We start from the raw sequence: 57,671 nt of genomic DNA on the forward strand, positions 1-57,671 counted from the left end.
AACCATCACCATTCGCGATGAATCCGAAAGTCACTATCAACCTGGTTCGCGCGTCGCGGTACATCAGCTAGAAACCGATCATTATGTGTGTGACATTGTGATCGACAGCGTTGCTCCGCTTGCTTTCGAGGACATTAATGCCCGCCATGCTGAACAAGAAGGGATGTCGCTGACTGAGCTGAAGGCGCTGATTTTGCAAATCTACCCAGAACGTCCTCCGTTGTTTGTGATCGATTTTCACCTTGCTTAATGGCTCGCTCTTATTCGCGGCGAGTGGATTGACAGTGCGCCATGAAAAAAGCGCGCGATAACACGGACGCATCGCGACGCTTGGTGATTTCTCAGACGATTTTGGGTTGACCATCCGAGGCGGTGGCGCCGCCATCAACGGGGAGGTTAACACCGGAAATAAATGATGCATCGTCACTGACAAGAAATGCGACCGCAGACGCGACTTCTTCAGGCTCTGCCGGACGACCTAGTGCGATACGTTCATTGAACTTTTCCCGCACCGATTCAGGCCAGCCATTGGTCATGTTGGTCTTGACCAAGCTAGGACAGACGGCATTAATACGCACGCCTTGAAGGCCGTGATCGAGTGCCATGGCACGCGTTAGGTTCGCAACCGCCCCTTTTGCGGCACAGTAAAAAGCCGCGCCCCAATCACCGCCTAGGCCTGATACTGATGCCGTGTTTACCATTGAACCTTTGGTTTTAATTAACTCAGGCATGGCGTATTTGGCGCAAAAAACCACACCATCAATATCTACTCCTGATACTTTCTCCCAGTCAGCCAGAGTGCCGTCAATGACCGAACCAGGCGTATGCACCCCTGCGTTATTGATCAGCATATCTAGCTGCCCAAAGTGGGATACCACTTCTTGAATCATGGCTTCTACCGCTTTTGGATCTGACACATCGACAGAGAGCTTCAAGACGCGATCAGCATCGTATTTTGCTGCAGTGTCATTTAATGCCGCTTGGTTCCAGTCTGCAATGGCCACTTTGGCACCTTCTTGATAGAGGCGGTCGGTAATGGCTGCGCCAATGCCGTTTGCAGCACCGGTTATCAATGCCACTTTTTGATTAATACCTTTCATAGTTATCTCCATTATTTAGCTTATCTATTAGGCGAATACCGGATCCATACTGCCGGCCTCACGAGGGGCCATTAGCTTGTAGTTGTCACTATAATCGACGGGAATCGCGATCACGGCGGGTCCTTCGGTGTCCATGGCTTGCTTCAATTTGCTGGCAAGTTCTTCTTGGCGTGTGACCGCAAAACCTTTGGCACCAAACGCCTCGGCGTAGGCTTTAAAGTCAATCGGGCCGAATTTCACACCGGAAAAGCGCTGATATTTTTTGACCTCTTGCATCTCTACCATGTTGTAGGCGTTGTCCACCCAAATAATGTGTAGCAAGTTGCATTTGAGGCGCACAGCAGTTTCAAGCTCCATGCTTGATTGCATAAACCCACCGTCACCGGAAACGGACACCACTTTGCGATCGGGATTGAGCAAGCTAGCACCAATTCCCCAAGGAAGGGCGACGCCCATGGTTTGTTGGCCGTTCGAGACCAACAATTGACGGGAACGGAAGCAGTTGAGGTAACGAGCAATCCAAATGTGGAAACTACCCATGTCCAAGCACAAGGTTGTGTCTGGGGTGATCACATCCTGCATCACTTTGATTAGGTGTAACGGATGCAAAGCAAACTCTTGGTGTGAATGGCTATAAGCACGAATCGCTTGACGTTGGTGGGCGACTTCTTCGAGCACATCGACGGTGGTAGATGGCATCAGCCAGTGATGATCGAGCTGCTCGGTGAGTGCTTTCAGGGTTGGCTCAATTTGGCCAACGAGCTCAACGCTGGGGCGATAGTAATGCTCGATTTCCGCAGGCTCGACATCAATATGCACGATGTCTGTGTGTTGGGTATTCCAAAGCTCAGGATCGTATTCAATCGGGCTAAAGCCAATGGTGATGATAAGGTCTGCATTTGCGAGCAATAGATCACCGGGCTGGTTGTTGAACAAACCCACCCGACCCGCAAAGCGCTGGTAGTAGCTGATATCAACAGTACCTGCCGCCTGATAGGTGCCGAGAACGGGTAATTGGGTACGGTTAAGCAGAGTACGAATAGCGGCGGCATTCTCGGGGCGACTGGCTTGCAAACCTAGAAGGAACACCGGATTTTTCGCCGCTTTGATTTTATTGGCCGCTTCGCTGATGGCTCGCGTATCTGCCATGCCGGGCTGGGCGGGGAAGGTCGGTGCGAGAATATCGCTTTCAACGCGTTCGTTGAGAATGTCCATGGGCAGACTGACAAAGGCAGCGCCGGGGCGGCCGCTTTCTGCTGAGCGGAAGGCATTGGCAAGGATCTCAGACGCAGCAGTGCTGGCTTGAACCTCGGCGCTGTATTTGGTGACGGAGCGGAATACGCTCACGGTATCAAGGCTTTGGTGGGTTTGTTTTTGATGGTCGGCCCGTTTTACCGCGCCCCCTAATGCGACCAAGGGATCGCCTTCTGAGGTTGCGGTTGCCAGACCAGTGACCAAGTTGGCACAGCCTGGGCCAGAGGTCACCATAGTCACACCCGCCTTACCGGTAAGACGGCCGACGACGCCTGCCATAAAGGCACCATTCGCCTCGTGACGAACGGGAATCATCTTGATGTTGGTGTCTTCAACCGCGTCAAAGAGACGGTCGATTTTGGCGCCAGGAATACCAAAAATGTATTCCACACCTTGGCGCTCTAGGTGATTTGCAATCAGTTGTGCGCCATTGTCCCACTGTGTTTTTTTAGTCATGTTGGGCTCCTCGTGAGGTTGTCTCCTAATGGGAGGTGATATTATTTTTCTGCTTGTTCGATAGCGGCGTGTATGTTGTCCGGCGTTAAATTCGCGCCGAGGAAGCTGGCATTGGTGGGAAGATCAATGACCAGTTTAGAGACCCGTCCAATTTGCAAGGTGCCACAAGCTAATTCGTAGTCTTGGACATGGCCACCGCCTTGGCGTGTGTCAGTGATAAAGTGCTCGTGATAGCCAGCGACATTGATCCCTTGGGTATATTGTGGGCTGCGAAAACCAGCAATCACGCCATTGACATGGTCAAAGCGAAACTCAGGTTGTGCCGCGATGGCCTCAAGCATAGGTTTGTACGGCGGAGTTTGTTTGGGCACAGTGCGAGTGCGCACATGCTCAAAGGCACCATCGATACGAACCGCACAAAAAATGTTATCGCTTGGCACCAAGCTATCGATGACATCATGCAGCTCTTGGCGCGACATGGGGTGATCAAAAGACTGGCTGATCTCTGGCTTGAAGAAGGTCATGACCGCAAAGGGGGTCTTTTGGTCCGGGTCGGCATGACGCGCCGAGCCATCACCGCGCAGCTGAAATATGGTTTTATCAAAGGCGATGAGCTCACCGTCGAGTTGGTTGAATGTGCCGAGGCCGAAATCGCCATGTTTGAGGAGATCGGCCATGGTGGTGTCGCCCTCGTAGATGCCATCAATCAAGGCACTCATCAGGGAGGTTTGATAGATTTCGCCTTCACCCGTGTGTTGGTGATGCTCAACGTAGGCGGCCGCAATGTGCTCGGCACAGTGGCAGGTTTGGGTGCTCATAAAGCGTCCTCGTTAACCGTATTTAACGACCGTTCTGATAATCAAACGGTTCGTTGCGTGAAACCTATAGTTATGATGCGAGCTGACGTGAATAGCATCCAATACAAAAAAGGTTGGCTTTGATATCGAAAAGATATGGCACATAAAAAACGTGGTAAGATACTGAATATCAGAGACTTCTCAGAGGTAGAGTCATGGAGCTAAGGTATTTACGGTATTTTGTAACGGTGGCAGAGTGCCGACACTTCACCCGCGCAGCCGAAAAATTGGGCATTGCGCAACCACCACTGAGTCAACAAATTAAAAAGCTAGAGCAAGAGGTGGGCGTGCCTTTGTTTGAGCGTTTGTCGCGTGGGGTGGCGCTAACGCCGGCCGGTCAGGTGCTTTATGATGATGCGGTGAAAATCTTGGCGCAGTTAGATCATGCCGTGCAGCGGGTCAAACAAGTGGCGCGAGGAGAGCGGAATCAACTTCGGCTTGGGTTTGCCAGCTCGACAGTGGTGAGCCAAGCCGTGTTAGAACTTGTTCGACGATTACAGCAAGCCCATCCAGAGATTGATTTTCAACCAATAGAGCTGCCTATGCCTTCTTTGGTGGAAACCTTGCGCCAGCAGGATGTCGATCTCGCCTTTCTTCGCCTGCCGTGTTATGCCAGTGAACACGTGGCGCACACGCCGCTGTTTCCTGACCCGTTTAAGCTAGTGGTGCCCGCTAATCATGCCTTTGCCAAGCAGCAAAGCGTGACGTTGTCACATTTGGGCGGTGATCCGATTATTCTGTTTCCGCGTGATATTGGTCCGGGATTACATGATGCTTTGGTGGACGCATTAAAAGGAGCAGGACTGGCGCCCTCGAATGCCTCGTTGGCACCGCAATTACATTCAGCAACGGCAATGGTGTCAGCGGGGTTTGGTATTGCCTTGGTACCTGAATCATTGACCACACAGCTGAGCGATCATGTCGCTGTCGTCGCGGTTGAAGATATGCCGTTAGTCAGCCACGTCGTACTCGCGTGGCAGCGCACCAATACCGCTCAGGGTGTGCGTCGGTGTATTTATACCGCACGTGAACAAAGTGAACGGTTAGCGTCAGAGGCCCTCATGGGCGACTAAGATTGCTGAGCTGCACGTTGCAGAAATTCCAACTGCATTCGCTCTTGCTCACTCATTTGATAGGGCTCGTCGGATAACTGTCCGGTGTCAAAAACACCGAGTGAATAATGATCCTGTGGGCTGATGCCAAATTGTGCCCGCTCACCGGGATAGCCCGACATACGCTCAATCACCACGTCTTTCAGTTGCCATTCATCGCCATAGCCACGCATCGAGGCTCGAAAAGCGCGTAGCTCTAGCGTTTGCTCGCCCTCACTGAGGCGTGTCTTATTGGTTAATACCGCAACGGGTTGGTCGTCAGCAGTAAATAGATTAGCACGTACCCGATAAATACCGCCTTTGTCGATATCCAAAACGAGCGGGATAACCATATCCGGCCCGCGGCCGAAAACTGGCTTCACCCCTTTCACTTCCGCAATGGGCTGATAAAGGCGAAAATCGGCGGTGAGCACATCGTCGCCCCCATCAAAACTGAGGGCTGCTTTAAGACGAAGCTCGACAGGCCAATCGGCTTCGGGCTCAATGCTCCACTGTGTATCTGTGACATCGAGGTGGGTCAATTCCCGATTAGCCTCGACATCAATGACCGACAAAGTCGCGTGATTAAAAGAGGCAGGGGTGACCAGTGAGGCTTGGATTTTTTCTGGATAAAAGTAGCGGTATTGGTTGAGCTTTAATGCCGCTTTCACTGAGCCATCGAGAATTGGCATTGGGGTCGAGATATGTTGATTCCAGTGTAAATACGGGCTTTGTTTTGATGGAATGGGGAGCGAGTAGCCGGGGTGCTGGATTTGTTCTGCATAATCGGCGGCAATGTAGCTGAGTGTCGGCGCCATCGAGGTTTTCATCACATCGGGCTCGGCAGGTTGAGCTTGTGCTTTGTGGCGCGTGGTATTAGAAAGGGAGGAGGCGGCTTCACGCATATTCGGGGGCGAAGGTGTGTGGCCACGTTCGGTCGTCGTTTGATGTGTCAGCGTGTCTGGTGCATCTAGCCATAAATACGCTGTCGTTCCCATTGATACGACCAAGGTTACTGCGAGCAGCAGTCTAGTCATAGTAATCCCTAATTAATGTGTTACAGCCACGGTAGCACAGGAAAGAAAAGCGAATAAATCCAACCTGCTGCCCTTATCTCGATGAAAGGGCAGCTTTGTTAATCACGTCACAGCCTGTCCGAAATCATTGTGGGAGAGCATGAACCAGCTCCGACAAGGTGTCACGGTCTGAATCACGGACATAACGGTACTTCTTACCAAACCAGCCATCTTCGTCAATGGTCTCGACAGCGATACGAGACTGATCGCCGAGCTTAAGCTCAGGATCGGTGGCTGTTACTTTGCCTTTATGCCAAGGATTAAAGATAGTCAGATGGCTATACTTATCGCCCATCAATAGCGGGTAGTGTGAGGGCATAAAGCGTCGAACCCCTTTGTGGACATAATCTAATTGCCCATCAAACTCAATGGCGGTTGAACAACTATCAAATGCATCGACATCGGCGGCACCACAGGCCGAGTGGGCGGCGACCACGCCATCGTCGCTGCCTGGTATAAAGGGTGATGTCGCCCCTAAGAAGTCAGAGCCATTGCCCACAAAACGAATACGCGGTACACGGTTATCAGGCCACATGGCGAGTTGGCGCGCGTTTGCCACTTTCAAGTCGTTCAGTACGCCGATATTGTCTTTGCTGGGGAGTTGTCCCATCCACAGTGACACGGCTTTTTTCATCGCATGATTTAGCCAACCACCACCTTCAGCAACATTCACCGCGATGTTGGCCAGTTCAACGCCGCCGCCTGCGCCTGCAAAGTCAAAGGTGCCGACAATGTTGAGTGGCTCGAGCCCTGCGTTATTCAGCCAGTTTGCTTGGTTGTCTAACAGGTAGCGTGCCACCAAGTCGCCGGTAGAGTGGGTCACTAAAATGCAGCCGGACAGACAGGTTTCTTGCTCGGAAAGCGTTTTTAATGCAGGCCATAGATAGTCTGATGCAATCTTTCCTTCGATCCGCTCGTGAGCGGGCCAATCGACACGGGCATCAGCATGCTGTAACCAGTAGTTTTGCCAGTAGTTTGAACCATCTACGGCTACTTGATCACGATCTGGTCGGCTTTGTAGTTGATCGGGTTGAAAGCCATGGATTAAAACGACTTTGTAGGGTCCTATGGCTGCAAAACTTGCAGCAGAGAACAATGCAGAGAGGATGAAGAGTGTTTTATAAATATATTTCATTATTGTTGCCAACCTGTTTTGAGTAAACACTCAGTATTTATAGCTGATTATAAACTCATTGCCATAGTAATAAATGGGTCAGCAAAAGAAAATTTAAACGAAAAAAAGAAGAAAGCACCCTATCCACACCCTTGTTTTGTATAGTAAATGACCGTATTTTGTGTGAAAATACATCAGCTGAACCCAGTATTAACCATATATTCTAAGGGGTTAATATTTTTATGAATAAACGGGTTAATCACATCATTTCTTGAAATGTGATCTTGTTTCTAAATAAAACGATGTTTATCGCACTAAATAACTGATTGTTTTATTATTAAAAGAAAAAACTATGATTTATTTCGACAATGTCGCAAGGAAACTCCACAACGATCACAAGTCAACTCGAATTGGATTTCGCGAGACGCTTGTCCTTGAGTGCCTTCTGCAGCACGCACCGCAAGCCGTCAGTAAGCAGACGCTGATCTGTTATAGCTGGGGGAGTGAGTACATTGGTCAGACGTCGCTGGCTAAATCAGTCAGTGCTTTGCGGCGCGCCTTGATCGCAATAGGTGCAGACGCTTCATTGGTGGTCACGGTCCCTAAGTATGGCTACCGATTAACACAAGGCATGATCGCTCATCATACCGCTGAGCCCGCATGTAGTGAGGTGGATGACGTTACGCCATTACCTCAACCTTCCCTCCCTCAAACAGGGCGATCCTCACACCCTCAGCCATCAAGTCAGGCTCAGCGTAAAGTGCCTCTCTACCGGCAGTGTTTGTTGATTGCGATAACACTATTGCTGTGCGTGGCAACAAGTGTGTTTGTGGTTGGAAAAATGAATGGATGGCGGTGGAGTGATTGGGTTCAGCGAGGAGGGTTAAATCAAAAGCGTGTTGGGGCGCTTTACGTGTTTTACCCGCCCGGTAGTGAGCTCGGCTTTTCTATAGAGCAATTTTTAACTCATAGCCAGTGTAACTGCCTTGTTTATATTGAAAAAAAACACAAGTACTCCACCTTTCTTTTTGTTTCAAAGCAGACCCATCGGAGCACTTTTATTCGATACTCTCCGCTCAATATTATTCATGCGACACAAAAAATAGATGAATTTCTTCAGCAGGAAAAATAATACGCTAGATTCATAAGCAACAACTAAATTTATTCTCATGCCTAAACATGATGTTCTTGATAGGCCAAAAAATAGAGCCTTAACTCTATTTTCATCGCCAGCTTCCTCCTTTCTATTATTGAATGAAAATCACATTGAATATTTGGTGTTTTTTTGAATGCCTAGCGGTAACTTTATGAAGTTTAAAAGGAATTAATTTCAACGCTTTTCATTATTTTTTATTGAACCGTTATGAAAGGGTAAGGGCAGCGACGACCATGACAGTCGCACTATGACTCTTATTTAAGGTTCAATAAGGAATACGTCAAATGGCTAATACAATACGAGTAACGGCGCTCACTGTGTCCAGCTTATCAGTACTGGTTTATGCTGGGCTCGCGCAGGCAAATATTTACCCTGATCAAATTGTGCTCGATAACTTAGGTGATGACCAATGTCGCGCGAATTACCGCCCCCTTACTGCCGATGAAGCAAGCACACATCGTCATTTTCTGATGGATCGCATGGGACAGTGGCAGATTTCCGGCCTAGCAGGTGATTGGGCCATTATGGGCAGTGGATACAACGGTGAAATCAAGCAATACGGCCAGACGGCCGATACTTGGTGTTATCCAGAAAACGATGAGGGCGAAATTCCTCATTATGCTGCCAAAAGCATCCCTGAGGGCACAGAACTTGATATCCAGTATGCACTCGTGAATAACCGCAGTGAGTTTGTTAAACCACTGAGCTATCTCGCGCATTATCTCGGTTATGCATGGGTAGGTGGCAACCACAGTGACTATGTCGGTGAAGATATGGACGTCTGGCGCTCAGGTGACAAGTGGCATATTCGCGGTAATAATGACGGGGGCTGTGATGGCTATCGTTGTAGTGATAAGACCACTATCACGGTCGATAATTTTGCTTATACCCTCAATGATAGCGATTTTTGGCACGGTGATGTGGTCGAGTCTGATCGCCAGTTAGTTAAAACTGTTTCCGCGGTAGCACGGAATAATACCGATATTGATCAACAGGTTGTGGTCGATCTTAAAGTCGATGAATCCACCAGTTGGGAAAAAACCAACACCTATGGCTTTTCACAAAAAGTGGAAACTGAAAACAGTTTTGATTGGCCGCTGGTGGGTGAGACCAAGTTAACCATTTCTTTTGAGGCAAACCAAAGTTTTGCCAGCAGCAATGGCGGCGCGAGCAGCGAGCAAGTGACCTTGCAAGCACGTCCTTTCGTCCCAGCACACTCAGAGATCCCTATCCGTGTTGAGTTATATCGCTCAAGCATTTCGTATCCTTATCGCTTCGGCGCAGACATCAGTTATGACGTTAACTTTAACGGTTTCTTGCGCTGGGGCGGCAACGCATGGCACTCCCATCCAGACAATCGCCCTACACATGACCATACCTTCACCATGGGCCGCAGTAGCCAGCCGTCTGCCGATATTGCCTATCAGTGGCATCATCGTTATATCCCAGGTGAAGTAAAATGGTGGGACTGGAGTTGGGCCATTGAGAAATACGGCCTACAGAGTATGCAATGGGCAACAGGCAAAAGCTTACGTCCTTTCTACTCCCACGTATCTGGCGATTTCTATGCAGAGTCACAATACGCGGGCACCATCGAAGTCGGACAAGCCAAATCGTTTACCTCTCACCACGCTACGCGCAGCAAGCGGTCTGCGCCCTTCATGGCAAGCCATGATCGCGTAAATGGGGTGGAGCTCATTTCCAACTTTGATTCGGATGAGTTGGCCGCACTCGGATTTGAAAATGCTGAACTGACGATTAAACCTGCTCAGTAAGCCGAAAAAGCAGGCAATCAGCAAACGTGCCGCACCCAAGAGGTGCGGCTTTTTTCAGGTGGCGGGTGGAGGGCGTCCGACCTCAAGAACTTGTGCGATAGTTGCAGAACAGTGCTTTCATAGACTAATTTATTGGCACAATATTGACGCGTTGAATTTGCTCACGCCTCTTGCTTGCTGCTCAGTGCTTTGATGTGGCGAGCGGGTGTCCCTCCGTATAGACTGTCAGGCGGCACGTCGTGCTTAACCACCGAGTTGGCGGCGATGACGCTGCGTGCCCCGATCGTGACGCCCTGACAGATAACCACATTGCCGCCAATCCACACATCGTCTTCCACCACGATGGGTTTGCACCAGGTCTCCCACGAGCGGCGGCTTTGATAATCGAGAGAGTGGGTGGGAGTGTAAAACTGGGTATTGGGGCCAATCAGCACATGGTCACCGATAGTGATCGGTGCGCCATCGAGCATAGTGACATTCATATTGATTAAGGTATTGCTGCCAACCCGAATGGTCTCACCAAATTCACAATGGAACGGCGGTTGGATCACCGAACCTTCGCCGATAGCACTTAATAACTCGCGCAGCAGTTGCTGCCTTGTCGTCGTCTCTATTGTTTGATTGAATGCCAGTAAGGTTCGTGTGGCATGGTCTCGCCTGATATCAATGGATCCATCACTGTCGTCGAAGACAAGTCCTTGGCACATCTTTTCCCATTCAGTCATGGTTTCTCCTTATTAATCGTGAACAGTGATACAAGACCAGTCATGACGGCATTATCTCAGTTTGTGGGAGCGTGAAAACAGAAATCATTCCTTAAGCGTTTTTCCTCTTTCTATTATTTTCCTTCTCCTATGGAAATCGAACAAAAAAGCGCCACTCGGCAGTGGCGCTTGGTAGCATTTTTTAGTGCTTAGTGCTTAGTGCTTAGTGCTTAGCGCTTAGCGCTTAGCGATCAGCGAAAGTAAACACGCACATCGGTTTGGCTTCGGCTTCCATCGCCCGTGAGCAGTAGGTGCAGACGTTGCTGATCACGTAAATCGACCTCGATATACTGGTTGCTGCCCGGCACGTCTGAAACGGCTTGATTTTGCGCTTGCGTTGGCCAGTAATCCTCGGCGGCGAATACGCTCAGATCGCCCGCTTCACCGTCCGCCATGACCCACACTTGCGCTTTGGTTGCGCCTTCAGGCACATCGGCATACAGGTAGCGACGTTGATAGACGCTGATGCTATTGGGACTCGCGGCGTTAAGTTGCATCGGGCGCAAGTCATCGGTGCCTGCTGGCGTTTCAGGCTGTGGTTCTGGCGTTGGCTCGGGTTGCACTTGGCCTTCCGCATTCACTTTGACGGTGACATCGGTAAAGTCACCACGCCCGGTGACACTTAAGGTATAGCGGCCTGGCTCTACATCGTTAAGGGTCACGGTTTCATTACTCGTCGGGTTCCACTCGGTGGCGTCAAAATCGTAATAGTGCGCTTGACGATCTTTCGCCACGTAGAGATCGGCATTGCCCTGTCCTTCAATGCTAAATGTCAGCGCGCTAGCAGGTTGGGTAAGGTCAATTTGATACAGGTGCTCACTGTAGGCTTGTCCACTAATGGTGACGGTTTGACCTAGAGACAGGGTTGTGATGTCTGGTTGTTCTGGTTCTGGTTCTGGTTCTGGCTCGGGATCAGGATTTGGATGAGGCGGCTCGCCGCTATCTGAACTATCCAGCGTGGTCAGCCATTGTGAAAATGCGGGACCATACTGTTCACCATAATCCTTTACCAAGTTCGACCATTTTTCAAAGTGTCCAGCTCGGCCGGCTGCGAGCAACGCATTGATAGCTTCTGGGTGCTTTTCAAACAAGAAGCGTACCGCCAAATAGCCCCAGCGATACACGCGGTTCACATCATGCTGGTAGGTGGTGGCAAAAATGTCACTGAGTGAATAGCCGCCTTCTTTGCCTAAGCGTATGGCGTCGGCATAGTTGTCGCCATGGGCCATATACTCCGCAAAGCCTTCAAGCCACCACACCGTATGACCGTGACGAAGCACGTCGTTGAAATCGCCGTACATATTAAAGCGGCCATCCAGATAGTGAACGTACTCGTGCTCAAGGTTCCAAATGGAAAGCGATTGACCATTATCATTCCGGTACGCGATAAAACGGGCTTGGTTATCTGGATCGGCAGGATTTCCTTCTAGGTATTGGCCGCCATTATCGGTCGAGTTACCAAACAAAAAGGCTGAATAGGTTTTGTAGTCCGATGGGTTATCAAACACCACGACTTCAACGCTGTCGTTCAGATCGTCGGCGACCGCTTGATAACCTGAGTTCACGGTTTGATGAAAGGCCACTTCTTTATCGTGCAGGCTTTCACATGCCTGCTGCGATTGCGCTTGTGTCATGCTTTGTGAACGAATAATGGCCGGGCCGTCACATTGATGGCGATAAGGCACCACTTTGGCTTCCAGTGTTGCTTTGGCATCAGACAAACCTAATTCCGTCACCTTGTCGGGAGCGTAAGCATCCACCATTTCTGCCATGCCCACCCATACGGCGTCGTTTGTGCCGCCTAGCGGGAAACGCGGTAATAGATCACGATAATGGCTAATCACACGATCTCGCACGCTGGCTTGGGGGGCCATCAATAGCCGTCCCATTTCGCGGACGGTGTTTGATACCAATAACGCCCCATGGTCGCTATTGGATAGCTGAGGATGATTGACAATGAACTGATAAAGGCGGTCAATCAAGGAGAGATCGGCGGCGAGCACATCGTAAAAGGCTTGACGAGACTGGTGACCCGCCATGGCGCGGAAAAGGTTGTTGAGCGCATCGGCGTAACGGCGGTCGTCTAGGCGGTCTGGGTTGAGGTTTTCCAGCAGTTGAATTTGTAGGTCTAGAGTCTGCGGCAAGCGCTTGATGCTATCGGCCATCAGCGTTAAGCCATGCAAGGCATCAGTTTGGGCGCGACCTTTTGCCGTGGCGTAAGGCGAGCGTAAAAATGCATTGATGGTATCCGCGAGGCGATCGTCTAGCGCATCAGAAAAATCAGCGTTCGCTTTGTCACCGTAGAAGCGTACATAGTAGGCCGCGCGCACGTACTCGGCTAAATTAGCAATTTGGCGAGCTTGGCTGTCATCACCCTGATAATGGGTAATAGTCTGCGATAAACGCTGTGCCACTTTACTTACAAAGGCTTCTTGGTAGAGATTGTTATATCGAATAGACGCGGTGTCGTACCAGCTGGTAAAGCAACTGCGTTCAGCACTCATAATGGCTTGGAGCGGTGTGTTACTGGCCGCTAAATCGGCAATATCACATTGAGCATCAGCCCATGCACTGGTGCTACTAAAGGCGGCAAGCGCAATGAGTGCCGATAGAGTTTTGGGTCGGGAAGGAAATAGTGTATACATTTCAAGCTCCTAGATATGATTAGGCGGAGCCGTTATAACGATTTTCCCGACACTATTGGTTTAATGAGCCTAAAAATTAGGGCTTGGTTCCGTTTTCTTTTTAAAGTCTGCTAGTGACGTATCACTGCGGGTCTTTTTCTCGCAGGTGTAGTTTGGCGATCCGTTTCGTCACTGTATACACGCGCTTTAGCGACTCGGTCCACTCCATCTCGATACTAAAAAGTTGCAAGCGGTTGGCGTCATGCTCTACCAAGCGCTCGGCTTGATGGGCGAGCACTTTATCCAATAGCGCGTTAAGCGCACGTTTGGTATGCAGTACTTGTTTCGCGCGTTTATTATCACCACGTCGAATGGCATTCACGCTATCTAGCAGCGCATGTGTGACTTTTTCTTGAATATTATCAAGGATTTCACGAATATCATCACTGATATCGATCTCAGCATGCAGTGATTTATCCATGATGGGCACCAAGGTGTCTTCAATCAGATCAGCAATGCTCTCAAGCTGATCGGTCATGCTAATTAGGGTGATCTGTCGGTCACTCTGTGCTTGCGTGAGAGGCTCTTTACGCAATCGACCGAGATAAAAAAGCACATGTCCGTGCAAAATATCGACTTGATGCTCAAGCTCATCGATTTTCTCTAACGCATGAGTGGCCGCTTCTCGCTCTTGCTGGGAAGCTAATTTTGAAGTGAGAGGCGGGAGTGCATTCATCATATTGCAAACTCGGCGTCCGATGCGTCCAATCTCGAGCTGGGCTTGATCCATGGCAATATCGGGTGTCATCAGCAGTTCTTTGGAGAGATATTTCGGCGAAACAATAGGTTGTTCACTTGGTGCAGGCTTACGAGTTTTAGGGATGATCTTCTTTGCAAGCCAAACAAACCCGCCGACAAACGGCAACATGACCAATGTATTTAAGACGTTGAATAGGGTGTTGGCATTGGCAATTTGGCGAGGCAATTCCGCGCCTAAGCGCTCAATCCCCGTGAGGTCAGGATGACTTGGCGACAGTGCGACGCTCCAATCACTCAACACACTAATCAATGGAAGCCATACCAACACCCCGATAATGTTAAACAGAATATGTACGCTGGCCGTTTGTTTAGCCTCTCGCGATTTCCCAATCGCGGCGAGAAGAGCGGTCACACAGGTGCCGACGTTGGCACCCATTGCTAATGCGATCCCGCCCTCAAGGGAGATAAAGCCTTGCCCCGCGAGGACGATGACAATCCCGGTTGTGGCAGATGAGGACTGCACTAGCGCGGTAAACAGGGCCGCCAGTAGAATGGCAAAAAAAGGATTGTGCATTTTCGCCATGGTATCAATAAACGGCTGATAATCGCGCAGCGGTGACATTGCCTCACTCATCACGTTCATCCCCGTAAAGATCAATCCCAACCCGAATAGCATTTTACCGTATTGCTTGGTTTTATCGGCCTTGGCGGTAAATTGAATAAAAAAGCCGACGGCAACCATCAGATAGGCGGCTTGAGTGATTTTAAAGGCGACAATTTGGGCGGTAATGGTTGTCCCGATGTTGGCACCCATGATCACGCCTGTTGCTTGCGCGAGCGACATTAACCCCGCAGAAATAAACCCGATGAGCAGCACAGTCGTGACAGAGGAAGACTGAATGGTTGCGGTCACCCCGGCCCCTGTGAAGACACCGGCGACTCGGTTAGTGGTGAGTTTGGCTAACAAGGCTTTAAGTCGGCTTCCAGCGGCGTTTTTTAGTGCTTTGGACATTTTATCCATGCCGTATAAAAACAGCGCCAGGCCACCGAGCAGCCCCATTAACATTGTGAGGGTATGGAGCGAAGACGCGTCCGTGTTCGCTGCCCATGTGAGGGAGGGCAGCAAAAATAAGAGGGTGGCCAAAAAGCGCCACTGCCAAGTATGACTCAACGCGGTTAGTCGCATTTATCGCCTCTACGTTGCTAGATTATGACCAATAATCATTAACATAGATGCAATAAAACTGTAATGCGAGTGGCGCAGTGACGTTAGGTGAGGCATTGACGGGAAGAATCGCTAGGGGATCACACTCTTAGAGTAACGTGAGACGGTGTTAACTCAAATAAAGCGGCCGACAAAAGGTCGGCCGCAGAGCACTTAGCCTTGGCAGCTGCCTTGATACTGCCAAACCCATTGGTTGGTGAAAGGGTCTATGCCCCAGTTATCTTGCGTGGCCTGGAATAGATGCCCTTGATATTGAACGGAGACGCCTGCTGGATAATAGTTGTATCCACCCCAAGTCGGCATATTGGTACAGCGGTTGGTATCTACCCCGCGATCGTCAAGGCGTGCTAACACGTTGGTCGCATAATCACGCGCCCCCACGACAGTGACGTACAGATCCATGCCCTGAATTTGGCTAAAGCCACAGTACTCTTCGTTGCCCGCATTCGTTGAGGCGCAGTCGTTATCATTGACGGTTGCAGGGCGACCTACCGCGGCATATAAATCTACTTCGCCGTGACCACGATAGGTTTGCAGCCAAACAGTGCCGCGAGGCGCATTGTGTACCACGAACTGGTAACCAGTGCCCGCGGGCCCTTGGATTTGCACGGGCTGATCGAGTGTCAGTGGCAAGATTTCTGGATCAGGTTGTGGCTCTGGGTCTGGCGTAGGGTTGCCTCCCGTTCCTTGGCAACCTTGGGTTTGAATGCCCACTTCGGCAAAGGCTTGGCTTACTGCTCCGGCTGGGTAGTTAAGGTCTTTAGCGGCTTCGCAAACCCCATTCGCACCTTGTTGGAAACTGGAATTCGGACGCCAATAAAGCTGATTCGCTGTCGCAAATGCTTTAAAGGCCTTTTTGATATTCCATTGGTCGTTGGTGGCGAGATGGTAAAACGCTTTGTTGAAGATACCTGAGCTAAAGTGCACGTCGATGCCAGAGTAATAGCGGTCGACATGACCAATGGAGCGTCCATCTTGGCTTGGGTTGATGAAATAACGCATAGCTTCGCTATGTTTCATCACGTCTTCACCCATTTTCCAGTTAAACTCACCAAATACGTACTGTCCCAGAGCCGCTGCGGCGACATCCGAGAAAGACTCATTCATCCCACCGGACATGCCTCGGTACTCAAGCCCTGAGTTTTGCTCGGTAAAACCATGGCTCACTTCGTGAGCAATGACATCCCAAGTGGTTAGGGGATACATGCTGCGATTACCGTCGCCAAAGGTCATTTGCCTGCCATCCCAAAAAGCATTGCCATAACCTTGGCCGTAGTGGACGCGCATGGTGAGCTTTTGTCGAATCGGACGTATACCGAGCCAGTCTTGGTACATATCAAATACTTTCTGGCCAAAAAACTGCGCATCATTCATTGGCGCATAAGCACCGTTGACTTGACGGTAGGTGTTTTGTGGGCAATTAAACTGATGAACCTCTCCGCCCCATTCGCGGTTATTCATGTTTAATGTCACCACGTTGGGGCTATCCATTTGGCAGTAGCGGTTGACCTCAAAACTGCCTAGCTGGGTATTGGGACCGAAATTAAATCGGCCGCTCTTTTGGTTACCGCCGGGGCCACCCGCCTCTAGGTGCGCGATGCCCTCCCAGCTGTCAAGAATATCGCCAGACTTCGCATCAATAATTTTGATTGGACGCGATGGATGACCATCGTCGCTGGCGAGGTAGTCGACTTTATAGACCAGGCGGGCTGTTTGTTGTTTATCCAGCCAGACCAAAAGCTCTGTGTTCGCATCGGCTTGATGAAAATGCTGACTGCCTTGGTGAGTCTGGCCTTGTGCAATCGCGATAGCCTGCTGTTGATTAATCATGGGGAGTGTACCACCGATATCTTGTTCGATATCAGTGACAACGTCACCTTTAACGCTGGGCGCAAAGCCGCGTGCGGCGGTATTTTCAACCACCGAATAACCGTAAACGGGAACGCCATGATGTAGCTGCTGCTTGCGCACTAAGGCTTTGTTGCCCACTTGTAGGCGTGACTTTTCACGAAAGCTTAATGCTGGCGATGACGCCACCATCGTGCGAGGTTGATCATCATTTAATGCCGCGCTCAAATCTAAGCTTGAGGCGTCGACCACATTGGCAGCCTGAGCAGGTATCGCTAATGGAAGGGTTAAAGCGAGTAGCGTTTTACGCATAGTGTCCTCTTCATACTACAACGAGTTAAAAATCCTTGGTTACTATCCATCGTGTGCGTCTCAAGCGGGTTTTTGAGCAGTGATAATGAGGATTTGGTTCAAAAAGTGTCTAGAAAAGTGGAACTGATGTTCGATTTTTACGTTATGTGCACAAAATAAAAGACATCGCTAGCGTGTGTTAAAAAATGATTTAAGCGTTGTAATTTCGTGACTATGCTAGCTAGGGGATTCGATATCGGGAGTAATACTGTGAGTCACTCATATTGGCGGCTTTTTCAGCGGATGGTGTTATTAGCCTTGTGCCTAACCGTGACGCCTGTGATGGCAAACCAACAGGCTTGGCAGTCGCCTGATTATATTGTTGAGGCATTTTATCGTATCGCATTTCAGAGCGAGTATGTGCAAGGTGAACAAGGCGTCCGCAAGTGGGATGGCCCGATCCGCTATCATGTGGCGCATCCGATCAGTGCGAGCCAGTTACACGACGATCTTGTCACATATCATGTTGCACATCTGGAGACGCTAACCGGGATCGACTTTATCCCAACGCCGACTCCGCAGCGTGCCAATCTAACGATTATGTTCACCAATCATGAACGTTTTTTAGATGATGCGCGCAAGCAATTTGCCAATGCGGATGTCTCCCCGTTACAAGATGCCGTTTGTGCTGCCAATTTTAGAGTCAATAAGCATGGTGCGATTCGTTATGCAGCGGTCGTTATTCCCGTTGATTTGGCGCGATCCAAAGGGAAGCTAGTGGCCTGTGTGGTGGAAGAGTTGACCCAAGTGATGGGACTGCCGAATGACGATGACCGGGTTTTTCCATCGATTTTTAATGACCGCACGCCACAGCAGCTTTTGACTGGGCTAGATGGCTTATTGCTCAGGCTGTTATACCTCGACGAAATAGAAGCCGGGCAAGATTGGCAGACGGCACAGACCATCATTCAGCCAGTCGTTGAACAGTGGGCTCGTGATGGCACCATCGAGAATGCACACCGAAGTGTAAAAACCGGTGAGCTTTATCGTTTACTCGGCTGGTAGCCCACCGATAGAGCGAGCTATTTATCCATTGGTTTGCTCAATAACACAAATTGTTTAAAGTGATTTAGACATTTCGCCAACTTCGACAACACTTAAAGTACTGGACAACAGATTGTCATGACGATTAAGGGAGGCGACATGGAGTCGATCACCGTTAAAGATTATATGAATAAACGCCCGGTAACCTTTTCACCGGATATGCCGCTTTCCAGTGCACTGGAAAAACTGCTCCGCAGTCAGCAGACCGGTGGACCTGTGGTGGATGCTAACAAGCGTTTGGTTGGTTTTATTTCTGAGCAAGATATGTTGCAACAGCTATTGCGCGACAGCTATCACTGTCAAGATTCACACGCCGTGGCTGATTGCATGACCAGTAATGCCTTGGCGGTTGAATCTGAGGATAGCATTATCAAATTGGCTGAAATGATGGCGCCGACCAAACCTAAACTGTACCCCGTGGTCGACGAGGGCAAGTTGGTGGGTATTATCACCCGGCGGGATGTCTTAAGAGCCATCAGTATGCAAATGGGTGAATGTCTTACCCATCCTGTTTGAGGTTTGTTTATTGCGCACCTTACAAACGGGGTAAGGTGCGCTCATTCTCGTATTGATACCCGCGTCGCTTCTTTTACTCTCTCCCTACCTTACGACTATCTCGCCGCGCTTCATCGCTGCCTAAGTACAAAAACCGAACGAATTGTGGTTGTTTTTCATTCAGTCTTATGTGCTGGCAATTCAATTTTAATCCTGCCTATTTAAGTAGTTACTTGCCATATGACGATATATAGTTCGATTGTTGGTGCTTGTTTTACGTTTTTCTGCTATTGTGCCGCCCGTTGGTAGCGGGCAGTTATCGCGAGATTGAGGCGTAAAAAAGCCCAAGCGCGGCAGCAAAACGATAAGCAGGATGCTGGAGTATCGTGAAGTGTGGCTAACCCGTATTGACGTTAATGTGAACGTAAATGAGGTAAAACAAAGGTCAAATTAAACAATCAGGGAGGATGAGGTGAGAGAAACAAAGAGGTTATATGTATCAACTCAATTCAATTGGTGCGCTAGAATCATTCCTGATTGCCATCGGTGTCCTTTTTTTAGGCCATTTTGTTAATTCAAAAATTCCCGCATTGCGCAAGTTTAATATCCCAGAGCCGATTGTGGGCGGGTTAATCATTGCGTGTGTTATATCTGTATTACATTACAACGGTATCGATTTTAAGTTTAGTCTGCCACTAAAAGATACGTTTATGTTGATGTTTTTTGCTACCGTTGGTCTGGCAGCAAATTATAAACAATTGGTAAAAGGTGGTTTAAAGGTATTTTGGTTTCTTGCCATCGCATCTGTGTACATCATTATACAAAACGCCATTGGTGTCAGTTTTGCGTCGATGCTTGGCTTGGATCCTCTGATGGGACTGGTCGCTGGCTCTATTACCCTGTCCGGCGGGCATGGTACTGGCGCGGCTTGGGCACAGATATTAACCGATGAGTATGGTATTCAAAGTACCCTCGAAATTGCCATGGCGTCGGCAACACTCGGCCTTGTGATTGGCGGTATCATTGGTAGTCCAGTTGCTCAGCGTTTGATTAATAAACATCAGCTTGAGTCTGAATATGGGCGTGGCACCACAACACACGAAAAATATCCCGAGCTTGTGACTTACAATGAAAATGAAGAAGATAAAGTGACAGCGAAGAAAGTCATTGAAGTCTTATTTATTTTACTACTTTGTATTACGGGGGCTCGCCATTTATCTGAGTGGGTAAACGGGTTTAATATTGAATGGCTCATGGTGCCTGACTTTGTTTATGCTTTATTCTTGGGTGTGATTGTTACGAATACGCTAGAGGTCTTTAAACTTAGAAAGCTAGAGTCAGAAACCGTGGATATGGTAGGGACTGTCTCTCTATCTTTATTTTTAGCGATGGCGCTGATGACGCTCAAGCTGTGGAACATTCTCGACTTAGCGGTACCATTTTTAATTATTTTGGCGATTCAATCGGTGGTTATCGGTTTATTCAGTTATTACGTCACGTTCAAGCTGATGGGGAGCAATTATACAGGGGCCGTTATTGCTGGCGGGCATTGTGGTTTTGGCCTTGGCGCCACCCCGACCGCGGTAATGAATATGGGCTCAATTGTGAATCGCTTCGGCCCCGCGCCCCAAGCCTTTATGGTGGTGCCGATTGTGGGGGCTTTCTTTATCGATATTGTTAACCTCCTAATATTACAGGGCTATATTTTTATTATCCAATAGGCGCATTGCGCTCAGCCATCATGGCTGGGCGCATCTTTTTCCTGCTGTTGTGCGGCGTTTGGCAAAACAAATGAGAGTTGTTTCGATAAGCGCTTGACTCTGGAGTGGGCTCCAACCCTTATACTGACCACAAGATAATGACACAACGACCAAAGAAGGAGTCGATTATGTGTAAGCATTGTGGACATCACCACTGTCATCAGCCACATCACCAAACGGTTTCTCAGTCTGCGCAGGCGGTAACGAATAGCTGCCAAGCGTCGAGCTGCTGTGCAAGTCACCAAGACGGAGAGGGTAGTGCGGGCGATGACGATCCCGACAGGCCTCACACCTCGTGTAACGATACCTGCGAGAATGCATCTTCGGCGTCATCCCCGTCATGGTCCTCTGTAACCCATGAGTGGGGGGTGACCGGTATGGATTGTCCAAGCTGTGCTGGCAAACTTGAAAAGGCGATTCATGCCACGCCGGGTGTAGAGAGCGCACAAGTGCTGTTTGCGACTGAAAAGCTACGCGTCGCTTTGACTCACGAAGCGCCAACAACCGATACTCGCTCTGCGATTCAGCAAGCCGCGAAAAAAGCCGGTTTTCCGCTGGTTCCCTTGAATCAAACCGCCACTACGCCTTCTGGCTGGCTGAAATGGCGTGATGACGCTCTGCTGTTTGGCCTAATGGGCATTATGTTGGTGGCTTGGGGACTAGATTACTGGTCCGCTTCTTTATCCGATTGGTTGTTTACTGCTGCGACTGTAGTTGGACTGGCACCCATTGTGCTTAAAGCGGCTCGGCTTGCCCGCCAAGGATCGCCATTTTCGATAGAAACCTTAATGAGCATTGCAGCCATTGGGGCCCTGTATCTGGGAGAAACCACGGAAGCGGCCATGGTACTTGTGCTGTTTCTTATTGGCGAGCGGCTAGAGGGATATGCCTCTACACGTGCCCGTGATGGTATCCAGTCACTCATGGCGTTAGTGCCAGAAACCGTGACGCGGATTGATCGTCATGGTTCGCGTGAGACAGTCGCGGCCAGTGATCTAGAGCCGGGTGATCGGATTGAAATCAGTGCCGGTGAGCGGCTCCCCGCGGATGGGCAACTGATGGAAGGTGCCGCCAGTTTCGACCAAAGTGCGCTGACAGGTGAACCTATTCCCGTCGATATCGACGCGGGTGATACCGTGATGGCGGGCAGCTTGGCAACTGATAAAACCGTACAGCTGACCGTGACATCCGCACAGGGCGAAAATGCCATTGACCGTATTTTGCGTCTCATCGAGCAGGCCGAGTCGAAAAAAGCGCCGATTGAGCGATTTATCGACAAATTCAGTCGTTGGTACACGCCGGCAATGATTGGGCTCGCCGCGCTGGTTGTGGTGATTCCACCCCTGTTCTTTGCCGCCAGCTGGCAAGAATGGTTATACCGAGGGTTAGCGCTATTGTTGATCGCGTGCCCATGTGCGCTCGTGATTTCGACACCTGCGGCGATTACTTCGGGGCTTGCCACCGCGGCACGCCGTGGTGCTTTGATCAAAGGTGGAGCAGCGTTAGAGACACTCGCCAGTATCAATGCCGTCTCATTGGATAAGACAGGTACCTTGACCGAAGGTAAACCCATGGTGACCGATGTGCGCGCATGGCACGGTGATAAGAGCGCTCTGCTTCAAGCGGCGACGGCGATAGAGCGTGGCAGCCACCACCCCTTGGCGAAATCCTTGGTGTTGTATAGCGCCGAGCGTGGTCTATCGGTACCGGATGCCTCGCATATTCAAGCGAATGCTGGTCGCGGCGTGCAAGGCATGGTCGAAGGACAGTTAGTCAGGTTGGTTGCATTGGATAAAGTGGCAGAGTCGACGTTAAACCACGCACAATATCAAGAGGCCCAATCGGTGGCCGAGCGCGGGGTGACGGTTGCGGTTGTGCTCATTGACGAGCAACCACAAGGGATGATCGGCTGGCGAGATACACTGCGACATGATGCGCGAGAATCCATCGAGCAATTGCGCGCTATGGGTATCCAGCCTGTGATGTTGACCGGCGATAACCCGACCTCAGCCGCTGAAATTGCCCGCGAACTGGATATTGATTACCGCGCGGGGCTACTGCCGGAGAACAAGGTTGAGGCGGTAGAAGCGCTGGCGGAGCAATATCGTATCGCCATGGTTGGCGATGGCATTAATGACGCACCGGCCATGAAAGCGTCTCACGTGGGTGTTGCAATGGGAAGTGGTACCGATGTGGCGCTAGAAACGGCTGAGGCGGCATTGAGTCATAACCGGCTGGTCGAGTTACCAAGAGTACTGCAACTGGCGCGAGCGACCCAAGCGAATGTACGGCAAAACATTACGATCGCATTAGGGCTTAAAGGGGTGTTTTTGGTGACGAGTGTACTCGGTATCACAGGACTTTGGGTCGCGGTGCTGGCTGATAGCGGGGCCACGGCGTTAGTCACGCTGAATGCGCTACGCTTACTTCGTGACCCGCGCTAAAAACCAGGGCAAAGGCTGTCTGCTTTTGCCTTTATAAAGTGATAACGATCTCTAAATTCTGAAATCTGTAATATTCAATATGGTAATAGGTCGATGGTGGTCACACAAAAGGCGTAAAATTTGGGTATCCTAACCACATAACCAATAACGCGTTGATGCCTGCTCACGTAGGCATCACATTGATTCTAATGCGGATGATACCATCCAGCGAGGAGACGAATGATGTCTGATACCCCTGTATTTCACCTTGGCGTAACAAAAGCGGATCTTCAAGGCGCAACCACGGCGATTATTCCTGGCGACCCTGCGCGCGTAGAAAAAATTGCTAACTTGATGGAAAAACCCACGTTTCTCGCCTCACAGCGTGAGTATACCTTGTACCTCGGTTGGCTTGATGGCAAACCTGTGGTGGTTTGCTCAACGGGTATCGGTGGCCCATCGACCTCTATTGCGGTTGAGGAGTTGGCACAACTTGGCGTTGGTACCTTCTTGCGTGTGGGCACGACGGGGGCAATTCAGCCTGACATTAATGTCGGTGACATGATTGTGACCACCGGCTCTGTACGCCTTGACGGTGCAAGTACGCACTTTGCACCAATGGAGTTCCCTGCGGTGGCCGATTTTGACGTCGCCACGGCCATGAAAGCCGCCGTTGATGAAGATGGTGCGACGGTTCACACTGGCGTGACGGCATCCAGTGATACCTTCTATCCAGGTCAAGAGCGTTACGATACCTTTAGCGGCCGTGTTGTGCGTCGTTTCCAAGGTTCAATGCAAGAATGGCAGGACATGGGTGTGCTGAACTTTGAGATGGAATCAGCCACATTGCTGACCATGTGTGCGAGCTCCGGCCTGCGAGCGGGTTGTGTGGCGGGCGTGATTATCAACCGCACACAAAAAGAGACCCCAGATCATGCAACCTTGAAAGAGACGGAAGCGCGCTCGATTAAAGTCGTGGTAGAGGCTGCACGTAAGCTTCTGTCATAAGCGAGACTTCGTTATCCTACCCAAACGCGGTGCCCTCGGGCACCGCGTTTTTTTATTGCCGACCGTTTAGCGAACCTGTCCTATTGCTTCGCGCAAGCGTCTAGCTCGTTCTTACCTCAATCGTCCCGCCCGCTGCGATAAACCAGTCATAAAGATGAGTACGCAGGTTGGCCAGTTGATCAGGGCCAATCAAGGCTAAGCCTAAATCGGTGGCACGGGTAATATCGTGATGCCTTAATGGACGGAAGCTCACCAACATCGCGCGCGCCTGAAGCCCTCCGAGCAAATCACGCAAGGACTCCAGCTTGTATAGGGTATCGTCGCCGTCGCTCGACATGCCTTTGGTTTTGCATTCAATAATATGCAGCTTGTTATTCACCACCATGGCGACATCTAATTCATTGCGCACCTCGCGCTCACCAATTTGGCGATATACCTGTAAAGAGAGGGCACTGTCTTGGATGGTGGGAAGCTCCTGTTGGATGGAAGTGACAGTGTGGTGCACGTAGCTTTCTAGCCACTCCCCGTTGGCAAAACGTCGCGCTTCTTCACAGCTAAATGTCAGCACCCCTTGCTCATAACTGGCTAAGCCGGCATCCGAGAGGTCATCGAGAAGAATACCAAGCTCGCGATAACCTTGCTGCTTCTCACTAAGCGCGACGTCTAAACGTTGCTCTTTACGACACGTGGTTGCGAGGTAGTTCAAAGTGGCTAGGCCTGGACCGAGCTCATAGGCATTGCTGGCCCACTTTTCTCCCAACCGGTAAATGTCATTGGTTAAACAACCTGAGACTTGGTCATCTTGATGCTCACAGCGCGCGCCGAAAACCGTTAAATACTCAGTGAGACTAATATGGTCTTCCACTTGTTGCTGGGGGAGGCCGTCAGGGTACAGCCAACAAAGCTCGTCGCTATAGGGCTCAATTACATAGCTGGGCCACTGATAGGTACGAAAGACTTCATAAGCGGAGAGTAATTGGTGGCGCAGGCCACAGCTCGCATTAAAAAGGATGTCTTCAGAAGCGCTGCTGAGCTGTTCTGCCAGTTGTTTCACTTGGCTTTTTACTTCACGAATATTGATATCGTCCGAGATTTCAAAAAACTCGGTTTCAATCCCCTTGGGTGCCAACACACGTGTTAAACGCTCAAACTCCAGATCTTGCTCCAGTGTGCCAATGAGTATCAGCTTACTCACAGGCAATTGCTGATGTAAAACAGGGGTGACGAGACGGACGGGGTCAGAGTCGATGATTCCTACATGAATAGCCATAATTGCTCCAGGCGGGCTACGAGGCGGCATTAGGCCGCTTAATTATCAGTATAGTTGCCAGCCTCAACAGGTGGCGTAACTATTAATATCCGGCCTCGCGGTCAGGCTTTCAACCATTCGCTGCGTAAATAAGTGTAATTTTACACAGCGCTGACGTGATATCCGTCCTGTTAACTCCGCAATAACCGTGCCTTTCACGTGACAGTGCCGAGCTAACCCTGTGTAACCGCTTTTCTTCCTTTTAGGCGCGACTTTGCTTAAGTGCTTGCTGGCGCAGTGTTTCTGTCAAACTATTGAGCTCAGGCAACATGCGTCGAATTAAGTGTAGCTGTTGCAGCACCATGCTTAGCGGCGCGTTATCAACAGGCGCATACGAAGGTGATTGCGATGCGGTAGCGTCATTGGCGTGGTGCTCATCAATGCTCACAGGCTCGCCTGCGGGTGTCTTGGTGCCAGTGGATGGTACTTGGGTGGGTAACTCTGCTGGCAATGCTTGACCCAAACGCTCAGTCAGTGTGTTAAGTGATTGATGAATCTCACGATGGAGTTGCGCCATTTTTTGGTGATTAACTTCATCATCCATGCGACTACGGTGCGCGCCGAGGGCCGAAATATAGCTCAACATTGCGTTGTTTAAACACAAGAACCGGAAGGTCTCTTCGATATTGGTGCGATAGCGTCCAGGCTCCACCAGCATGTTACTGATAGCGGTGGTGAGCTCGGCATCGGCATTGTGGGCGTGACGTCGAGCGATACGATAAGCCAGGTTGTCGCGCTTACCGACGCGGTATTGCGCAATCACATGAGCAAGATAGTCTCGATTGGCTTGCAAGGCTTCGGTCATGATCCCGCGCAAACGGTGTGCTTGCCAGTCGGGTAACACGTAACGGACGGCCGCGACGGCAATCAAGCTGCCAATGACGGTATCGCCAAGGCGGGGAAGAATAACAGCGAAGCCTTGGCCGAATTGGCTAAAGCACATTAATACCAACAGCGTAATAAACAAGGTTGCGAGGGTGTATTGCACGGTGCGAAATGCGAAAAAGAGCACACCGGTGATCACCATCAACGCCAGTTGACTGCTGGGATCTGGAAAGAGATAGAGCGCCGGTACGCCCAAGAGTAGACCGGCGACGGTGCCCAATACTCTCTCTTTAAGCTTACTGCGGGTGGCTGAATAGTTGGTTTGGCACACGAACTGAATGGTCATCAAAATCCAAAAACCGTGCTCTAGCGAAAGCCCTTGGATCAGGGCGTAGCCGGTCAATAACGATAAAGATAGGCGAACAGCATGACGAAACCGCAATGATTTGACCGTGAGCTGTCGACGAATGCGGTAAGCCATTTCCCCCAACGAGTGTGCATCAGGGTCGGCCAGTTCACTTTCTTGCAGATTGTCCGTGCTGGCTAAGTGGCTCAAGCTGGCGAGTTGTTGTTCTACTGTTTCCAAGTTTTTGTAGAGAAAATCGAGTTGCTGCAGAAGCGCGAGGCGAGTGCTGTCTTGCTCCTCTTGTGCCGACAAATAGGCCATCGACTGTTTGATTGCCGTGAGCGCTTGCTGGCCTGTTTTCGGATGCTGGTAGTGTGTACCGATTGACATGGCTTGAGCGACATCCCGGCAGGCTTGAGCTTGCGCGTTTAATAAGGCTTCAAAGCGAAAGAGGATATCGGAATGGAAAAAATGCGCCGCTAGATCTTGGTAACGATAATGGGATGAACTCACACGCTCGTGAATATCTTGGGCAATGAAATAGGTTTGTAGCAAGGTTTGATGCCGCTGTGTGAGTCGGCCACGCCGCGCGCGTGTCAGCAATGACGCTTTTGCTTGGTTTAGCGCCGCAACCACTTGGGCATTTTGGTTAGCGGCGGCGATACGCGTCGGCTGCGGAACCAGTTCAGCCACCGGATGAAATAATCGGGATTTGGTTTCCATGTACGTCGCCGTTTGACGAAAAACCGCCGCGAGCCGGTGCTGCACAGGGCGGTGAGGCCAAATGAGGATCCATACTAGCGATAGCAGCCCATACCAGAGTGCGCCTGACAGCAGCATCATAGGTTGCAACCACATATCACTGCCTTGCTCCATCCCCAGCATGGTATAAACCGCGAGAAGCAAAGAGGCAAAGGCAATGGTGCCATAGCGCTCACCGATCGCACCCAGCATGATAAAACCGAAACTCGATAGTGTGAGGCCAATGGCAAATAACCAAGGCGTGTCGTAAAGCAGTTCGACAGAAAAGGCGGCGACCGTGAAGCAAACGAGTGTGACGCCAAGTGCTCGTATCCGCCCCCAAAAGTGGTCATCCACTTCTGCCAACGCCGAGGCAATCACGCCCAACACCAGCGGTGTGACAATATCCGTACGGTCTGCATACCCCGCATAAAGCGCTACCCCCATTAGGGCGATAAGGACGCGAATGCTGTCATTAATACGATGGTTCGCCCAATACTCACGCACAGCGAGCGGCAGGAAAGGTAAACGTGGCAGAGAAAGAGACATAAATAACGGTGATCGGCCAACAATGCTGGCAAGATAGCAGAAACGGGACCAGAAACTAAGCCTCAATCGGGTATTTTGTCATGGATTAAGAAAATGGTTGCGGCAGGTCAATTTCGTGTTGTCAGCGCAGTGCGTAGGCAGTGGCATCTCTCTAGTGAATTGATTTATCGAGCCTTGAGAAGTAGCATGCCAAGCATCTTTTTAGGGCACAACGCGTGCGCTATTCGCTGAATAACGTTGAGATATGAAACTTACGGCCAATCGTTGGGCACAATGGCTTGTTTATGGCGATCATTATAGCCTGCAGTTAGAAGATGATGGTTTATTGCTGGAGTCTCGCCACCATCGCCAATACATTCCTTTCTCAGCATGGGACGGGCAACTTCGGGTGTCGCGTGGTTTGCTTTGGGGTACGATTTCGCTGACCGGTTATACCGATGAGGGCGACCCACTGCCATTCGAGGTCTTTGGCTTGCCATGGGATCACGCCCAACAGGCGGGACAAACTATCTATCGCCACTATCAAGCCTATATCGCCCGTTATCAAAAACGGCTGGCAATGATACGCCCCAGTTTACTGGCTGAGCTTGATGCACTGGTGAATGCGCCCGGTTATGCACGTGTCACACAATTACGCACCGCGCAGCAAACAGTATTGAATAAGCTGGAAGGCGAGGGGATACCCGTCTCATTCTTAGCCAATTTGGACGAAAGCCTTGCCACCACGTTAGCGCCTGTGTTGCAGGCCGATTCAAGCTGGCTGAAAGCCCGCAATCAACAGTGGCAAGCGGCGATGCTTAATCAGTGGCAAACCTGGTTTGATCAGGTTGAGTCGTCGCCTTTGAATGCGGGACAGCGCGAGGCCGTGCTTACTGATGAATCTCATACCTTGGTGGTGGCTGGGCCCGGAAGCGGTAAAACCAGCGTGTTGGTAGCACGCGCCGCCTACTTGATTGAAAGCGGTCAAGCCAAGCCTGAGCAGCTTTTGTTGCTTGCCTTTGGTCGAGATGCCGCCACCGAGCTCAAAACTCGGATTAAGACCAAAACGGGCCATGAAGTGAATGTAACCACCTTCCATGGTTTTGCCCGCCAGCAACTTGCTGAACACCAAGGACAGGCGCCGATTATTTCTCCACTCGCCAGTGATGAGACGGCGAAATCGGCATGGCTGACCCAAACACTCGCCGAACACTGGCAACAGTCCTCTACCCGTAAAGCATGGGACAAATTACATCAGCAGCACGCACTACCACTTGATGATAATGCTGAGCTCAGCGCCTGTGCCCATGAAAACCGGTTGCACACCTGGATTTGGTCGCGTCTTTCTCGAGTGATCCAAGCCAATACCACCAAGCGCGCCCTGACCGATAGATTGGCGAGCTTTGATGAGCAGAGTGCGTTAAAAAATGAACTGGCGGTGATTTGGCCGTTGTACCAAGCCTACAAACAGGCGCTAAAAGCGGAGAGCGCTGTTGACTTTGACGGCTTGATCGCAAAAGCCACCAAGTTGTTTCAGCAGCGAAAATTCGTCACGCCTATTCAGTTTGTGATGGTCGATGAATACCAAGACATCTCCCCGGCACGGTTGGCGATGCTCGAGGCACTGTGTCACGGTAAAACGGACAGTGAAACCCAATCACCACGCGCCTCCTTGTATACCGTGGGGGATGATTGGCAAGCCATTTATCGCTTTGCCGGTGCCGATGTTAGTTTAACCACCGAGTTTGCACAGCGTTTCGGTGACAGTGAAATTTGCTGGCTGACCACCTGTTATCGCTACCCGTCTACCTTGGGAGATGTGGCACAACAATTCATTGGCCAAAACCCTAAACAGCTCAGCAAACAATTAGATTACGCGCGAGACAAGGCATCGACGAAAACACCCAAAGCGATCAAGGTGATCACTGACGATAAGCTAGAAAAGACACTGGCAAGCTTAGAGAAAAAGCATGCTAAGGCGGCGCAAGCTGTGAGTGTGATGATGATTGGTCGCACGCATGCCATCCGTCCTGACGCACTAGAAAGCTGGCAGAATGCGTATCCTTCATTGGCGCTTCGCTATACCACCGCACACGCCAGCAAGGGCCAAGAAGCCCACTATGTGTTTATCCTCGGCATGGATGATGGCGTATTTCCCGCCAAACCACGCTCGCTTTCACTCGATGAGGCGTTACTGGGAAAAAATGAAGAGCCGATTGAGCACGCGGAAGAACGACGACTGTTTTATGTCGCCCTGACACGCGCACAAAAACAAGTGTGGCTAGTACACCAAAAAGGCCATGCCTCATCATTTGTTGAGGAGCTCAAAGGGTATCTCTAGAAGGTGTATAACCCACACTGTCAGCGAACGACTCACAGCGTGGGGCAAGCACTACAAACGCTCGTCTAAATAGGCTTGATAATCGGGGATTTGAACATCCACCTCTTGCCCGAACAGCGGGGAGGTAATCAGAAAGCGGGCGGTTGAGCGATTGGTGGCAACGGGAATGTTCCAAACCGTGCTGACACGCAGTAGTGCTTTGACATCTGGGTCGTGTGGCACGGCATTGAGCGGATCCCAAAAGAAAATCATCGCATCAATTTTTTGTTCAGAAATCATCGCACCGAGTTGCTGATCGCCACCCATTGGGCCGCTGATAAGCGGAGTGATTTTTAATCCGGTTTCTCGCGCAAGAATATGCCCCGTGGTGCCAGTAGCATAAAGCTCATGCTGACTCAGTATCTCTTTATTTTCTTGTACCCACTCGCTCAAGGCGTTTTTGTAGTGATCGTGCGCCACTAACGCCACGTGTTTACGCGCAAGCATGGTGCGAGACGTTTGCTTCATACCTATCATCCCTCGTTAACAAGGTGGTTGCTATCAAACTGCGTGATGCAGCATTTACCGAAGCCTAAATCAATCCGGCGATGAAATATATCGTACAACGGTCAAACTCCGACGGTCACTTGTCAGAATTATCACATTATCAATAAAAAAATAGCCAAGCAGATGAAATAACATCTATTTTTTCACCCACTTGTTAATCAAGCACGCAAAAGTAGCGCGACAACCCGTCCAAGTAGCAACAAAAAGGCTACAGTTAGGTAATCAGGCAATGGAAGTGCCTAGTCATGCAGGAGTGTTTATGAGCAAGGAGTACGCGTATGTGGGTGACACTGGATTTTGAAGCATCCGGTTTGTCGTTAGTGTCTTACCCGATAGAGGTCGGGTACGTGTTACCAAATGGCGACAGTGATAGTTTTTTGATTGACCCTTCCACCGCCAGTGGCCATTGGAACCACTGGGACAAAGAAGCCGAAACCCGAATTCATGGGATCTCCCGCGAGCGCCTTTTTAGTGAAGGGATGAGTGTGTTAGAAGTATGCCAGCACCTTAACCAAACCCTTGCCCCCTTTGAACATGTATTGTGCGACAGCCAGTGGGATCTGTTTTGGATGGGGCGGCTTTACAAAGCCTGCTACATGCGTCCTTCATTCACCCTAATGGAGGTGAATCAATGGCTAAAAAAGCACAGCGATCTCGATCGGCGCGATTTTAGTCGCGAAATGGAGGCTTTGGGGCCGACACCGCATCGAGCAGAAGAAGATGCGCGGCAAATTCGTCGCGCCCTCGATAGCTTGTTAAAATAGGGGTTCTTTCAGCACATTATCGGGATGTCATGACAGCACCTTCAAGCCTTAGGTTGGCACAATTCAACCTGTCTCTAGCCGGACGTCAGGCCGGTGACATTAAAGCACAGATGTTAGCGCCCACCCCCAGCCGACAAATTAGAAATCTCGCCGCGACCCTACAACGAGTGCGTCCTGATGTGGCGGTGCTTTGCGAGTTTGATCATCCGGGCAGCGGTGGCGACGATGGTGCGCTCGCCGCATTTTGTGAGCGGCATTTGGCTCAATCGCAACACGGTGAAACGCCGATTGATTATCCGTATCGCTATTTGCCGGCCACCAATACAGGCTTAAAATTAACGGTGCCGGTCAGTGAGCACCAACGCTTAAATCGTGCCCAGCAATGCCATGGCTTTGGCGACTATCATGGTCAATTTGGCTATGTGATTTTATCGCGTTACCCCATCGAAGATGCCGCAATTCGCACTTGGCAGCACTTTGCGTGGCATCAATTGCCTCGCCATCAGCTTCCTACGGAGTATTACACCGAACAAGCACAGCAGGCGCTGCGTCTCGCCTCAAAAAACTTGGTGTCAGTGCCGATACGGGTTGGCGAACATCGAATACAAGTGGTGGCCTGTCATCCCTCACCGCCCGTGTTTGATGGACCGGAAAAGCGTAACTGGCGTCGCAACAGTGATGAAATTCACCAACTGATTGGCCTTTTAGACAACGCCGATTGGCTGGTGGACGACAAGGGCGTCCACGGCGGGCTTGCTTCCGAGACGCCGTTTGTGGTGATTGGCGATTTAAATGCGGATCCGAGCTATGGCGATGGGGATAAGCAAGCCATTGGCGCTTTGCTCAATCATCCGCGTGTGCATCCAGAGGTCGCTGTCGGCGCACAGGTGCCAAAAAGTGAGGCGGCACTGTCTCACGCCTTTCGATTTATCGATGGGAAAGGGCGAGCAATCGCCACCCACAACGGCGGGCTGCGCCTTGATTATGTCCTACCTTCGCGAGAGCTCGCGGTGCAAGCCTCCGGCGTATTTTGGCCTGCGCCTGATGATGCCGACTACCCACTGATTTGTGATAAAAACGGCCAAGAAAATGCGCGTGCTCACTCCGATCATCGTCTTGTTTGGGTCGATGTGGCGCTGAGTTAGCGAGGCTGCGTGTCCAGCGCCACGCCTTCACGCTGACACGCGACTTCTGCAAGGCGCTTAGCTTGTTCGTCAGGCTTTAAAAAGCAGCAGGTTGAGCAATAACTGTGATCATCGACGGTAAAGATCCGGCAGCAGCCGCCGCGTAGACGGAAGCTATGGGTTTGCAGCACGGTTTGGGTGTCATTCGGGTCGTAGACGGTCACATCGTGAAAGCCACTGCGCTTACTATAAAGTGGGGTGCCGCGTTGATGGACGATAGATAGAGCTGCGTCACGCGCGGCTTGCTCACAATCACGATGTTTACCCACCATCAAAAAGGCAATACAGATTGAATCGGCAACCACTTTCCAAAGTGGACCTTCACGCATGCCACTTTGCTCCGCCACCGCGTCGACGATGGGCGAAAAATGCCGTAACAAGGCACCATGTAAAATAGCCTGCCAATCCTTTGCCGCTGGCTGTTCCCAACCAATCAAGGCATTGAGATAAAAGTGCGGCTTATGATAAACGAGCTCTTCGCCGTTCGGCTTAGTGACGCGGGTAGGCTCGTATTTGACCTGCCAATTATCCAAGTCCAGTGCGGGGAGTTGCCCAGCTTGTAGCCAGCTTGCCAGCACTGGAAGCAAAAATTCATAGGCATAGGCGCCAATAAAAAGTGTGCCCTGGGCGCGGTTATCTGCATCGCCATAGGTGGCGTTGACGGCGGAAAAACACTGCGTCAATCCGTGCTCAGTCGTGAGCTGTTCTTGAAGTGATGTGCCCACTACATCATCTGGGATCACAGACAAGCCTAAAGCAGCGGGGAAAGGGGACAGTGCAACCGTGGCGGGCAGTGGTAACACATCAACGCTAGGATCGGCCGCGTTCATCAACACTCCTTTATGATAGGCGCCAAAAAAGCGAAATTTAGCATGTACGGCAATCAATTGTAAGAGTGATTCGTATTTAGGAACGCGAGTGGCGACGATGGCACGAATAACACGCCAGACGTAAGCGGATGGAGCCTGAGGGAAGAGAGGCGAAAACTCGCCTCTCAACACTCACTGCCATTATGCGGTTGAAGGAGGCTGGACTTGATAGCGTCCAGGCTTGTGGTTCATGGCCAGCACGAGATTGGTGGTAATCGCCGCGGCGACAGATAAGGCTATCAGCCATGGGTCAACGATCATCAGCGACAACACCACAATCGAGCAATCCAACGCCATTTGTACTTTCCCAGCGCGAATACCAAATCGTTGCTGTAAGAACAACGCCAAGGTGTTAAATCCGCCCAAGCTGCATTGATGGCGGAACATCACCAGCATGCCCATGCCAATTAAGCCGCCGCCAAACAGCGCCGCATACACAGGATGAATGCTGTTGATAGTTAATACGGCGCTTAGATGATCCGCACCGAATGAAACGATGCTGACCGCAACCAAGGTACTGATGGTGAAGCGTTTGCCCATTTGGGTGTAGGCGAGCCAATAAAAAGGCAGGTTGATCACGAAGAAAAGCTCACCAAAGCTGAAATCGGTGATCCGTTGTAAAAAGAGTGCTAGCCCAGCGGTACCGCCGGTCAGTAACCCCACTTGATTGAAAAAGAAGATGCCGAGTGACACCAAACTACTGCCAATCAGTAGCGCTAATGCGTTTTCACGCTTGGAATGATTTCTATCCATATTTGCGCTCTATCCCTATTAAAACGACCGCTACACCATACGCCGTTGTTCGGATAGGTCGAGTCAAACGCTCGTTTGATAACAAGTGAATAACAACTCAATGCGTACATTATCATTTACGTTGTGGCTTTGATCACGATAAAAGTCGGTGTCTACAGACCAAAGTCTAATCCACATTGTCTACAATATTGTTCTATTCTGGCTTTATTGAAGTTTTTAGGCGGTGTTTATGTCTTTATTGTCGACAAATGATCAATTTCTCGATCAGAGCGTGCAAGCGGCGCAGCTTGAGTCACGAGAGCCCACCAAGTCAGCCAGTCTGACCGAGCAACTTATCGAGGCGATTGTCACCGGCACTTATCCAGCGGGCACCAAGGTATCGGAAGCGGGGTTGGCTGCTGCATTTGGCGTCAGCCGAGGGCCACTGCGTGAAGCCATGATGCGGGTCGAAGCCTTGGGGTTGGTAGAGCGCGTCCCTCATGTCGGGGCAAGGGTAGTGACACTCACGCATCGTCAACTGGCTGAGATTTATGCGGTGCGAGAAGCGTTAGAAGGTATGGCCGCAAGACTGGCTTGCGCGCACATCACCGATGAGGAAATTGAGCAGTTAAGTGCAGTGCTCGACACCCACCATGCCTATATCGAACGGGTGGAGGGGGCGGCGTACTTCCACCAACAAGGCGATTTTGATTTTCATTATTGCATCATTAAAGCCAGCCACAACCAGAAACTGATCAACCTGTTGTGTGGCGAGTTGTACCACTTGCTGCGGATGTACCGCTTTCAATCGCCCCGGGCGCATTCTCGCCCCCAGCAAGCGTTACAAGAGCACATGCAGATTTTGGCGGCAATTCGAGAGCGCGATGCCGAGTTGGCCGAAATGCTGATGCGTCGTCATATTCAGCGCAGTCGCCAACTGATTGAACAGCAAATTACCGATTAACTAATCCGCTAAGCCATGAGTTCACAAGGAGAATGCTATGAGTGCAGGTGCACGTTTTCGCCAAGCGGTGCGCAACAATATTCCGCTGCAAGTCGTCGGTACAATCAACCCCTATTGCGCCAAGATGGCAGAGCGAGTGGGGCATCAAGCCATTTACCTCTCTGGAGGTGGAATTGCCAATGCCTCTTATGGCTTACCGGATTTGGGGATCACGACTCTCAACGATGTGTTGGAAGATGTCCGCCGGATCACTGCAGCAACCGACGTGCCCTTACTGGTGGATATTGATACCGGCTTTGGCGGCGCGCTCAATATTGCTCGCACCATTCGCGAAATGGAGCGGGCCGGTGCAGGCGCGGTACATATGGAAGATCAAGTGGCGCAAAAGCGCTGCGGTCATCGCCCTAACAAAGAAATTGTCAGCCAAGCCGAAATGGTCGACCGCATTAAAGCCGCGGTGGATGCGCGCACCGATCCTGAGTTTGTGATCATGGCGCGCACCGACGCCTTGGCGGTGGAAGGTATGGACAGTGCTGTCGCCCGCGCCAGAGCTTACGTAGAAGCAGGGGCGGACATGATTTTCCCCGAAGCCATGCAAACACTCGAGCAGTACCAAGCCTTTGTTGAGCAAGTAAAGGTGCCGGTACTAGCGAATATCACCGAGTTTGGTCAAACCCCACTGTTTACCAGCCAAGAGCTGGCGGGTGTCGGGGTCAGCATGGTGCTGTATCCGCTCTCTGCGTTTCGTGCCATGAACCAAGCCGCCCTCAATGTGTATCAACACTTGCTGGATGATGGCCACCAGAAAAACGTGGTCGACACCATGCAAACCCGTGATGCCCTCTATGAATTCTTGGGGTATCACGCCTACGAACAACAATTGGATCGCTTATTTGGAAAAGAGTGATCACGAACGTACACCCACAGTGTGAAAACGTCGGTTACACCACTGGAATTATCGCCACGTTCACGGATTCATGCAGCGGTTGAATCTGATGGCATCAAAGGAAAGGAGCCAATCATGACAAATGTCGCCGTCGCACCCAAAGACAAAGCCATCTCCGGCGCGGGCCTTCGTGGTCAAAGTGCCGGCACCACCGCCTTGTGTACGGTGGGACAAACCGGTACTGGATTAACCTATCGCGGTTACGACATTACCGATTTAGCCAATCACGCCCAATTTGAGGAAGTCGCTTACCTGCTACTCAAAGGCCAACTCCCCAATCGCCAAACGCTCGCCGACTACACAGAAACCTTGGTCGGCAAGCGGGGGTTACCTGACGCCTTAAAAGCGGTGCTGGAGCGAATTCCTGCCAATGCGCACCCCATGGATGTGATGCGTACTGGTTGCTCGATGCTGGGTAACTTGGATCAAGAAACCGACTTTAGTGAGCAAGCGGATAAAACCGATACTCTGTTGGCGATGTTGCCGGCCATTATCTGCTATTGGTACCGCTATTCGCATGATGGTGTGCGAGTCGATACCTATCAGCCGGAGGTGAAAAGCATTGGCGGTTACTTCCTCAAAATGCTCACTGATGAAACCCCGTCGCCACTGCATGAATCCGTGATGCATTGCTCGCTGGTGCTGTATGCCGAGCATGAGTTCAATGCCTCGACCTTTACCGCGCGTGTGTGTGCGTCCACTTTGTCCGATTTGCACTCTTGCATTACCGCGGCCATCGGCAGCTTGCGCGGCCCATTGCATGGCGGTGCCAATGAAGCGGCGATGGAGATGCTCGAGCAGTGGCGAACGCCTGACGACGCTGAAGCCGGGCTAATGCAAATGCTCGCCAACAAAGACAAAGTGATGGGCTTTGGCCATGCGATTTACCGTGAATCAGACCCCCGCAATGCGCTTATTAAGCATTGGTCGAAACAGCTTGCCGAAAACGCACCGGACGCTTGGCTTTATGACGTGTCTGAGCGGGTTGAGCAGGTGATGAAGCGCGAAAAAGGCTTGTTCCCCAATGCCGATTTTTATCACGCCTCGGCCTACCACTTTATGGGGATCCCGACCAAATTGTTTACCCCGATTTTTGTTATGAGCCGAGTAACGGGCTGGGCGGCGCATGTGTTTGAGCAGCGCGCTAATAACCGCATTATTCGCCCCAGTGCCGATTACGACGGCCCTGAGCACCAAGATTGGCTACCTATCGATCAGCGCCCCTAATCAGCGCGTATTCACCCGATTGAAATCACAGAAGGAATTGATCATGAGCAACAACGTAGAATTGAACCAGCGCCCCGACCCCGATGCCTTATTGGTGCAAATTGCTGATTATGTCGATAGCACGCCGATTGCCTCGGCAGAAGCCTACAACACCGCCCGTAACTGTTTGATGGATACCCTTGGCTGTGGCTTACTGGCGCTACGTTTCCCTGAATGTACCAAACACCTGGGTCCACTGGTGCCGGGGACGACTGTGCGCCATGGCGCGCGTGTGCCGGGCACCTCCCACGAGCTTGATCCGGTCACTGCCGCGTTTAACATCGGCTGTATTATTCGCTGGCTCGATTTTAACGATACTTGGCTCGCCGCCGAGTGGGGCCATCCGTCCGATAACCTAGGTGGAATTTTGGCCACCGCCGATTACTTAAGCCGTGTGGCCGTGGCCGAAGGCAAACCACCACTCACTATGCGCGATGTGTTGACCGCGATGATCAAAGCGCATGAGATCCAAGGCGTGCTCGCCCTTGAGAATAGCTTTAACCGCGTCGGGCTGGATCACGTTTTATTGGTGCGCGTGGCATCAACGGCTGTGGTCACCAAAATGCTGGGCGGTAATCGGGAGCAGATCATTGATGCCGTCTCACAAGCTTGGGTAGATGGTTGTGCGCTGCGCACTTATCGCCATGCGCCGAACGCCGGTTCACGCAAATCGTGGGCGGCGGGCGATGCCACCTCCCGCGCGGTGCGGTTGGCGATGATCACCATGAAAGGTGAAATGGGCTTGCCGTCGGTACTCAGCGCACCCAAGTGGGGCTATTACGATGTGCTGTTTAACGGTAATCCCTTTAGTATCAAACAAGACTTTGCCAGCTACGTGATGGAAAACGTGTTGTTTAAGATTTCCTTCCCAGCGGAGTTTCATGCCCAAACGGCAGTGGAAGCGGCGGTGACCTTGCATTCACAGGTGAAAAACCGCGTGGATGAGATTGAACGTATTGAAATCACCACCCATGAATCGGCCATTCGCATCATTTCTAAAGAAGGGGAGTTGGCTAACCCGGCTGACCGTGACCACTGTCTGCAATACATGGTGGCAGTGCCGCTGCTATACGGCAATTTAGTGGCCGAGCACTACGAAGACGCCTTCCATCACGCCGACCCGCGTATTGATGCGCTACGGCAAAAAATGGTGATCAAAGAAGACCCGCGTTATAGCGCGGAATACCTTGAAGCTGACAAGCGCTCGATTGCCAATGCGATCCAAATCTTCTTTACCGATGGCAGCAGTACCGAACAAGTCGCGGTGGAATACCCAATTGGTCACCGCCGTCGTCGCGAAGAAGGGATCCCTGTGCTGGAGCAAAAATTCCGCACTAACTTGGCGACCCGGTTCCCGCAAGCACAGAGCGAAAAAATCGCTGCCTTGTGTAGCGACCAGGCCGCGCTGGAGAAAACCCCGGTGCACGCGTTTATGTCGCTGTTTGTGATTAACTAAGCACGTTATTAAACACGTTGCTTGCTAACTCATCGCTCGCTCATGGCGGGCGATAAGGAGCCGCTTATGCAAGAAGCCAGTTATCAACACCATGCGGATTGGGCCAACCGCGATCCCGAGGGGTTTTGGCAGGCGCAGGCCAAACAGCTAGATTGGTTTACCTTTCCACAAACCATTCTTAGCAAAGATGACAATGGCATTGAGCGCTGGTTTGCCGATGGCACTATGAACACCGCGTATATGGCGCTTGATGCTCATGTCGAGCAAGGTCGAGGTGAACAAACTGCACTTATTTACGACTCCCCGGTTACCGACAAAAAAACCACCTACACCTATGCCGCGCTGCGTGACTACGTGGCGAAAGTTGCGGGCATGCTGGCAGGGCTAGGGGTTGAAAAGGGGGATCGCGTGGTGATTTATATGCCCATGATCCCAGAAGCGACCGTAGCCATGCTCGCTTGCGCACGGCTTGGGGCGATCCACTCGGTAGTCTTTGGTGGCTTTGCCCCGAATGAGCTGGCGGTACGGATTGAAGACGCGGAGCCCAAAGTGGTGCTCACCGCCTCATGCGGCATCGAGGGCGCGAAAACCTTGGCTTATAAGCCGATGGTCGATCAAGCCATCATGGACAGTCGCTACAAACCTGACCATGTGGTGGTCTATCAGCGTGCCATGTGTCGTGCCAATTTAGATAATCCGCGTGATGCTGATTGGGCGGCGCTGTTAGCTGAAGCCACCCCTGCGCCGCCGGTGCCCGTTAATGCTACGGATCCTTTGTATATCCTTTATACCTCCGGCACCACGGGCAAACCCAAAGGTGTAGTGCGTGATAATGGCGGCCATGCGGTAGCGATGAAGTACAGCATGAGCGCGATTTACAACGTCAAACCCGGTGAAGTGTTTTGGGCCGCATCGGATGTCGGCTGGGTCGTGGGGCACTCGTATATTGTGTATGCCCCTTTGCTACACGGCTGCACCACGGTGATGTTTGAAGGCAAACCCGTCGGCACACCGGATGCGGGGGCGTTTTGGCGCGTGTGTGATGAGTATAACGTCAGCATCTTGTTCTCGGCGCCTACCGCCTTTCGGGCGATTAAAAAGCAAGACCCAAACGGTGAGCACCTTGCGCGTTATCCGATGACATCGTTACGCACGGTGTTTATGGCCGGCGAGCGGCTTGACCCGCCGACATTGGAATGGGTAGAAGAAAAGACCCAGCGACCCGTGGTGGATCACTGGTGGCAAACTGAAACCGGTTGGGCGATTGCCGGCAATCCATTGGGGTTAACTTGCTTTGCGACCAAGCCTGGCTCGGCAACCATGCCAAGCCCGGGATATCAGGTGTGTATCCTCGATGAAATGGGCGACCCTGCGGCGCCAAACCAGCAAGGATATATTGCCGTGAAGCGCCCCCTGCCGCCCAGCTGCCTGCCCACGGTGTGGCGCAACCACGATCGCTTTGAAGCCGGCTATCTCAGCCAGTTCCCCGGTTACTATGTCTCTGGTGATGGGGGCTACATGGACGAAGATGGCTATGTGTTTGTGATGGGACGGATAGATGACGTGATTAACGTCGCGGGTCACCGCTTATCGACCGGAGAAATGGAAGAAGTACTGGGTAGCCATGAAGCGGTCGCCGAATGTGCGGTGGTGGGCATGCACGATGAGCTCAAAGGCCAATTGCCGCTTGGCTTGGTGGTACTGAAAGATGGTTTTGTCTCTGTGAGCGGGGAGATAGAACAGGAATTGGTACAGCGTGTGCGGGATCAAATTGGCGCGATCGCTTGCTTTAAAAAAGCGGTGATCGTCGATAAGTTGCCCAAAACACGGTCAGGGAAAATATTACGTCGCATTATTCGCCAAATGGCGGATGGCGAGGCTTATCACGTGCCCTCGACGATTGATGATCCGAGTAGTTTGGAGACCATCGCCTCGGCGCTTTCACACTAAATGCAAAGGCTGTGAGTACTATCGACAACGCGTGGCACCTTTGTGTGCCACGTTTTTTATTCGTTTACACGTCTACACCGCTTAGGACTCATCACCGTTGTGGGCTTTTTGACGCATTTTTTGTTGATACATCTTGGTATCCGCTTCATCCAACAAGTCATCTAAACCGCGGTGCGAGGTGGCTGAGCTGGTCGCAATGCCTTGGCTAAATGAGAGAGGATACGTGTGCCGGTTGATTTGATTAAATCGTTCAACCACCCCAGCAAAACGCTCGAGGGCATTCTCCGCTTCTTGACGACCCGCACCATAGAGAAACACCACAAACTCGTCCCCACCAAAGCGGGCGAACACATCCGATTCGCGCATATTGGCGCGCAGCAAGTTGGCTAAGTGAGATAACGCGATATCCCCTTCAGCATGGCCGTAGGTATCATTAATCGCTTTAAAGTTATTTAAGTCCAAAAAAGCTAATGAATAGGGAGCATTAATTGACTGGCAATGCTGTACCGCTCGGCTCGCCAGTTGCATAAAACCGCGTCGATTAGAAATGCCTGTAATGTCGTCAGTGTAAGCGGTATGTGCCGATGACAACTCACTTTCCGCGAGTAGCGCCAGATCTTTTAAAAAGCGCACGTCCTCTTGGCTAAAACGTCTTGGCTGGGTATCAATAACACAGAGTGTGCCGATATTGGTGCCATCACTAAGAGAAAGCGGGTGCCCGGCATAAAAGCGGATATGCGGGTCACCAGTCACCAAAGGGTTATCGGCAAAACGTGGATCGGCACTGGCGTCTTGAACCACAAACGGTTGACTACCCAAAATGGCATGGCCGCAAAAAGAAATATCGCGGGAAGTTTCGCGCACAGTCAGGCCAAAGCAGGATTTAAACCACTGACGATCGTTGTCGATTAAGCTAACGAGGGCGATCGGGACGTTGAATAAACGTTTTGCTAAGCGAGTGATACGGTCAAAGCGCTCTTCGTCTTCGCTATCTAGCAGGCCCGTCTCTTCTAGTTTTTTTAAACGCTGATCTTCATCTTGTGGCTTAATGGGACTGAGCATTTATACACTCCTGTTGCTGGCTCTCTAAACGCTGACTCTCTAAATACAGTAGAGGCGCTAGACAGAAGTGTCTAGGTCAGAAGACGACATAGGTCGCCTACTGACACAAAAGTGCGATAGCGCTTGCGGCTTATTGCACCAAGCAGGCAAACCCTTTCAGGTAAAAGCCTTCAGGATAAGCACTGTGAGTGGGATGATCCGCCGCTTGTGCAAAGCGTTCGATAAACTGCACGTTCTTACCGGCATCTAACGCCGCGTCCGCGAGGATCTTTTGGAACAGACCCGCATCCATCAAACCCGAGCAAGAGTAGCTGAGCAGCACACCGCCTGGATTAAGCAGCTGCATCGCCAGCATATTAATGTCTTTATAACCGCGGCACGCGCCATTAAGTTGTGACTTCGACTCGGCAAACTTAGGTGGGTCCATCACAATCACGTCAAAGCGCTCGCCTTGTTCGCGATAAGTGCGCAGCAGCTTGAACACATCGGCATTGACAAATTCCGCGCGGGTGAGATCAAAGCCGTTTCGCGCCGCATTGGCTTTCGCTTTGTCGAGCGCAGGCTGTGACACATCGACATTAGTGACATGTTTGGCATTGCCTTTTTGCGCATACAAGCCAAAGCCGCCAGTATAACAAAAGCAGTTCAGTACACGTTTGCCATCCATGTATTTCACCGCTTGTTCGCGGCTATCCCGTTGGTCGAGGTAAAAACCGGTTTTGTGGCCGTTGGTAATATCGACTTCAATCGCCACGCCATTTTCTTCGATGATGACAGAGGCAGGCGGCTCCTCACCGTGCAGTACCCCCACACGAGGCTTGAGACCTTCTTTTTTACGAATGGCCACATCGGAGCGCTCATAGATATGACAATCTGGAAACTCGGTGCGTAGGGCGGTGACCAGATTATCACGCTGGGCATCCGCGCCGGCGCTGAGCAATTGGCACACCAAGTAGTTATCGTATTTATCCACGGTAATACCGGGCACACCGTCTGACTCGGCGGCTAAGAGACGATAACCGGTCAAGCCATCACGCTCGGCGAGCATGGTACGTAGCGGTTTTGCCGCACGAATACGGGCAAGGAAAAAGTCACTGTCGATGGTGGTTTTTTCAAAGCACCACATGCGTACCCGAATTTGCGATTGTGGCGAGAACGCGCCAAGGCCTAAAAACTCGCCTTGATGATCACAGACAGTGACAGTGTCACCTAAACCTGGTTTTCCTTCAATACGGGCAATGCCGCGCGAGAAAATCCAGGGGTGGCGGCGTTTGATAGATTTATCGCGGCCTTTGGCGAGATACACAGTGGCAGTCATGATGGTGTCCTAACGAGGCAAAGCAAAAAAGGGCGGGTATTGTCGAGCAAGGTCAGGGGGATTGCAATAAAAACGCGCCCAGAGAAGGGCGCGTGATTACAAGCGTGAGGGGGGTAGACTCAGGCGTTTAGGTACGAAGCCCTGCCACTAAGGTTTTCAGCTGATGAGCTTGTGCGCCCAGCTCGCTGACTTCGGTGGCAGAATCACGCAGCATTTGTGCCACTTGTGTGGACTGACTGCGTACCTGTTCGACGTCTTGTGAAATTGTGCCCGCGACATTGCCTTGCTGTTCGGCAGCGGCCGCAATCTCGGTGCTGCGATCGGCGATGGTGCCACTGCGCTCAGCGATTTGGCTGATTTCGGTATCAATTTCTTGCACCGCTGCCTCGCTGGCGGACGCATTTTCAACCGTGCCTTCCATCACGCGGCGCAGATCCGCGGTATGCGTTTGCAGTGATTCAATCATAGACTGAATATCAACTGTTGACTCTTGGGTGCGACTGGCCAGTGTACGTACTTCATCGGCCACCACCGCAAAGCCGCGGCCTTGTTCACCGGCACGTGCCGCTTCAATCGCCGCATTCAGCGCCAACAAGTTGGTTTGTTCACTGATGCCATTGATGGTGGTCACCACGGTGCCAATTTGCTCGGCGTTTTTGCTCAGCTCGCTGACTTTATCCGCTGCTTGGGCAATTTCGCTGGCAAGGCCGTTAATCGCGGCCATGGTTTGCTGGACTTGCTGACGTCCTTGGTTCGCCGCTTCGGTGGCCTCTTGCGTTTGGGTTGAGGTGTCCGTGGCATGGCTGGCCACTTCGCGAATCGAGCCTGCCATTTCTTCGGTGGCACTGGCCAGTGAATCAAGATACTGGCGCTGACTCTCACCCAAGGCTTCACTCTCATCGCTACGCTGCTGCAAGCTTGCTGACAAGCCATCCATCATCTCAGCGCTTTGTTGAATCGCCTTCACCAAGCTTTGCTCGCGCTCAAGCACTTTATCGATAGTGACGGCAATTTGGCTAAACTCATCACGAACAGGAATAAAGTTCATTCGGTAGCTCAGCTCACCATCTGCTAGCTTTAATAAGGCTTGGTTCATGGTGTACATCGCGCCGCCAATAAAGGTCATGGTGTAGTAAATCAGTACTGCAATCACCAGAACCATACCGATCAGCAGGCTCCAGTCGGTGGCGCTCATATGGCTAAACAGTGAGCCGTCAAGTTGATAGACGAGCTCATTACCATTGAACGTAAAACCGGTTTGCTGGTTATTGAGCAGGGTTTGTACCTCGCCTTTCGGGAGGTCGTATTTATCAACCATGGCTTGAATGGCTTGGCCTTCCGCTTCCATCTTGTGTGCCACACGGGTATCCGAGGCGGCATCCAAGGTAAGCGCAATCACAACCATTGCGAGCAAGGGGAGGAAAAAGATAAGGTAAAATTTTTCTTGTAGCCGAAGGTGGATAAAATATTTATCAATCCATCGAAACGCAACTTCTTTCATGACGCCATCCTGTCAAACGACTTGTCTCATGTAGCGTTATACAGGTGTCGTTTTGCAATGGGAATATAGGAGAGGTGACAGATGTCTCAAAAATGTGTCAAAGCCTATGTCACAGGTCACGTTCAGGGGGTTGGCTTTCGTTATCACACCGCCCATGAGGCGTTGAAGCTCTCATTAACCGGATACGCGAAGAACCTGCCGGATGGTCGCGTTGAGGTATTGGCTTGTGGACGCGAAGAGTCAGTGGATTCGTTAATGGCCTGGTTAGATAAAGGGCCCCCGACGGCGGGCGTCGATCGGGTTGATCAAGAGGACGCGGAATGGCGCGCCGTTGATGGCTTTGCCATCTTGTAGCGCCTTAATAACAGGTCTCAATAGAAGAGAGCCTAGAGCCAATCGTTACATGCGCCGCGAAGGTGTGGCGGCGCTTGATCTATTGGCCTCGCGACTTGTCAGCTTCGGTACTTGTTTGCCTCGGTGACTAGAGGCATTTCGCGGGCTTGGGTAAGCCTGCCAGCTTGGTAGCCTGTTTTGCCGGGCCTTTAGGGAACAGCTTAAACAAGTATTTGCTGTTACCTTTCTCTGGGCCGTATTCTTTTTCCATCGATTTAACCAACAAACGCACCGCCGGTGAGGTGTTGTACTCTTGATAGAAATGGCGGACGAAGTGAATCACTTCCCAATGGGCTTCGGTCAGCGCAATGTTTTCTTGTTCGGCAAGCAGCGGTACCAAGGCTTCGTGCCAATCATCCACATTTTTTAAATACCCTTGCGCATCCGTCGCAATGGTTTCACCTTCATACACCAGCATACTTTTACCTTTGTTCGTCATCTGACCGGACGTTATCGCTTTGATTGAGGCTGCAAAGCATAGCGAGCAGGGCGGGCGAGTGCAACTGGCGTTCACTGTGCCTGATGTGGCGCGCTTCACTGAGTGGGTGCGCCATTCAATCACACGCTTTTAGGGATAAAAAAGCAGCCATAAAAAAAGCCGGCGCATGCCGGCTCTTTGTGACTTACGGTTTAAAGCACGAGGCTTAGTCGTCGTTCATAAAGCCAAGAATGCTCAGCATATGCACGAAGATGTTGAAGATGTTCAAGTACAGCGACACGGTGGCGCGGATGTAGTTAGTCTCGCCGCCATTAATGATGTTGCTGGTGTCATACAGAATAAAGGCGGAGAAAATCAGTACCGCGATGGTGCTGATTGCCAAGCTCAGCGCTGGGATCTGCAAGAAGATGTTCGCGACCATCGCCACCAGTAGAGCAATCACACCCGCGACCAAGAAACCACCCATGAAAGAGAAGTCTTTCTTAGAGGTAATGGCATACGCCGATAGGCCTAAGAACACCATACCTGTGGTGGCAAGCGCCTGCATCACAATTCCTGGGCCGCTAGACAGGCTCAGGTAGTAGGTCAAGGTTGGACCGAGTGAGGCACCCAGTAAGCCGGTGAACACGAAGGTCCATACAATACCGGCGGAAGAGTTCATGGTGCGTGGTAGCACAAAGAACACGATCGCCAACGCACCTAGGGTCATACCTAGCGACATCATTGGGCCGATGCCGACAGCGATAGCGATAAAGGCCGCGATAGCACTGGTGATCAGTGTCATCGATAGCAGTGCATACGTATTACGTAGCACTTTGTTTGTAGATAACGCACTCTGCTGTGACTGGCTGTGCGAAACGATACGATCGTTCATAACGTTCTCCCGGTTGGGTTAACAATCCATTTTTATATACGACAGTTATGTGGGCAGTCGTTCACTTTTTCAAGCCACCCACGTCCTTAACCTAAACCACGACTGGCTTTTATAAGGTCAATAATACCTTATCCGCGCTTAACACCGATGGTGAAGTTGTAAAAGGATGTTAACCCAGCCCTTTAAGCGCGAACAAGGTAAACTTTGTTACATCAACCACTTCCACCAGACGAACACCGCCAAAAAGCCGAATAAATACACCAATCCAGTAATGGCTAGCGCACGCATCGCTTTGCTCATGGTCACTTCAGGCGGCAAGCGGTGCTTGGTCACCAAAATATAGTTCAACAGAGCGAAAAAGGGCGTGGTGACAAATGCCGCCACCATGGCGAAATCAAGCATGGTCAGCAGTGCGCCGGTCCAAAACGCCACAATCGCCAGTGCCAACACCGAGATCAGCATCATCCAGCCTTGTGCGATGCCCGGGTGCGCCTCGGCTTCTGTTTGTTCACGCAACAAGCGTTGTGATTCTGATACGACCCGCGCATAGCCATCAATCACGGTAATGGTGCTGCCGAAAATACAGAAAAAGGCGACCACGGCAATCAAATAGCGCGACCATTCACCAATGGTGGCGGCGTACAGGCCCACTAACTGATGCGAAAAGCCGATACCCGATTGCTTTAACTCCACCCCGCTGCCGTGCAGAAGCAAGGCACCGAGTGATAAGAACACAATCGCCAACAGCGCGGTACCGATGTAACCGACGTTAAAATCAAACAGCGCCGCTTTGGCGTTAATCGGCTCAGATTGCGCTTTACGCTTGAGCCACACCGAGGTGATGCTAGAAATTTCAATCGGAGCGGGCATCCAACCCATGGTCACCACAATAAAGCCGATGGCGGCGACAGACCAAATTGAGGGCGCATTGAAGTTGGGTTCAACCGCGACAGGATTCCCCACGGCAATCGTCACCGCCACTAAGGTGGCGCAAGTCAGCGTCGCCATGATCACTTTCGATAAGGTATCCAGCGCTTTGTAATGCCCCGCAATCAAGATGACTAAGCAGGTGGCCACAATAATGCTCGAGAGTACCGTTAGTGAGAGATCAAACGGCACAAAATAGCTGAGCAAGCTGGCACTAAATAAGGTTAAGGCCGCGGTGTTAATCACTCCAGAGACCGCACTTAACGCGACAAACAGCCACAAATAAGGCCGACCTAAACGCGCATAGCCTTCGACCAAGGTTTCACCGGTTCCCGCGGTGTATTGTACGCCTGCTCGAAAAAAGGGGTATTTAAACAAGTTAACGAGCAGGATCAATGCCGCGAGTTGCCAGCCATAAATGGCTCCGGCTTTGGTCGAGGCAACAAGGTGAGAGCCGCCTACAGCTGCCGCGGCCATCATGATGCCAGGCCCCAATGCGCGTAGACGTTGCATCACCGACAAGCTAGATCCTGCCTGATGCGAAGAGACGGTTTGCATGTGTGTTTCCTATATTGTGGTTGCGTTGTTGTGTTTGCTTTGTTTTATGTTTTTTAGCGCTATTGCTTTTGTTTTTCCATTGAGGCTTATTTTTATCGCTTTACCTTCAATGATTTTGTCAATAGCCACCCATGAATATCATATGAGCCAAACGTGTCAACCAATCTTGCCAAATTTGTTAAGCGCAGGCGTGATGCAGGGTGTGAATGATAGACACCACCAAGGTGACACAAAAAGAGAGGGATAAACATCCGACCATTGTCTGAGAGACAAGACACAGCCAAAAAGACAGTTTGTAACCCTCGATAACCACTCAATAAGTGTGATCGAGCGTCAAATTCTGCTGGAAATGAGAGTTTAATCACACTAGAATGCTCGCCCAACATGTGCTCTTTGCGCAGCGATAGCCAAAGAGTGACTGTGTCGCGATTTGCGGCTGAAGAAAAAGCGTCCAAGGTCGGGCCCACCTTCACCGAACCCGCGGTACGATGTAACGCATGATGGAACCTCTTGCCACCCCGGCAGCGTGTCGTACTCATCCGTACCGCAAGTGCAACACAACGGCAAGGTAATCTATTTATGCAACTCCTCTATAGTGCGGCAGGTCTGGTCGCTCTGTTTCTGTGCGCGTGCGCATTTTCCACCAACCGCAAAGCGATCAACTGGCGAACAGTGCTAGGTGCGTTTGGCCTGCAAGCTGGGTTTGCTGCCCTGGTGCTCTATATTCCCTTTGGTCAAGCCATGCTAGGGGCAATGAGCAAAGGCGCGGCGAAGCTGCTCTCCTTTGCCAACGAAGGTATCGAGTTTGTGTTTGGACCTCTGGCGAACGATGGGTTCATTTTCGCTGTTAAAGTACTGCCGTTAATCATTTTTATCAGTGCGCTGATTTCTCTCCTTTATCATCTCGGCATTATGCAGTGGGTTATCAAACTCCTCGGCGGCGGCATACAGCGATTACTCGGCACCAGCCGCGCAGAGTCTCTGGTGGCAACCAGCAACATCTTTCTTTCTCAGGGCGAATCTCCTTTGGTAGTTCGCCCTTTTCTTAGCAAAATGACCCGCTCTGAACTCTTCGCCGTAATGGTCGGCGGCATGGCCTCAGTGGCCGGCAGCGTACTTGGCGGATATGCCGCCATGGGCGTGGATTTGAAATACCTGATTGCCGCGAGCTTTATGGCCGCGCCCGGTGGATTATTAATGGCCAAAATCATTGTCCCTGAGACGGAAACACCGGCTGAGCAAAACCAGGTGGAGATCAGCGATAGCGACCAAGCGAACGCGATTGATGCCTTGGCCAGCGGCGCGATGAACGGCATGAAAGTCGCGGTGGCCGTGGGTACCATGCTGGTGGCCTTTATCAGTGTGATTGCGATGCTAAACGCCGGACTCGGGAGCATTGGCGAGCTGCTTGATTTAGAAGGCTTGAGCTTAGAAACTCTGTTCGGCTATTTATTCTCACCCCTGGCATTGCTTACTGGGGTGCCGGTGCATGAAGTGTTTGATGTCGGTAATCTATTAGGGCAAAAGATTGCACTTAATGAGTTTGTCGCCTTTTTATCCTTTGCCGATATCAAAGCCAACCTGTCGGTGCAAAGCCAAGTGATTGTGACCTTTGCCTTGTGTGGCTTTGCTAACATTGGCTCAATTGCCATTCAACTTGGCTCGATTGGTGCCATGGTGCCCGAACGCCGCAAAGATGTGGCAAGCTTAGGCGTGCGCGCAGTGATTGCCGCCACCTTTGCCAACCTAATGAGTGCGGCACTGGCGGGTATTTTTATCGCGCTATAAACACTGCGCAGTAAAGAGACTCAGCTAACGTGTCTCAGTTAAAAGCAGGGCGATTGGCGGCAAGCTAATCGCCTTTTGCTAGCATGTTCGCCAAGCTGATCATTGATTGAGCGAGCAGACAAAAAGCGGCAAATAAAGGGTTTACAAGCCACAGCGAACCCAATAATATACGCCGCGTTCCGGAGAGATGGCTGAGTGGTTGAAAGCACCGGTCTTGAAAACCGGCAAGGGTTAATAGCCCTTCTAGGGTTCAAATCCCTATCTCTCCGCCACATACCGAAAAGCCGCTGCTTAGTCAGCGGCTTTTTTGCGTTTATCCCCCTACAAATCCCCAAACCCTGACCGCGCCAACATTTTAGACCCCTTTGCCTAAACACATTACCCAGCATCTGATAACCTAGCCCGCAAAAATCGCCCTGTAAGGCCTTTTGGACGCCGCCAACCAATGGCGGTAGCGTGGGTGTTAAAGCGCATTCCTTTAGCACTGCGGCGGCTGTCACCTCGTTCCCACGCTCCCGCGTGGTAACGTGTTAGCCAGTAAGGCGAGCAAAGGTGCGGTAACGATTTTAGCAAATCGAAGATGTGCAGTAATACAGTTTTATACAGCGCTTACAGTAGCAAATCTAGTTGCCATAGCAGCATGGTGCCATATCCGTATTTAATCTAGTATTATTGGGGCATCTGATATGAGATCTTAAAGGATATTTATGAGTGTGATTATTTTTGATAAAACTAAAGATGGTGTTATTGATAGTGTTGTTGCAACAGGAAAAACTACATATAGATATGCAATTGATAACCTTTATCCATTAATTGACCGTTTCTCTGCTCAACGTAAAACTCAAGATAAAAAGTTTTATGCGCGCTTAGAGCGAGACATTCTTGATAAATGTCTTATGCCTCCCCTAACTATTGCTTTCGTTGAGCCAAATTTCGATAAAAAAGAAGAGGAAGAAATTGCAGAGTATATAGAGAATAATATTAACGAAGGCTACGTCTTAGATGGTATCCAACGTTTAAGTACCTTAAATAGAGCAAAAGACGATGAACGGTTTGACGATTCTCAGCCTCTGTATTTGAATGTTATCATATCGCCGAGTGAAGACAAGCTCTTATATAGGATGATCACTCTAAACAATGGTCAAAAGCCAATGACACCGAGACATCAGATAGAGATCCTCACTCAAGAGTTGTTTGATTTCTCTGACGTAAATATAGATGTCCAAACAGAAAAAGAACGAGAAAAAACGATCGTCAAAGGTTCCTTTGATTTGGGCGATTTATCAAAGGCATACCTAGCCTTTCTTACTGGTAGTGTCAATAACGACAACAATAAGATTATTGGTGAAAAAATGGACCAGATTATTGTCGGTAGAATTATGGATAAACAGCCGACAGAGGAAGATATAGACTTTAAGCAAGTTATCAAACAGATAGAAATTCTTTCCAAAAATGATTCGACAAAGAAATGGTTAAAAGTTGGGAATAACTTGATCGGATTTTCTGTAGGAATAAAATCTTCGTTTGATTTTATTACTAACATTACTCCAGATGAGTTTGCTGAATCAATAGACTTATTTGAGGTCGCGTTCAAGTCAATTAATCCATCAAAAGTTAACTTAGGTAAATTTAGACGTGAGCTTTCTAAGAATTTCATTGAAAATTATGCTGAGCTTTCGTCGTTTGACGAAATGGAACTTGTTGAACACTTTATGGAACTGACATCATAATGCCGTTGTATGAAACTTTTAGCTATAACGATAATTTACCGTTAAAGATTTATCGTCAGCTCCCAGAAAAATTGAAAATTGTTGGTAATAGAGATCCTGAAATATTACTTATATTGCGATTGTTATCAGGGAATGTAGAGCTAATACATAACTATACAGATAAAAAAATTAAAACTAGAATGAACTATTTTTCTAGTTGTTTTACTAAATTTAGTAACTGGAAAAAGGAGTTTCCTTTGTATTTTTCTGAAGATACGACTGCTGATGATCTAGCATCTTTTATCGATAATACTAGATATATAAATCGGAAGTTTTATTCCGTTGTGCTTGCTGAACTTTCTCAGTTTGTTTTGCACACAAATAAAAAATCTCATACATCAGCATTCATATATGTTTATAGAGTTTTAGAGAAAATATCATATGCATTTCCTCTGATTTATACCTCGAAAACGCAGGACTTCCAGAAATCATTCACTAAGTTAAAGGATTTGATGGTAGGGGACAACGAGAAAAAAGAGTTAGGTTTTTTCAAAACTTTTATAGAGATGTTGTATAAAGATGATAGCATTTCTGATACTTCAATTGACATAATGTTTTCTTCATCTGACAGTGAGGTGAAAAGGCAAATGTTTGCGGAAGTAAAAAAAGTCACTCCGCCCAATGCTATTCATGGCGATACAGATGAACCTGATATGTTATCAATAAAGTACTGTGAGATGGGTAGATTTATAATCAGTGTTCGAAATAGGTTTTTTCACAACTTAAATGGTGGAGCTACGAACATTGAAAGTGAAAAGGTAGTCGACTCAGACGAGTTGTTTTCGTTTATAAACCCGGTGGCAATGTATTGGATTGCTATGGTCTTCTTACAGATTATATCGTTCAGTCTATCAGAGTACCAAAACCATCGTCGAGCGGCTACTTTATCACAAGATAATTAGGTTCCCGCTCTAAAAAAACTACTCTTTAGTTGGTCGACTGGTCACAAGATCAACAAGATGATCATGACAATTATCGATTTTTATTTAGCCACTAAAGCCATCCAAGTGTGCACCTATCGCTACAATTAAGGGGCAATCTAATCAAGAAATGGCACCTCAGCAGTCTAGTGAGTTCTTGATTCAGCTACCCTCCGAATCATGTTACATCAGCGCCGACGATTAGTTTTTTAGTGATAAAAGTAAGAGAAATAAGCCGTTTTTGTGACAGGGAAAACGCATGAAGATCCGCGCCATGCCTGGGCTAGCGATTTAATGACTTAGTTGTCAATTAAGACTGAAAACCGTGCGTTGCACCATGTTTATTCATAAAAACGAGTGAAAATAAAGGATCAATTTGTTGATCATTTTCAGTGCGATTTAATGGTCTCCTAATGTTTAGGAGATTAAAAATGACAGAAGAAAAAAGCCCATTTATGCATTTCGTTTCCATCAAAGATATTCGCCAAGAAGGAAAGGTTGAACATACGTTATCAGATATTATTTTGATAACGATCTGTGCGGTTCTTTCTGGCCATGATACCTGGAAAGGCATTAGTGATTATGGCCGTAAGCAGCGCGATTTCTTATTACGTTTTGGCTTTTCAGGTGAAACGTCACCGTCGGCAGATACGATCGCAAGAGTGATGGGAGCCATCAGTCCAAAGGCATTACAAAAAGCCTTTATAGAATGGATGAAATCGTGTCATGAATTAACGGATGGTGAAGTGGTTGCCATTGATGGAAAAACACTAAGGGGCTCATATAATCGAGCAACAGACCAAGCTGCTATTCATATGGTTAATGCGTTCGCAACCGCAAATGGAGTGTGCCTCGGACAGTCGAAAGTAGACAGTAAGACAAATGAGATTACTGCCATCCCTAAGCTGCTGGAATTGCTCGATATTTCAGGTTGTTTGATTACCATAGATGCTATGGGTTGTCAGCACAAAATCGCACAGAAAATCATTGATAAAAATGCTGATTATTTGCTTGCCGTTAAAGGAAACCAAGGCAAATTAGATAAAGCGTTTGATAATTATTACCGCCCGGCAATGCTTCAAAAATTTGATGGTGATAGCTACGCATCACAAGAGAAATCGCATGGGCGTTTAGAAACACGATGTGCACTGATTAATACCGATTTAAGTGTATTAGGTGATTTGGCTTATGATTGGCCTGAACTAAAAACGATGGGCATCATGGTGAGTGTTCGACAAGAAGGAAAACACGCCGAAGAGTCTGATATTTCAGTGCGCTATTATATAAGCTCAAAAGCACTGACAGCGAAAGAGCTTCATGATGCCACTCGCTCGCACTGGTTAATTGAATCGATGCACTGGCAACTTGATGTTGGATTAAAAGAAGATGCTTGCCGAATAAGAGTCGATGATCGAGCGGAAGTGTTTGCACGAATAAGGCAAATGGTTTTGAATTTATTAAAGCAAGAGAAGAGTTTCAAAGCCGGCATTCAACGCAAGCGAATGATGTGCGCGATGGACCAAGAGTACCTCGCGACCGTGCTGGGAAGCCTTTCATGACGGGGATGTTCATGCGTTTTCCGTGGTTTTTGTGAATTTTTTGGCACTGCTTTTACAGTTTTTTAGTAGGATTTGATCATCACGCATCGTTAGCACCGCTATTGAATCTGTCTATGTCTAGCTCGTTCTTGGTGAAATTCACTAGAGCAGAGGGAGCGATGCGTACCTAACTGATTGTTTTAACTGATATTTATGAGGGAATTCGCTAGCCTCCGGTATTAAAGGCCGCACCTAAGTGTGGCAGATCTTCAAGAGGGGGAATCCATGTCATTCGTTATGTTTCTCAGAGGACTAAATGGATATCGAAGTATTTAAAATTGTAGTACCTCTCGTAGGTAGCTTTTTGGGTGCAGCGTTTGGTTCTTACTTAACTTTGTCTCGGTCTAAGAAAGAAAAAATTTGGGATGAAAAGAGGGAACTCTACAGTAGGGTTATCATAGCTTTGGAAGATATATCGTATTGGGCTGAGCAAGTTCGTTCTGAGCATTGTTGTGAATATACTAGTCGCCCAGACTCTAATTTCGATGAGTCCATGAGAGATATCCAAAAATTAACAGTTTCAGGCAGGTTAGTAATGAACGACGAGTTTTATAACCTTCTAGTCTCTGTAAACAACTCTCTACGAGCAGAAACTTTCAATGTACATGAAGCCGCTCAAGAAGAATTTGATAACCCACAATCAGATCACTTGTTTAGACATGCAGTAAGGGTTCGTGACATTGCTGAAGAGCATTTGCCTAAGTTAGTAAAGGCAGCAAAGCGGGATCTGCCAAAACGAACATAACAATGCAATTATGTTCGCCACAGCAAGCTGTGGCCGGACCTCCGTTACGGCGCTTCGCGCCTTCACTGCGGCCGTATATTGCGGGCATTAGCACTATTCTCTAGCTATGGAGTAATTTAATGACCAGAGTCGGTATTTATGGCTATGAATGTACGAAAATATATGAGTTTTACGGGTGTAGAATAGTCCCGCTATACAGTCAGTTCAACCAAGTTAAGAAGTTAGCATCGGATCAGAATTGTTATCATTTAACGGCATTCTTAGAAATATCTGACGAGTGCCCTTATGAATTAAAGTCTTTAGTCTTTAATTTAGAAGCCGTACTGTCTTTTATCGACCACAAGGACGTTATAATCACAAATCAGTTACGAAGTAATGAAACTTATGACTGTTTAGATGATGACTTCCCCAAAGAAGTGCAGGGGCACTTTAGGCAAAATGGCGGTGGTTGTGTAATCATGAACGATGCATTTAGTGAAAATTCACGTGAAGTTTTCATACGCAAATCTTTAGATGTTCTGTTATCTGAAACTACACCGGTAAACACAGCTTTCAGAGGTGCCTTTTTTAGGTGTATTGAGGTCTTTAGAGGGCGTGGCAGTTTTATTGATGTATCGTATTATCTGCTGTTTTCGGGACTTGAATCATTTTGCCGAGCAATTCTAGATGACTATAAATCTAAAAATTGTGCGACACCGATAACTCAAGTGTTGGTTGGTTACGGCTCAGGGCGAGATCGCGAACGTTTTTTGACCAAAAAAGGATCGGTTTGACGATCACCTCTGGCTGTGATCATATAGGCCGATTCTAAAATAGTTCGGGATAGATACCGTGGATATCGATACATTTAAAGACTACTTCAGTGCCGTTGATGATAACCGTCAGAGTGCCAAGATAACCTACCCACTATTTGACCTGCTCTTTGCTTCATTGTGCGCCGTTATTGCGGGTTCCAAAGGATGGTACGATATTCGGGAATACATCCTAGGCCACCATGATTGGTTTAAGCACAACGGCATGTTTAAAGACGGTATTCCTGCCGACGATACTATCGCACGTGCCATCTCCACGATTGAACCGAGCGCCTTTCAAGCTTGCTTTATCGATTGGATGAAAGCCGTCCACCAAATGACGGATGGTCAGGTGGTCGCGATCGACGGCAAAACCCTAAAAGGCTCTTACAACCGTGAAGATAGAAGCAGTACGATCCACATGGTTAGTGCGTATGCCAGTGAAAATCATCTGGTGCTCGGTCAGCTCAAGACAGACGAAAAAAGCAATGAAATCAGTGCTATTCCCGAGTTAATCCGTCTGCTCGACTTACGTGGTGCGCTAGTCACCATCGATGCCATGGCCTGCCAAACGACGATTGCCAAGACGATTCTTGAGCAGGGTGGCGATTACTTATTAGCGGTGAAACAAAACCAGGGCAAGCTAGCGAACGCGATCACCGAGGCATTCAGTGAGCAACGTCGAACCTTCAATGACGATGTCGAGTTTGAATATGGTCACGGTCGTATTGAATCACGTCAGTGCTATGTGCTTGATAAAGCGTGTTTATCAGGCGACTTTACCCGTTGGCCATCAATGCAAAGCCTTGTCATGGTTGAGTCTTTGCGTGTTGAAAAAGGGCGTCCGATATCGCTGGAGTATCGTTACTATATCAGCTCAAAATCACTGACTGCCGATGAGGCAAGCCGTGCTATCCGCTCGCATTGGGGCATTGAAGCCATGCACTGGGTATTGGATGTCAACATGGGTGAAGACGCCTGCCAAATTTATAAAGACAATGGGGCCGCGAACTTTGCCTGTCTGCGACACATGGCCTCAAACATGGTGCGGGCTGAGCCGACCAAGATCAGCTTGGTGGCCAAACAGAAGCGCTGTCTCATGAATCCCAGTTTCTTAGAAAAGGTTTTAGCCGCAGGCATACCGGCGATGGTTGAAAAATAAACACTCATGCGCTCGCCCTGGGTTACGGCTTTGATGTAAAGCAGGAAAATCTCGACTCCCACCATAAATCAGTAATGACATATGTCCATTTACGAAACGCCTTGTTTCATAATGGACAGCTTGAAAAAACCACTAAAAATGGCGACACCTTCAAGTTAACAGACTATTTTTCGCCTTTGTGTAGGCTCTTGCCATTGGTATTAATCAAGTTCATTGAGTTTGATGATGGTTATTTGAACTGGAATTGTTGGTTAGATCGTCAGCCATTTAAGGGGCGTAAGTAAATAGTGCTAACACATATGAGCCCTTCTCCGGTCAATAGGCAATAGCATTTTTTGGCTGCGCCAGCAGCCAATGCTCTCGAACAACAAAGTCGTCTACTTCGCTCTGTCATTTCCGCCATTATGTCATTGCTTACGGCAAACACATATAGAAGGTCTCTTACTGCGGTCTCACCGCTGCCTGCCAACCATGTGACAGGGCTATTAGGCATTATACCTCGGTACCACTCTCCTGAGTGGCAACGAATTCTGGGCTAGTTTTTATCACTAGGGGATAATGTGAACGCCTTAGTTGTGCGCACTATTACAATGTTATGTGTAATCGAGGGTTCAGGGAAAGAATGAAAGTACTTATATCAGGATCCCATGGGTATATTGGTAGCCACGTGACTAGGATGTTTGTCGAAAGTGGCTTTGACGTTTCAACTTACAGCAGGTCTAGCGGTGTCTTATCTCCTGAACGGAAGCGATCAGATTTCTAAGGTTACTTTGATGTCGTTATAAATTGTGCTCGTCCACATTGGTCAGAATTTTCGCCGGAGGAAATAGCTGATATAGAGTCCAAGCTGCTAACGCAGCTGGATAGACTAGCGGCTGA

Annotated in this window: 45 protein-coding genes, 1 tRNA gene and 1 pseudogene (2 of these 47 cut by a window edge); 27 read left to right on the forward strand and 20 right to left on the reverse strand. The window is 49.8% G+C overall.

The window, feature by feature from the left end:
- Nucleotides 1–250, forward strand: the 3' portion of a protein-coding gene (gene yqfB / locus EHW56_RS00270) for a N(4)-acetylcytidine aminohydrolase (RefSeq protein ID WP_152799858.1). The gene continues 65 nt to the left of window position 1, outside the view; 250 of the gene's 315 nt are visible here — the last part of the coding sequence; the start codon falls outside the window, past its left edge; it ends in the stop codon at nt 248–250.
- 91 nt (nt 251–341) lie between these two features.
- Here the strand turns inward: yqfB and EHW56_RS00275 are convergent, their stop codons facing one another.
- Genes EHW56_RS00275 through budA form a run of 3 tightly spaced genes read right to left on the reverse strand, consistent with a single transcriptional unit; the run spans nt 342 to nt 3,628 of the window.
- Nucleotides 342–1,100: an SDR family NAD(P)-dependent oxidoreductase gene (locus tag EHW56_RS00275; protein ID WP_152799860.1), complete on the reverse strand. Its 759-nt coding sequence runs from the start codon at nt 1,098–1,100 to the stop codon at nt 342–344.
- Between the two features lie 27 nt (nt 1,101–1,127).
- On the reverse strand, nt 1,128–2,810 hold the full coding sequence (gene alsS / locus EHW56_RS00280; RefSeq protein WP_152799862.1) for an acetolactate synthase AlsS: 1,683 nt from the start codon (nt 2,808–2,810) through the stop codon (nt 1,128–1,130).
- Between the two features lie 41 nt (nt 2,811–2,851).
- A complete protein-coding gene (gene budA / locus EHW56_RS00285; RefSeq protein ID WP_152799864.1) occupies nt 2,852–3,628 on the reverse strand; it encodes an acetolactate decarboxylase in 777 nt (258 codons plus the stop codon).
- A gap of 194 nt (nt 3,629–3,822) precedes the next feature.
- Between budA and EHW56_RS00290 the strand changes: the two genes are divergently transcribed.
- A complete protein-coding gene (locus EHW56_RS00290; RefSeq protein WP_152796710.1) occupies nt 3,823–4,740 on the forward strand; it encodes a LysR family transcriptional regulator in 918 nt (305 codons plus the stop codon).
- Here the strand turns inward: EHW56_RS00290 and EHW56_RS00295 are convergent.
- Together EHW56_RS00295 and EHW56_RS00300 are read right to left on the reverse strand one after the other, a co-directional pair.
- Complete coding sequence (locus EHW56_RS00295; protein ID WP_152796709.1) at nt 4,737–5,795, reverse strand: hypothetical protein; 1,059 nt, start codon at nt 5,793–5,795, stop codon at nt 4,737–4,739. The genes EHW56_RS00290 and EHW56_RS00295 overlap by 4 nt on opposite strands.
- 124 nt (nt 5,796–5,919) lie before the next feature.
- Nucleotides 5,920–6,969 carry a hypothetical protein gene (locus EHW56_RS00300; protein WP_152796706.1) on the reverse strand — a complete coding sequence of 350 codons (1,050 nt, stop codon included), beginning with the start codon at nt 6,967–6,969 and terminating at the stop codon, nt 5,920–5,922.
- A gap of 331 nt (nt 6,970–7,300) precedes the next feature.
- Here EHW56_RS00300 and EHW56_RS00305 point away from each other — a divergent pair, with 331 nt between their 5' ends.
- Nucleotides 7,301–8,080 (forward strand): transcriptional regulator, encoded by a 780-nt coding sequence (locus EHW56_RS00305; RefSeq protein WP_152796704.1) that lies wholly within the window; start codon nt 7,301–7,303, stop codon nt 8,078–8,080.
- Between the two features lie 308 nt (nt 8,081–8,388).
- Complete coding sequence (locus tag EHW56_RS00310; protein WP_152796702.1) at nt 8,389–9,879, forward strand: aerolysin family beta-barrel pore-forming toxin; 1,491 nt, start codon at nt 8,389–8,391, stop codon at nt 9,877–9,879.
- 161 nt (nt 9,880–10,040) lie between these two features.
- On the opposite strand, the gene EHW56_RS00315 is transcribed toward EHW56_RS00310, so the two are convergent.
- From EHW56_RS00315 to EHW56_RS00330, 4 genes are all read right to left on the reverse strand, one after another.
- Nucleotides 10,041–10,604: a sugar O-acetyltransferase gene (locus tag EHW56_RS00315; RefSeq protein ID WP_152796699.1), complete on the reverse strand. Its 564-nt coding sequence runs from the start codon at nt 10,602–10,604 to the stop codon at nt 10,041–10,043.
- Nucleotides 10,605–10,834: 230 nt separating this feature from the next.
- Entirely contained in the window at nt 10,835–13,288 is a 2,454-nt protein-coding gene (locus EHW56_RS00320; protein WP_152796697.1) for a M9 family metallopeptidase, read from the reverse strand.
- 121 nt (nt 13,289–13,409) lie between these two features.
- Nucleotides 13,410–15,212, reverse strand: coding sequence for a Na/Pi cotransporter family protein (locus EHW56_RS00325; protein ID WP_227486545.1), 1,803 nt, complete (start codon nt 15,210–15,212; stop codon nt 13,410–13,412).
- 192 nt (nt 15,213–15,404) lie between these two features.
- The gene (locus tag EHW56_RS00330) at nt 15,405–17,411 is read right to left on the reverse strand and encodes a M4 family metallopeptidase (protein WP_152796695.1); all 2,007 of its coding nucleotides are present in this window, start codon (nt 17,409–17,411) and stop codon (nt 15,405–15,407) included.
- Nucleotides 17,412–17,660: 249 nt separating this feature from the next.
- Here EHW56_RS00330 and EHW56_RS00335 point away from each other — a divergent pair, with 249 nt between their 5' ends.
- The 5 genes from EHW56_RS00335 (at nt 17,661) to udp (ending at nt 24,180) form a co-directional block, all read left to right on the forward strand.
- The gene (locus EHW56_RS00335; RefSeq protein WP_172970043.1) at nt 17,661–18,455 is read left to right on the forward strand and encodes a DUF2927 domain-containing protein; all 795 of its coding nucleotides are present in this window, start codon (nt 17,661–17,663) and stop codon (nt 18,453–18,455) included.
- A gap of 138 nt (nt 18,456–18,593) precedes the next feature.
- Nucleotides 18,594–19,010: a CBS domain-containing protein gene (locus EHW56_RS00340; RefSeq protein WP_046073384.1), complete on the forward strand. Its 417-nt coding sequence runs from the start codon at nt 18,594–18,596 to the stop codon at nt 19,008–19,010.
- Nucleotides 19,011–19,483: 473 nt separating this feature from the next.
- Nucleotides 19,484–20,710, forward strand: coding sequence for a sodium/glutamate symporter (gltS, locus tag EHW56_RS00345; protein ID WP_077577915.1), 1,227 nt, complete (start codon nt 19,484–19,486; stop codon nt 20,708–20,710).
- Between the two features lie 167 nt (nt 20,711–20,877).
- Entirely contained in the window at nt 20,878–23,193 is a 2,316-nt protein-coding gene (locus tag EHW56_RS00350) for a zinc/cadmium/mercury/lead-transporting ATPase (RefSeq protein WP_227486546.1), read from the forward strand.
- A 222-nt stretch (nt 23,194–23,415) separates the two neighbouring features.
- The gene (udp, locus tag EHW56_RS00355) at nt 23,416–24,180 is read left to right on the forward strand and encodes a uridine phosphorylase (protein ID WP_046073381.1); all 765 of its coding nucleotides are present in this window, start codon (nt 23,416–23,418) and stop codon (nt 24,178–24,180) included.
- Nucleotides 24,181–24,280: 100 nt separating this feature from the next.
- On the opposite strand, the gene EHW56_RS00360 is transcribed toward udp, so the two are convergent.
- Both EHW56_RS00360 and yccS read right to left on the reverse strand, forming a co-directional pair.
- Nucleotides 24,281–25,450, reverse strand: coding sequence for a Card1-like endonuclease domain-containing protein (locus EHW56_RS00360; RefSeq protein WP_152796689.1), 1,170 nt, complete (start codon nt 25,448–25,450; stop codon nt 24,281–24,283).
- Between the two features lie 241 nt (nt 25,451–25,691).
- The gene (gene yccS, locus EHW56_RS00365) at nt 25,692–27,950 is read right to left on the reverse strand and encodes a YccS family putative transporter (RefSeq protein ID WP_152796687.1); all 2,259 of its coding nucleotides are present in this window, start codon (nt 27,948–27,950) and stop codon (nt 25,692–25,694) included.
- A gap of 244 nt (nt 27,951–28,194) precedes the next feature.
- Here yccS and helD point away from each other — a divergent pair, with 244 nt between their 5' ends.
- Nucleotides 28,195–30,270: a DNA helicase IV gene (gene helD, locus EHW56_RS00370; protein ID WP_152796684.1), complete on the forward strand. Its 2,076-nt coding sequence runs from the start codon at nt 28,195–28,197 to the stop codon at nt 30,268–30,270.
- A 51-nt stretch (nt 30,271–30,321) separates the two neighbouring features.
- Here the strand turns inward: helD and EHW56_RS00375 are convergent, their stop codons facing one another.
- The gene (locus EHW56_RS00375; protein ID WP_046073377.1) at nt 30,322–30,777 is read right to left on the reverse strand and encodes a methylglyoxal synthase; all 456 of its coding nucleotides are present in this window, start codon (nt 30,775–30,777) and stop codon (nt 30,322–30,324) included.
- 317 nt (nt 30,778–31,094) lie between these two features.
- On the opposite strand from EHW56_RS00375, the gene EHW56_RS00380 reads away from it, so the two are divergent.
- On the forward strand, nt 31,095–31,580 hold the full coding sequence (locus EHW56_RS00380; protein WP_077606298.1) for a hypothetical protein: 486 nt from the start codon (nt 31,095–31,097) through the stop codon (nt 31,578–31,580).
- Nucleotides 31,581–31,609: 29 nt separating this feature from the next.
- A complete protein-coding gene (locus EHW56_RS00385; RefSeq protein ID WP_152796682.1) occupies nt 31,610–32,725 on the forward strand; it encodes an endonuclease/exonuclease/phosphatase family protein in 1,116 nt (371 codons plus the stop codon).
- Here EHW56_RS00385 and EHW56_RS00390 read toward each other — a convergent pair.
- Nucleotides 32,722–33,594 carry a ferric iron reductase gene (locus tag EHW56_RS00390; protein ID WP_077638983.1) on the reverse strand — a complete coding sequence of 291 codons (873 nt, stop codon included), beginning with the start codon at nt 33,592–33,594 and terminating at the stop codon, nt 32,722–32,724. The two genes, EHW56_RS00385 and EHW56_RS00390, sit on opposite strands and share 4 nt — an antisense overlap.
- A gap of 180 nt (nt 33,595–33,774) precedes the next feature.
- The gene (locus EHW56_RS00395; RefSeq protein WP_046073373.1) at nt 33,775–34,386 is read right to left on the reverse strand and encodes a YitT family protein; all 612 of its coding nucleotides are present in this window, start codon (nt 34,384–34,386) and stop codon (nt 33,775–33,777) included.
- 229 nt (nt 34,387–34,615) lie between these two features.
- Between EHW56_RS00395 and EHW56_RS00400 the strand changes: the two genes are divergently transcribed.
- The 5 genes from EHW56_RS00400 (at nt 34,616) to EHW56_RS00420 (ending at nt 40,947) form a co-directional block, all read left to right on the forward strand.
- Entirely contained in the window at nt 34,616–35,329 is a 714-nt protein-coding gene (locus tag EHW56_RS00400) for a GntR family transcriptional regulator (protein WP_077638984.1), read from the forward strand.
- A gap of 37 nt (nt 35,330–35,366) precedes the next feature.
- Nucleotides 35,367–36,236 carry a methylisocitrate lyase gene (gene prpB, locus EHW56_RS00405; protein ID WP_152796680.1) on the forward strand — a complete coding sequence of 290 codons (870 nt, stop codon included), beginning with the start codon at nt 35,367–35,369 and terminating at the stop codon, nt 36,234–36,236.
- A gap of 114 nt (nt 36,237–36,350) precedes the next feature.
- Nucleotides 36,351–37,502, forward strand: coding sequence for a 2-methylcitrate synthase (gene prpC, locus EHW56_RS00410; RefSeq protein WP_152799866.1), 1,152 nt, complete (start codon nt 36,351–36,353; stop codon nt 37,500–37,502).
- 43 nt (nt 37,503–37,545) lie between these two features.
- Nucleotides 37,546–38,997: a bifunctional 2-methylcitrate dehydratase/aconitate hydratase gene (locus tag EHW56_RS00415; RefSeq protein WP_152799868.1), complete on the forward strand. Its 1,452-nt coding sequence runs from the start codon at nt 37,546–37,548 to the stop codon at nt 38,995–38,997.
- 66 nt (nt 38,998–39,063) lie between these two features.
- Complete coding sequence (locus tag EHW56_RS00420) at nt 39,064–40,947, forward strand: propionyl-CoA synthetase (protein ID WP_152799870.1); 1,884 nt, start codon at nt 39,064–39,066, stop codon at nt 40,945–40,947.
- An 81-nt stretch (nt 40,948–41,028) separates the two neighbouring features.
- Here EHW56_RS00420 and EHW56_RS00425 read toward each other — a convergent pair whose 3' ends face one another.
- The 3 genes from EHW56_RS00425 to EHW56_RS00435 form a co-directional block, all read right to left on the reverse strand.
- Entirely contained in the window at nt 41,029–42,009 is a 981-nt protein-coding gene (locus EHW56_RS00425) for a sensor domain-containing diguanylate cyclase (RefSeq protein WP_102505851.1), read from the reverse strand.
- A 130-nt stretch (nt 42,010–42,139) separates the two neighbouring features.
- Nucleotides 42,140–43,327, reverse strand: coding sequence for a class I SAM-dependent methyltransferase (locus tag EHW56_RS00430; RefSeq protein WP_152799872.1), 1,188 nt, complete (start codon nt 43,325–43,327; stop codon nt 42,140–42,142).
- Nucleotides 43,328–43,454: 127 nt separating this feature from the next.
- Nucleotides 43,455–44,828: a methyl-accepting chemotaxis protein gene (locus EHW56_RS00435; RefSeq protein WP_152799874.1), complete on the reverse strand. Its 1,374-nt coding sequence runs from the start codon at nt 44,826–44,828 to the stop codon at nt 43,455–43,457.
- Nucleotides 44,829–44,909: 81 nt separating this feature from the next.
- Between EHW56_RS00435 and yccX the strand changes: the two genes are divergently transcribed.
- Nucleotides 44,910–45,182 carry an acylphosphatase gene (gene yccX, locus EHW56_RS00440; protein ID WP_152799876.1) on the forward strand — a complete coding sequence of 91 codons (273 nt, stop codon included), beginning with the start codon at nt 44,910–44,912 and terminating at the stop codon, nt 45,180–45,182.
- Between the two features lie 127 nt (nt 45,183–45,309).
- Here the strand turns inward: yccX and EHW56_RS00445 are convergent, their stop codons facing one another.
- The 3 genes from EHW56_RS00445 to EHW56_RS00455 all read right to left on the reverse strand — a co-directional run bounded on the left by EHW56_RS00445 (nt 45,310) and on the right by EHW56_RS00455 (nt 48,019).
- Nucleotides 45,310–45,639 carry a TusE/DsrC/DsvC family sulfur relay protein gene (locus tag EHW56_RS00445; protein ID WP_025672953.1) on the reverse strand — a complete coding sequence of 110 codons (330 nt, stop codon included), beginning with the start codon at nt 45,637–45,639 and terminating at the stop codon, nt 45,310–45,312.
- Nucleotides 45,640–45,865: 226 nt separating this feature from the next.
- Nucleotides 45,866–46,534 carry a Bax inhibitor-1/YccA family protein gene (locus EHW56_RS00450; RefSeq protein ID WP_046073363.1) on the reverse strand — a complete coding sequence of 223 codons (669 nt, stop codon included), beginning with the start codon at nt 46,532–46,534 and terminating at the stop codon, nt 45,866–45,868.
- Between the two features lie 207 nt (nt 46,535–46,741).
- A complete protein-coding gene (locus EHW56_RS00455) occupies nt 46,742–48,019 on the reverse strand; it encodes an NRAMP family divalent metal transporter (RefSeq protein ID WP_077459433.1) in 1,278 nt (425 codons plus the stop codon).
- A gap of 579 nt (nt 48,020–48,598) precedes the next feature.
- On the opposite strand from EHW56_RS00455, the gene EHW56_RS00460 reads away from it, so the two are divergent.
- The 9 genes and pseudogenes from EHW56_RS00460 to EHW56_RS15445 all read left to right on the forward strand — a co-directional run.
- Nucleotides 48,599–49,807: a NupC/NupG family nucleoside CNT transporter gene (locus EHW56_RS00460; protein ID WP_152799878.1), complete on the forward strand. Its 1,209-nt coding sequence runs from the start codon at nt 48,599–48,601 to the stop codon at nt 49,805–49,807.
- Between the two features lie 181 nt (nt 49,808–49,988).
- Nucleotides 49,989–50,079: transfer RNA gene (locus EHW56_RS00465), tRNA-Ser, on the forward strand.
- 435 nt (nt 50,080–50,514) lie between these two features.
- Entirely contained in the window at nt 50,515–51,537 is a 1,023-nt protein-coding gene (locus EHW56_RS00470) for a hypothetical protein (RefSeq protein ID WP_216644430.1), read from the forward strand.
- Entirely contained in the window at nt 51,537–52,478 is a 942-nt protein-coding gene (locus tag EHW56_RS00475; protein WP_152799880.1) for a hypothetical protein, read from the forward strand. The genes EHW56_RS00470 and EHW56_RS00475 overlap by 1 nt, the downstream gene beginning before the upstream one ends.
- A gap of 449 nt (nt 52,479–52,927) precedes the next feature.
- Nucleotides 52,928–54,055, forward strand: coding sequence for an ISAs1 family transposase (locus EHW56_RS00480; RefSeq protein ID WP_152799883.1), 1,128 nt, complete (start codon nt 52,928–52,930; stop codon nt 54,053–54,055).
- Between the two features lie 295 nt (nt 54,056–54,350).
- A complete protein-coding gene (locus tag EHW56_RS00485; RefSeq protein ID WP_152799885.1) occupies nt 54,351–54,839 on the forward strand; it encodes a hypothetical protein in 489 nt (162 codons plus the stop codon).
- A gap of 119 nt (nt 54,840–54,958) precedes the next feature.
- On the forward strand, nt 54,959–55,612 hold the full coding sequence (locus tag EHW56_RS00490; protein ID WP_193628663.1) for a hypothetical protein: 654 nt from the start codon (nt 54,959–54,961) through the stop codon (nt 55,610–55,612).
- Between the two features lie 58 nt (nt 55,613–55,670).
- The gene (locus tag EHW56_RS00495) at nt 55,671–56,792 is read left to right on the forward strand and encodes an ISAs1 family transposase (protein ID WP_172970069.1); all 1,122 of its coding nucleotides are present in this window, start codon (nt 55,671–55,673) and stop codon (nt 56,790–56,792) included.
- A gap of 622 nt (nt 56,793–57,414) precedes the next feature.
- Nucleotides 57,415–57,671, forward strand: a pseudogene (locus tag EHW56_RS15445) (NAD-dependent epimerase/dehydratase family protein); it runs 553 nt beyond the window's last position.

The sequence above is a fragment of the Salinivibrio sp. VGrn1 genome (assembly GCF_009377995.1).
Lineage (GTDB): Bacteria > Pseudomonadota > Gammaproteobacteria > Enterobacterales > Vibrionaceae > Salinivibrio > Salinivibrio siamensis.

What these genes read in the sequence shown, in the direction of transcription:
- EHW56_RS00275 (WP_152799860.1), bottom strand. Translation starts at nt 1,100, where the DNA reads ATGAAAGGTATTAATCAAAAAGTGGCATTGATAACCGGTGCTGCAAAC.
- alsS (WP_152799862.1), bottom strand. Translation starts at nt 2,810, where the DNA reads ATGACTAAAAAAACACAGTGGGACAATGGCGCACAACTGATTGCAAAT.
- budA (WP_152799864.1), bottom strand. Translation starts at nt 3,628, where the DNA reads ATGAGCACCCAAACCTGCCACTGTGCCGAGCACATTGCGGCCGCCTAC.
- EHW56_RS00290 (WP_152796710.1), top strand. Translation starts at nt 3,823, where the DNA reads ATGGAGCTAAGGTATTTACGGTATTTTGTAACGGTGGCAGAGTGCCGA.
- EHW56_RS00295 (WP_152796709.1), bottom strand. Translation starts at nt 5,795, where the DNA reads ATGACTAGACTGCTGCTCGCAGTAACCTTGGTCGTATCAATGGGAACG.
- EHW56_RS00300 (WP_152796706.1), bottom strand. Translation starts at nt 6,969, where the DNA reads ATGAAATATATTTATAAAACACTCTTCATCCTCTCTGCATTGTTCTCT.
- EHW56_RS00305 (WP_152796704.1), top strand. Translation starts at nt 7,301, where the DNA reads ATGATTTATTTCGACAATGTCGCAAGGAAACTCCACAACGATCACAAG.
- EHW56_RS00310 (WP_152796702.1), top strand. Translation starts at nt 8,389, where the DNA reads ATGGCTAATACAATACGAGTAACGGCGCTCACTGTGTCCAGCTTATCA.
- EHW56_RS00315 (WP_152796699.1), bottom strand. Translation starts at nt 10,604, where the DNA reads ATGACTGAATGGGAAAAGATGTGCCAAGGACTTGTCTTCGACGACAGT.
- EHW56_RS00320 (WP_152796697.1), bottom strand. Translation starts at nt 13,288, where the DNA reads ATGTATACACTATTTCCTTCCCGACCCAAAACTCTATCGGCACTCATT.
- EHW56_RS00325 (WP_227486545.1), bottom strand. Translation starts at nt 15,212, where the DNA reads ATGCGACTAACCGCGTTGAGTCATACTTGGCAGTGGCGCTTTTTGGCC.
- EHW56_RS00330 (WP_152796695.1), bottom strand. Translation starts at nt 17,411, where the DNA reads ATGCGTAAAACGCTACTCGCTTTAACCCTTCCATTAGCGATACCTGCT.
- EHW56_RS00340 (WP_046073384.1), top strand. Translation starts at nt 18,594, where the DNA reads ATGGAGTCGATCACCGTTAAAGATTATATGAATAAACGCCCGGTAACC.
- gltS (WP_077577915.1), top strand. Translation starts at nt 19,484, where the DNA reads ATGTATCAACTCAATTCAATTGGTGCGCTAGAATCATTCCTGATTGCC.
- EHW56_RS00350 (WP_227486546.1), top strand. Translation starts at nt 20,878, where the DNA reads ATGTGTAAGCATTGTGGACATCACCACTGTCATCAGCCACATCACCAA.
- udp (WP_046073381.1), top strand. Translation starts at nt 23,416, where the DNA reads ATGTCTGATACCCCTGTATTTCACCTTGGCGTAACAAAAGCGGATCTT.
- EHW56_RS00360 (WP_152796689.1), bottom strand. Translation starts at nt 25,450, where the DNA reads ATGGCTATTCATGTAGGAATCATCGACTCTGACCCCGTCCGTCTCGTC.
- yccS (WP_152796687.1), bottom strand. Translation starts at nt 27,950, where the DNA reads ATGTCTCTTTCTCTGCCACGTTTACCTTTCCTGCCGCTCGCTGTGCGT.
- helD (WP_152796684.1), top strand. Translation starts at nt 28,195, where the DNA reads ATGAAACTTACGGCCAATCGTTGGGCACAATGGCTTGTTTATGGCGAT.
- EHW56_RS00375 (WP_046073377.1), bottom strand. Translation starts at nt 30,777, where the DNA reads ATGAAGCAAACGTCTCGCACCATGCTTGCGCGTAAACACGTGGCGTTA.
- EHW56_RS00380 (WP_077606298.1), top strand. Translation starts at nt 31,095, where the DNA reads ATGTGGGTGACACTGGATTTTGAAGCATCCGGTTTGTCGTTAGTGTCT.
- EHW56_RS00385 (WP_152796682.1), top strand. Translation starts at nt 31,610, where the DNA reads ATGACAGCACCTTCAAGCCTTAGGTTGGCACAATTCAACCTGTCTCTA.
- EHW56_RS00390 (WP_077638983.1), bottom strand. Translation starts at nt 33,594, where the DNA reads ATGAACGCGGCCGATCCTAGCGTTGATGTGTTACCACTGCCCGCCACG.
- EHW56_RS00395 (WP_046073373.1), bottom strand. Translation starts at nt 34,386, where the DNA reads ATGGATAGAAATCATTCCAAGCGTGAAAACGCATTAGCGCTACTGATT.
- EHW56_RS00400 (WP_077638984.1), top strand. Translation starts at nt 34,616, where the DNA reads ATGTCTTTATTGTCGACAAATGATCAATTTCTCGATCAGAGCGTGCAA.
- prpB (WP_152796680.1), top strand. Translation starts at nt 35,367, where the DNA reads ATGAGTGCAGGTGCACGTTTTCGCCAAGCGGTGCGCAACAATATTCCG.
- prpC (WP_152799866.1), top strand. Translation starts at nt 36,351, where the DNA reads ATGACAAATGTCGCCGTCGCACCCAAAGACAAAGCCATCTCCGGCGCG.
- EHW56_RS00415 (WP_152799868.1), top strand. Translation starts at nt 37,546, where the DNA reads ATGAGCAACAACGTAGAATTGAACCAGCGCCCCGACCCCGATGCCTTA.
- EHW56_RS00420 (WP_152799870.1), top strand. Translation starts at nt 39,064, where the DNA reads ATGCAAGAAGCCAGTTATCAACACCATGCGGATTGGGCCAACCGCGAT.
- EHW56_RS00425 (WP_102505851.1), bottom strand. Translation starts at nt 42,009, where the DNA reads ATGCTCAGTCCCATTAAGCCACAAGATGAAGATCAGCGTTTAAAAAAA.
- EHW56_RS00430 (WP_152799872.1), bottom strand. Translation starts at nt 43,327, where the DNA reads ATGACTGCCACTGTGTATCTCGCCAAAGGCCGCGATAAATCTATCAAA.
- EHW56_RS00435 (WP_152799874.1), bottom strand. Translation starts at nt 44,828, where the DNA reads ATGAAAGAAGTTGCGTTTCGATGGATTGATAAATATTTTATCCACCTT.
- yccX (WP_152799876.1), top strand. Translation starts at nt 44,910, where the DNA reads ATGTCTCAAAAATGTGTCAAAGCCTATGTCACAGGTCACGTTCAGGGG.
- EHW56_RS00445 (WP_025672953.1), bottom strand. Translation starts at nt 45,639, where the DNA reads ATGCTGGTGTATGAAGGTGAAACCATTGCGACGGATGCGCAAGGGTAT.
- EHW56_RS00450 (WP_046073363.1), bottom strand. Translation starts at nt 46,534, where the DNA reads ATGAACGATCGTATCGTTTCGCACAGCCAGTCACAGCAGAGTGCGTTA.
- EHW56_RS00455 (WP_077459433.1), bottom strand. Translation starts at nt 48,019, where the DNA reads ATGCAAACCGTCTCTTCGCATCAGGCAGGATCTAGCTTGTCGGTGATG.
- EHW56_RS00460 (WP_152799878.1), top strand. Translation starts at nt 48,599, where the DNA reads ATGCAACTCCTCTATAGTGCGGCAGGTCTGGTCGCTCTGTTTCTGTGC.
- EHW56_RS00470 (WP_216644430.1), top strand. Translation starts at nt 50,515, where the DNA reads ATGAGTGTGATTATTTTTGATAAAACTAAAGATGGTGTTATTGATAGT.
- EHW56_RS00475 (WP_152799880.1), top strand. Translation starts at nt 51,537, where the DNA reads ATGCCGTTGTATGAAACTTTTAGCTATAACGATAATTTACCGTTAAAG.
- EHW56_RS00480 (WP_152799883.1), top strand. Translation starts at nt 52,928, where the DNA reads ATGACAGAAGAAAAAAGCCCATTTATGCATTTCGTTTCCATCAAAGAT.
- EHW56_RS00485 (WP_152799885.1), top strand. Translation starts at nt 54,351, where the DNA reads ATGGATATCGAAGTATTTAAAATTGTAGTACCTCTCGTAGGTAGCTTT.
- EHW56_RS00490 (WP_193628663.1), top strand. Translation starts at nt 54,959, where the DNA reads ATGACCAGAGTCGGTATTTATGGCTATGAATGTACGAAAATATATGAG.